The 57,671-nt window shown below is 60.9% G+C and carries 50 protein-coding genes, 2 tRNA genes and 1 riboswitch (1 of these 53 cut by a window edge); of the genes, 13 read left to right on the top strand and 39 right to left on the bottom strand.

From position 1 onward, the window contains the following. The 13 genes from E1K68_RS03510 to rnr all read right to left on the bottom strand — a co-directional run. Window positions 1–75: the 5' portion of a transglutaminase family protein gene (locus tag E1K68_RS03510; protein WP_212613784.1), read on the bottom strand. Its footprint begins 3,216 nt before the window's first position; only the first 75 of its 3,291 coding nucleotides appear in the window; it begins with the start codon at window positions 73–75; the stop codon falls past the left edge of the window. A 187-nt stretch (window positions 76–262) separates the two neighbouring features. After that, on the bottom strand, window positions 263–712 hold the full coding sequence (locus tag E1K68_RS03505) for a hypothetical protein (protein ID WP_034134761.1): 450 nt from the start codon (window positions 710–712) through the stop codon (window positions 263–265). Then, window positions 709–1,629 (bottom strand): hypothetical protein, encoded by a 921-nt coding sequence (locus E1K68_RS03500; protein WP_003188084.1) that lies wholly within the window; start codon window positions 1,627–1,629, stop codon window positions 709–711. The genes E1K68_RS03505 and E1K68_RS03500 overlap by 4 nt, the downstream gene beginning before the upstream one ends. A gap of 166 nt (window positions 1,630–1,795) precedes the next feature. Further along, complete coding sequence (locus E1K68_RS03495) at window positions 1,796–2,245, bottom strand: hypothetical protein (RefSeq protein ID WP_003188083.1); 450 nt, start codon at window positions 2,243–2,245, stop codon at window positions 1,796–1,798. Further along, entirely contained in the window at window positions 2,242–3,174 is a 933-nt protein-coding gene (locus tag E1K68_RS03490; RefSeq protein WP_014716676.1) for a hypothetical protein, read from the bottom strand. The genes E1K68_RS03495 and E1K68_RS03490 overlap by 4 nt, the downstream gene beginning before the upstream one ends. Before the next feature lie 202 nt (window positions 3,175–3,376). Next, window positions 3,377–5,680, bottom strand: a complete 2,304-nt coding sequence (locus E1K68_RS03485) for a YgiQ family radical SAM protein (protein WP_003188080.1) — start codon at window positions 5,678–5,680, stop codon at window positions 3,377–3,379. Between the two features lie 184 nt (window positions 5,681–5,864). After that, window positions 5,865–7,262, bottom strand: coding sequence for a replicative DNA helicase (dnaB, locus tag E1K68_RS03480; protein WP_003188079.1), 1,398 nt, complete (start codon window positions 7,260–7,262; stop codon window positions 5,865–5,867). 110 nt (window positions 7,263–7,372) lie between these two features. Further along, on the bottom strand, window positions 7,373–7,819 hold the full coding sequence (gene rplI / locus E1K68_RS03475) for a 50S ribosomal protein L9 (RefSeq protein WP_003171376.1): 447 nt from the start codon (window positions 7,817–7,819) through the stop codon (window positions 7,373–7,375). Between the two features lie 18 nt (window positions 7,820–7,837). After that, entirely contained in the window at window positions 7,838–8,731 is an 894-nt protein-coding gene (locus E1K68_RS03470) for a hypothetical protein (RefSeq protein ID WP_003188077.1), read from the bottom strand. A gap of 36 nt (window positions 8,732–8,767) precedes the next feature. Then, window positions 8,768–8,998: a 30S ribosomal protein S18 gene (gene rpsR, locus E1K68_RS03465; RefSeq protein WP_002551829.1), complete on the bottom strand. Its 231-nt coding sequence runs from the start codon at window positions 8,996–8,998 to the stop codon at window positions 8,768–8,770. A 29-nt stretch (window positions 8,999–9,027) separates the two neighbouring features. Next, the gene (gene rpsF, locus E1K68_RS03460; RefSeq protein WP_034134759.1) at window positions 9,028–9,444 is read right to left on the bottom strand and encodes a 30S ribosomal protein S6; all 417 of its coding nucleotides are present in this window, start codon (window positions 9,442–9,444) and stop codon (window positions 9,028–9,030) included. A gap of 324 nt (window positions 9,445–9,768) precedes the next feature. Beyond that, complete coding sequence (gene rlmB, locus E1K68_RS03455) at window positions 9,769–10,530, bottom strand: 23S rRNA (guanosine(2251)-2'-O)-methyltransferase RlmB (RefSeq protein WP_212613783.1); 762 nt, start codon at window positions 10,528–10,530, stop codon at window positions 9,769–9,771. After that, entirely contained in the window at window positions 10,527–13,154 is a 2,628-nt protein-coding gene (rnr, locus tag E1K68_RS03450) for a ribonuclease R (protein WP_212613782.1), read from the bottom strand. Before rnr ends, rlmB begins: the two co-directional genes overlap by 4 nt. A 224-nt stretch (window positions 13,155–13,378) precedes the next feature. Between rnr and E1K68_RS03445 the strand changes: the two genes are divergently transcribed. The 4 genes from E1K68_RS03445 (at window position 13,379) to E1K68_RS03430 (ending at window position 16,429) form a co-directional block, all read left to right on the top strand. Beyond that, a tRNA-Leu gene (locus E1K68_RS03445) sits at window positions 13,379–13,465 on the top strand. Window positions 13,466–13,619: 154 nt separating this feature from the next. Continuing rightward, window positions 13,620–13,706: transfer RNA gene (locus E1K68_RS03440), tRNA-Leu, on the top strand. 144 nt (window positions 13,707–13,850) lie between these two features. Beyond that, complete coding sequence (locus tag E1K68_RS03435; RefSeq protein ID WP_212613781.1) at window positions 13,851–14,876, top strand: extracellular solute-binding protein; 1,026 nt, start codon at window positions 13,851–13,853, stop codon at window positions 14,874–14,876. Continuing rightward, window positions 14,876–16,429 carry an iron ABC transporter permease gene (locus E1K68_RS03430; protein WP_212613780.1) on the top strand — a complete coding sequence of 518 codons (1,554 nt, stop codon included), beginning with the start codon at window positions 14,876–14,878 and terminating at the stop codon, window positions 16,427–16,429. Before E1K68_RS03435 ends, E1K68_RS03430 begins: the two co-directional genes overlap by 1 nt. Before the next feature lie 107 nt (window positions 16,430–16,536). On the opposite strand, the gene E1K68_RS03425 is transcribed toward E1K68_RS03430, so the two are convergent. The 12 genes from E1K68_RS03425 to E1K68_RS03370 all read right to left on the bottom strand — a co-directional run bounded on the left by E1K68_RS03425 (window position 16,537) and on the right by E1K68_RS03370 (window position 30,885). Continuing rightward, the gene (locus tag E1K68_RS03425) at window positions 16,537–18,471 is read right to left on the bottom strand and encodes a methyl-accepting chemotaxis protein (RefSeq protein WP_212613779.1); all 1,935 of its coding nucleotides are present in this window, start codon (window positions 18,469–18,471) and stop codon (window positions 16,537–16,539) included. 139 nt (window positions 18,472–18,610) lie between these two features. Next, window positions 18,611–19,900, bottom strand: coding sequence for an adenylosuccinate synthase (locus tag E1K68_RS03420; RefSeq protein ID WP_003188067.1), 1,290 nt, complete (start codon window positions 19,898–19,900; stop codon window positions 18,611–18,613). Between the two features lie 54 nt (window positions 19,901–19,954). After that, window positions 19,955–21,142 (bottom strand): ATP phosphoribosyltransferase regulatory subunit, encoded by a 1,188-nt coding sequence (locus E1K68_RS03415; protein ID WP_003188066.1) that lies wholly within the window; start codon window positions 21,140–21,142, stop codon window positions 19,955–19,957. Between the two features lie 293 nt (window positions 21,143–21,435). Continuing rightward, window positions 21,436–22,302, bottom strand: a complete 867-nt coding sequence (hflC, locus tag E1K68_RS03410; protein WP_003188064.1) for a protease modulator HflC — start codon at window positions 22,300–22,302, stop codon at window positions 21,436–21,438. Then, on the bottom strand, window positions 22,302–23,477 hold the full coding sequence (gene hflK / locus E1K68_RS03405; RefSeq protein ID WP_003188062.1) for an FtsH protease activity modulator HflK: 1,176 nt from the start codon (window positions 23,475–23,477) through the stop codon (window positions 22,302–22,304). Before hflK ends, hflC begins: the two co-directional genes overlap by 1 nt. Before the next feature lie 96 nt (window positions 23,478–23,573). Further along, window positions 23,574–24,875: a ribosome rescue GTPase HflX gene (gene hflX, locus E1K68_RS03400; RefSeq protein WP_003188061.1), complete on the bottom strand. Its 1,302-nt coding sequence runs from the start codon at window positions 24,873–24,875 to the stop codon at window positions 23,574–23,576. A 12-nt stretch (window positions 24,876–24,887) separates the two neighbouring features. Further along, the gene (hfq, locus tag E1K68_RS03395) at window positions 24,888–25,148 is read right to left on the bottom strand and encodes an RNA chaperone Hfq (RefSeq protein ID WP_003188059.1); all 261 of its coding nucleotides are present in this window, start codon (window positions 25,146–25,148) and stop codon (window positions 24,888–24,890) included. A 94-nt stretch (window positions 25,149–25,242) separates the two neighbouring features. Next, complete coding sequence (miaA, locus tag E1K68_RS03390; protein ID WP_003188057.1) at window positions 25,243–26,214, bottom strand: tRNA (adenosine(37)-N6)-dimethylallyltransferase MiaA; 972 nt, start codon at window positions 26,212–26,214, stop codon at window positions 25,243–25,245. Then, window positions 26,214–28,115: a DNA mismatch repair endonuclease MutL gene (gene mutL / locus E1K68_RS03385; protein ID WP_161794311.1), complete on the bottom strand. Its 1,902-nt coding sequence runs from the start codon at window positions 28,113–28,115 to the stop codon at window positions 26,214–26,216. Before mutL ends, miaA begins: the two co-directional genes overlap by 1 nt. A gap of 14 nt (window positions 28,116–28,129) precedes the next feature. Beyond that, complete coding sequence (locus E1K68_RS03380) at window positions 28,130–29,551, bottom strand: N-acetylmuramoyl-L-alanine amidase (RefSeq protein ID WP_032878208.1); 1,422 nt, start codon at window positions 29,549–29,551, stop codon at window positions 28,130–28,132. A gap of 15 nt (window positions 29,552–29,566) precedes the next feature. Further along, entirely contained in the window at window positions 29,567–30,037 is a 471-nt protein-coding gene (gene tsaE / locus E1K68_RS03375; protein ID WP_003188052.1) for a tRNA (adenosine(37)-N6)-threonylcarbamoyltransferase complex ATPase subunit type 1 TsaE, read from the bottom strand. Further along, complete coding sequence (locus E1K68_RS03370) at window positions 30,025–30,885, bottom strand: NAD(P)H-hydrate dehydratase (RefSeq protein WP_120247939.1); 861 nt, start codon at window positions 30,883–30,885, stop codon at window positions 30,025–30,027. The genes tsaE and E1K68_RS03370 overlap by 13 nt, the downstream gene beginning before the upstream one ends. A gap of 63 nt (window positions 30,886–30,948) precedes the next feature. Between E1K68_RS03370 and queG the strand changes: the two genes are divergently transcribed. Beyond that, the gene (gene queG, locus E1K68_RS03365; RefSeq protein ID WP_003188049.1) at window positions 30,949–32,013 is read left to right on the top strand and encodes a tRNA epoxyqueuosine(34) reductase QueG; all 1,065 of its coding nucleotides are present in this window, start codon (window positions 30,949–30,951) and stop codon (window positions 32,011–32,013) included. On the opposite strand, the gene E1K68_RS03360 is transcribed toward queG, so the two are convergent. Next, complete coding sequence (locus tag E1K68_RS03360) at window positions 32,010–32,627, bottom strand: trimeric intracellular cation channel family protein (protein WP_169856984.1); 618 nt, start codon at window positions 32,625–32,627, stop codon at window positions 32,010–32,012. The two genes, queG and E1K68_RS03360, sit on opposite strands and share 4 nt — an antisense overlap. 181 nt (window positions 32,628–32,808) lie before the next feature. Further along, window positions 32,809–33,351: an oligoribonuclease gene (gene orn, locus E1K68_RS03355; RefSeq protein WP_003188046.1), complete on the bottom strand. Its 543-nt coding sequence runs from the start codon at window positions 33,349–33,351 to the stop codon at window positions 32,809–32,811. Window positions 33,352–33,459: 108 nt separating this feature from the next. Between orn and rsgA the strand changes: the two genes are divergently transcribed. Together rsgA and E1K68_RS03345 are read left to right on the top strand one after the other, a co-directional pair. Then, complete coding sequence (gene rsgA / locus E1K68_RS03350) at window positions 33,460–34,491, top strand: small ribosomal subunit biogenesis GTPase RsgA (RefSeq protein WP_212613778.1); 1,032 nt, start codon at window positions 33,460–33,462, stop codon at window positions 34,489–34,491. 286 nt (window positions 34,492–34,777) lie between these two features. Beyond that, a complete protein-coding gene (locus E1K68_RS03345) occupies window positions 34,778–35,173 on the top strand; it encodes a type II toxin-antitoxin system PemK/MazF family toxin (protein WP_032900374.1) in 396 nt (131 codons plus the stop codon). 58 nt (window positions 35,174–35,231) lie between these two features. Here E1K68_RS03345 and motB read toward each other — a convergent pair whose 3' ends face one another. Further along, window positions 35,232–36,251, bottom strand: coding sequence for a flagellar motor protein MotB (motB, locus tag E1K68_RS03340; RefSeq protein WP_212613777.1), 1,020 nt, complete (start codon window positions 36,249–36,251; stop codon window positions 35,232–35,234). A 3-nt stretch (window positions 36,252–36,254) separates the two neighbouring features. Continuing rightward, window positions 36,255–37,106 (bottom strand): flagellar motor stator protein MotA, encoded by an 852-nt coding sequence (motA, locus tag E1K68_RS03335; RefSeq protein WP_003188041.1) that lies wholly within the window; start codon window positions 37,104–37,106, stop codon window positions 36,255–36,257. Window positions 37,107–37,272: 166 nt separating this feature from the next. Between motA and E1K68_RS03330 the strand changes: the two genes are divergently transcribed. Genes E1K68_RS03330 through asd form a run of 3 tightly spaced genes read left to right on the top strand, consistent with a single transcriptional unit; the run spans window position 37,273 to window position 40,557 of the window. Further along, complete coding sequence (locus E1K68_RS03330; protein WP_034134752.1) at window positions 37,273–38,808, top strand: HDOD domain-containing protein; 1,536 nt, start codon at window positions 37,273–37,275, stop codon at window positions 38,806–38,808. 57 nt (window positions 38,809–38,865) lie between these two features. Continuing rightward, a complete protein-coding gene (locus E1K68_RS03325; RefSeq protein ID WP_034134751.1) occupies window positions 38,866–39,681 on the top strand; it encodes a rhodanese-like domain-containing protein in 816 nt (271 codons plus the stop codon). 15 nt (window positions 39,682–39,696) lie between these two features. Then, complete coding sequence (asd, locus tag E1K68_RS03320) at window positions 39,697–40,557, top strand: archaetidylserine decarboxylase (RefSeq protein WP_003188035.1); 861 nt, start codon at window positions 39,697–39,699, stop codon at window positions 40,555–40,557. A gap of 134 nt (window positions 40,558–40,691) precedes the next feature. Here asd and serB read toward each other — a convergent pair whose 3' ends face one another. Next, a complete protein-coding gene (gene serB, locus E1K68_RS03315; protein ID WP_003188034.1) occupies window positions 40,692–41,906 on the bottom strand; it encodes a phosphoserine phosphatase SerB in 1,215 nt (404 codons plus the stop codon). Between the two features lie 133 nt (window positions 41,907–42,039). Between serB and E1K68_RS03310 the strand changes: the two genes are divergently transcribed. Further along, on the top strand, window positions 42,040–43,572 hold the full coding sequence (locus tag E1K68_RS03310; protein ID WP_003188033.1) for a HAMP domain-containing protein: 1,533 nt from the start codon (window positions 42,040–42,042) through the stop codon (window positions 43,570–43,572). Window positions 43,573–43,745: 173 nt separating this feature from the next. Here E1K68_RS03310 and E1K68_RS03305 read toward each other — a convergent pair whose 3' ends face one another. The 8 genes from E1K68_RS03305 to E1K68_RS03270 form a co-directional block, all read right to left on the bottom strand. Then, window positions 43,746–44,459 carry an ABC-type transport auxiliary lipoprotein family protein gene (locus tag E1K68_RS03305; protein WP_003188031.1) on the bottom strand — a complete coding sequence of 238 codons (714 nt, stop codon included), beginning with the start codon at window positions 44,457–44,459 and terminating at the stop codon, window positions 43,746–43,748. A gap of 173 nt (window positions 44,460–44,632) precedes the next feature. After that, window positions 44,633–46,897: a DNA topoisomerase IV subunit A gene (parC, locus tag E1K68_RS03300; protein WP_034134750.1), complete on the bottom strand. Its 2,265-nt coding sequence runs from the start codon at window positions 46,895–46,897 to the stop codon at window positions 44,633–44,635. Window positions 46,898–46,967: 70 nt separating this feature from the next. After that, the gene (locus E1K68_RS03295) at window positions 46,968–47,963 is read right to left on the bottom strand and encodes an esterase-like activity of phytase family protein (protein WP_120247935.1); all 996 of its coding nucleotides are present in this window, start codon (window positions 47,961–47,963) and stop codon (window positions 46,968–46,970) included. Further along, window positions 47,963–49,867: a DNA topoisomerase IV subunit B gene (gene parE, locus E1K68_RS03290; protein WP_212613775.1), complete on the bottom strand. Its 1,905-nt coding sequence runs from the start codon at window positions 49,865–49,867 to the stop codon at window positions 47,963–47,965. The genes E1K68_RS03295 and parE overlap by 1 nt, the downstream gene beginning before the upstream one ends. 46 nt (window positions 49,868–49,913) lie before the next feature. Further along, a complete protein-coding gene (locus E1K68_RS03285) occupies window positions 49,914–50,522 on the bottom strand; it encodes a YqiA/YcfP family alpha/beta fold hydrolase (protein WP_003188025.1) in 609 nt (202 codons plus the stop codon). A gap of 178 nt (window positions 50,523–50,700) precedes the next feature. Beyond that, window positions 50,701–51,513: a 3',5'-cyclic-AMP phosphodiesterase gene (gene cpdA, locus E1K68_RS03280; RefSeq protein WP_212613774.1), complete on the bottom strand. Its 813-nt coding sequence runs from the start codon at window positions 51,511–51,513 to the stop codon at window positions 50,701–50,703. A 97-nt stretch (window positions 51,514–51,610) separates the two neighbouring features. After that, window positions 51,611–52,060 (bottom strand): DUF1249 domain-containing protein, encoded by a 450-nt coding sequence (locus tag E1K68_RS03275; RefSeq protein ID WP_003188022.1) that lies wholly within the window; start codon window positions 52,058–52,060, stop codon window positions 51,611–51,613. After that, window positions 52,051–52,668, bottom strand: a complete 618-nt coding sequence (locus E1K68_RS03270; protein ID WP_003188021.1) for an NUDIX domain-containing protein — start codon at window positions 52,666–52,668, stop codon at window positions 52,051–52,053. The genes E1K68_RS03275 and E1K68_RS03270 overlap by 10 nt, the downstream gene beginning before the upstream one ends. 193 nt (window positions 52,669–52,861) lie before the next feature. On the opposite strand from E1K68_RS03270, the gene E1K68_RS03265 reads away from it, so the two are divergent. Further along, on the top strand, window positions 52,862–53,608 hold the full coding sequence (locus E1K68_RS03265; protein ID WP_003188019.1) for an RsiV family protein: 747 nt from the start codon (window positions 52,862–52,864) through the stop codon (window positions 53,606–53,608). 182 nt (window positions 53,609–53,790) lie between these two features. On the opposite strand, the gene thiC is transcribed toward E1K68_RS03265, so the two are convergent. Next, entirely contained in the window at window positions 53,791–55,680 is a 1,890-nt protein-coding gene (gene thiC / locus E1K68_RS03260) for a phosphomethylpyrimidine synthase ThiC (RefSeq protein WP_034134747.1), read from the bottom strand. Between the two features lie 149 nt (window positions 55,681–55,829). Continuing rightward, window positions 55,830–55,935, bottom strand: a riboswitch (TPP riboswitch). A gap of 196 nt (window positions 55,936–56,131) precedes the next feature. On the opposite strand from thiC, the gene E1K68_RS03255 reads away from it, so the two are divergent. Then, entirely contained in the window at window positions 56,132–57,571 is a 1,440-nt protein-coding gene (locus E1K68_RS03255; RefSeq protein WP_003188016.1) for a TolC family outer membrane protein, read from the top strand. Window positions 57,572–57,671 lie beyond the last annotated feature (100 nt).

Below are 57,671 nucleotides of genomic sequence, written 5' to 3'. Positions count from 1 at the left end.
GATCTGCGGGCCGAGTTCAACTGCACGGTCGTAGCGGTAATGCGTAACGTGGTGCAACGCGACATGAATCGACACGGCGGCCTCCTGCGAGCCAGGGCATAAGCACAACGCGCGCAAGACTTATGCCACAGCAGCAGTCATTGCACTAAAACGTCAGGCCCGGTGCAGTACAGCACCAAAACAGCGCCAACGTTGCGGCTATGGTGCAGGCGCTGCACACATTTGTAGCGCCGGGCTGAGGGCAGGTGGTGAATCTACCCAATCAATGGTGTTTGTGTTGGGCAATCATGGCCTGGCGCAGGCAGCGAACTTCGACCAGTTTCTGGCGCATTTCACGGTGACGTTTGCTGTTGAACAGCAACAGCCCAAGTAATGGAAACACCAGGCTCAAGGCATATACCACCCCGTTCGGCTGATCATTGAGTGTTGGCAATACACCCAGAAAGCATCCCCCCAACAGCAACACTAGCGGCCACATCCATTGGGGACGCCCGCGTGCAATCATGAAATTGCAGTGCACAATGACTAGCGTGAGTGCGATACCCACCAGGAAGGAGTACTTGGCGTTATCTGCCATGGACAGGCTTGGCATATAGCTATCGAAGAACACCGGAACCGCAAACACGAGGGTGAAAATGCAGACAAATATCGCCCCCACAAAGACGGGGAAATACGTCGACAGAAAACTGCGAATGCTAGGCAGCTCGTTCATTGCTCGGCCTCCTCATACAGCCCTATGGCAATTGTGCGCACGTTCCCTGACACCGCACTACCGGTAAAACCGATGGCTGCGCCCAACGCGTCCTTGATCTGCGTGACCGTTGCATGCTTGACCTCGGTGGGGGTGAACCGCTTAGGCAACTCGCCCGACAACTGCTTTAACTTGATCATCTTGGACGTCAAGCGTGGGTCGTTGATGCTCAGCAGCTCTTTGGTCAACTTGGCGCGCTCCTGTCGATTCAGGCCCCTGAGCACCTCTCTCACACTTTTCCCGGTAGAGGCCTTATTCAACCGCACCAGCTTGACCGTTGCCAATGCCGATGAGCCCACCCCAACCAACGACGCCGCGTCCAGGGCAATCATGGTGTATTGGTACCATTCCTCACTGTCGAGCTGATCATTTCGCGCGGGGTTGCGGATCTCATTGACGGTGCGATAGCCGCTGGCAAAGCACTGCACAGAACTGGCTGCCGCGGCCGTATACCCGAGCGCCACGACCACCGAACTGGCCCCCGCCGAAAACGGAACTGCGACGGAACCACTGAGCACCACAATCCAACCGATGACCGCGCCGGCACACGATAGCGTGGTATTGACCGCTTCGCCCACCAAGCGGGACTCACGCGGATTGTCTTGCACCTGCTGAGCGAATTGCGTTGGCGCGATGTACTTCTGCGCCTCACGCAGGATCAAACGCTTGGGTGCGATGCTGCAGATGGGCTGAAACTCGCGCAGGGTGACAACGTTGAAATCGGCATCGATATACACAACACCTGCACCGACAATGGCGGGGTCGGCATCGATGGCGGCGAACAGCCGTGGCAGGTTGATCAGGCTCTCGATGCGCTGGCGCGCCATAAATTGAGAGCGGTTGGAATCCATGCCGATGTTGAACAAGGAGTTGCCCATAAGTGTTCTTCCTTGACATTGAAAGTGCCCAGACCGGCCTCATCGCAGGCAAGCCAGCTCCCACACTTGAAATGCATTCCCCTGTGGGAGCTGGCTTGCCTGCGATAGCAATCTGATGGGCGCCACCCTAACAAACAGGCCACCTACCGCCAATAAACCTACCTAATCAACGGGCCTTGCGTTGCGCAATCGCCGCCCGACGCAGGTGACGTATTTCGAGTAACCGCTGGCGCATTTCACGATGGCGCTTACTGTTGAGCAGCAGCAAGCCCAGCAGCGGAAACAGCACCGCCGAGCCGTACACCAGGGTATTGAGGCCGTATTGAATCATCGGCAACACAAACAGCAGGCAACACACCAGGTAACCCGCCACCAGCCGGGTTGCCCAGGGATACCCGCGTGCGATCATCACATTGCCAAACACCAGCACCGCCACCAGCACCAGGATTGCAGCCCCGGAGTAGTCGGTTTTGAGCGCCGGCTCAACCCCGCGCAAATAGGTCACGCCCGCGGTGGACACGGCGACTGAACCGGAAAAAATCGCCATGAAGATGGTGCCCATGAACACCGGAAAATAACGCGCAAGGAAACTACGCCTATCGGGAAACCCCTTCATTCTGTCAGTTCCTCATACAGGCCAATGGCAAGCGTCGACGCCGAGCCGACGTGACCGGTCCGATAGCTGCCCCAGATACCCAACATGCCGCCCAAGGCGTCCTTGAGCTGGGTGAGCGTGGCATGACGGATTTCCGTGGAGCTGTAGCGCTTGGGCAACGTGCCGGCGCGCTGCTGCAACTTGAGCAACTTGGGGGTCAGGCTCGGGTCTTTGAGGCTGAGCAATTCCTGGGTCAATTTCTTGCGCTCCTGGCGATTCAAGCCCTTGAGCAACTCATACCAGCTCTTGCCCAACGCAGCGGCTTTTTTGGCCTTGAGCAGCCTTAATGTGGTGAAGGCGCCCGTTCCAATACCCACCAGCGACGCGGCATCGAGAATTGGTGACACCGCGCCATACCACTGGGCGTCGTCCATGCGGTCGTTGGCATCCGGGTCAAGGATCTCGTTATAGGTACGGGCCACGCCAAATCCGCACTGAGCACTGCTGGCCAGCGCGGCCGTGACGCCAATGCCCACCACAAAAGCACTGGCGCCGGCGGTGAAGGGTACGGCGACGCTGCCACTGAACACCACGATCCAGCCGATCACCGCTGCGCCACAGGAAAGGCCCATATCAAAGGCTTCCTTCTGGAGGCGCCCTTCACGGGGGTCGGTCTTCACCTGCTCGACAAACTGCGCCGGCGAGATGTACTTCTGCGCCTCGCGCAAAATGACGCGCTTGGGCTTGATGCTGCAGATGGGCTTGAATTCGCGCAGGGTGATTACGTTGAAGTCGGCGTCGATGTACACCACACCAGCACCGACGATGCTGGGGTCGGCGTCGATGACGGCGAACAGCCGTGGCAGGTTGATCTGGCTTTCAATGCGCTGGCGCGCCATGAATTGGGAGCGATTGGAGTCCATGCCAATGTTGAGCAAGGGGTTGCCCATAAGTGTTCTTCCTTGAAATTGAGAGTGCCCAGACCGGCCTCATCGCAGGCAAGCCAGCTCCCACAGGGGAATGCATTCCAAGTGTGGGAGCTGGCTTGCCTGCGATAGCAATCTAATGGGCGCCACCTTACCAAACAGACTCAGCACCGACCAGAAAGCAAAACGCCAGCACGAGGCTGGCGTTTTGCATTTCAGGCGTCGATCAACGCGGCACAACCGGCTTGCGCGTAGGCTTGCCGCCCTTGCCCTTGGCCGCATCGCTGCGCTCTTTGGCCGCCTGCTTGTTGCGCGCCTGGGCCGCAGCCTTGGCTTGCTCGCGCTTGTCCCACGGGTTGCTGCCGTCGCTGCCACGGGGTGGCAGGCCGGTATGCTGGGTGAGGATCTTGGTGGTGGTTTCCTTGGCGACCTTATGGCTGCCCGCCGGCGTCGAGTTCTTGCGCCGGGCGCTCTGGTAGCTGTCGGTGGACGGCTGGTGCAGCGGGATCAGCTGGTCCTTGCCCGACCCGATCAGGTCGGCACGGCCCATGCGGGTCAATGCTTCACGCAGCATCGGCCAGCCCTTCGGGTCGTGGTAACGCAGGAACGCCTTGTGCAGGCGGCGCTGCTCCTCGCTCTTGACGATGGTTACCGCGTCGCTCTTGTAGGTGACCTTGCGCAGCGGGTTCTTGCCCGAGTGATACATCGCGGTGGCGGTGGCCATCGGCGACGGGTAGAACGCCTGCACCTGGTCGGCGCGAAAGCCATTGCCCTTGAGCCACAGGGCCAGGTTCATCATGTCTTCATCGGTGGTGCCCGGGTGGGCGGCGATGAAGTACGGGATCAGGTACTGCTCCTTGCCCGCTTCCTTGGTGTACTTCTCGAACATGCGCTTGAACTTGTCATAGCTGCCAATGCCCGGCTTCATCATCTGGTTGAGCGGACCTTCCTCGGTGTGTTCCGGGGCGATCTTGAGGTAACCACCGACGTGGTGGGTGACCAGCTCTTTGACGTACTCCGGCGATTCGACGGCCAGGTCGTAGCGCAGGCCGGAAGCGATCAGGATCTTCTTCACACCCGGCAACGCACGGGCACTGCGGTACAGCTGGATCAACGACGAGTGGTCGGTGTTCAGGTTCGGGCAGATGCCAGGGAACACGCATGATGGCTTGCGGCACGCGGATTCGATCTCCGGGCTCTTGCAGGCGATGCGGTACATGTTCGCCGTCGGGCCGCCGAGGTCGGAGATCACGCCGGTGAAGCCCGGCACTTTGTCGCGGATCTCTTCGATCTCGCGAATGATCGACTCTTCGGAACGGTTCTGGATGATGCGGCCTTCGTGCTCGGTGATCGAGCAGAAGGTGCAGCCGCCGAAGCAGCCACGCATGATGTTCACCGAGAAACGGATCATGTCGTAGGCCGGGATCTTCTCCTTGCCATACGCTGGGTGCGGTACGCGGGCGTAGGGCATGCCGAACACGTAGTCCATTTCTTCGGTGGTCATGGGAATGGGCGGCGGGTTGAACCACACGTCCACTTCACCGTGCTTCTGCACCAGAGCGCGGGCGTTGCCTGGGTTGGTTTCCAGGTGCAACACGCGGTTCGCGTGGGCATAGAGCACCGCGTCACCGCGGACTTTTTCCACCGACGGCAGGCGGATCACGGTTTTGTCACGGGTCATGCGCGGGCTGGCCAGGATCTGCACAACCTTGGCTTCTTCCGGGTCATCCACCGGGCCTTTTTCTTGCTCGATGGCGCAGGCCTGGGTGTCCTGGGTATTCACGTACGGGTTGATGATCTTGTCGATCTTGCCCGGACGGTCGATGCGCGTGGAATCCACTTCGTACCAGCCCGCCGGCGTGTCACGGCGGATGAACGCGGTGCCGCGCACATCGGTGATATCTTCGATCTTGTGGCCCCACGACAGGCGCTGGGCAACCTCGACGATGGCCCGCTCGGCGTTACCGTACAGCAGGATATCGGCGGTGGCGTCGATCAGGATCGAGTTGCGCACGCGGTCTTGCCAGTAGTCGTAGTGGGCGATGCGGCGCAGGGAAGCTTCGATGCCGCCGAGTACGATCGGCACGTTCTTGTAGGCTTCCTTGCAACGCTGGCTGTACACCAGGCTCGCACGGTCCGGGCGTTTGCCGGCCATGCCGCCAGGGGTGTAGGCGTCGTCGGAGCGGATTTTCTTGTCGGCGGTGTAGCGGTTGATCATCGAGTCCATGTTGCCGGCCGCGACGCCGAAGAACAGGTTCGGCTCGCCGAGCTTCATGAAGTCGTCTTTGGACTGCCAGTTCGGTTGCGCGATGATCCCGACGCGAAAGCCCTGGGACTCCAGCAGCCGGCCGATGATCGCCATGCCGAACGAGGGGTGGTCAACATAGGCATCACCGGTGACGATGATGATGTCGCACGAATCCCAGCCAAGCTGATCCATCTCCTCCCTGCTCATCGGCAGGAATGGCGCAGGACCGAAACATTCGGCCCAGTACTTGGGATAGTCAAATAACGGCTTGGCTGTTTGCATGACGGTGACCGGTGTGGAGATGAAAAATCGCGGGCGCGGAATATAGCACAAAATTTGACCAATTCCGACGACAGTAGTCGGAATTGTGGTGACGCCATCGCAGGCAAGCCAGCTCCCACAAGGGAATGCATCCCAAAGGTGGGAGCTGGCTTGCCTGCGATGAAGCCCTTACAGGTGCTTGAAACTACTCGTCGTCGTCGAAGTTGTAGCTGCCCGGCGCCAGGTTCTCGAAACGCGTGTACTTGCCGATGAACGCCAACCGGATAAACCCGATCGGGCCGTTCCGTTGCTTGCCGATGATGATTTCGGCAATGCCTTTGTGTTCCGTCTCGGGGTGGTACACCTCGTCGCGGTACACGAACATGATCACGTCGGCGTCCTGCTCGATCGCTCCGGATTCCCGCAAGTCGGAGTTCACCGGGCGCTTGTTGGGACGTTGTTCCAGGGAACGGTTGAGCTGAGACAGCGCCACCACCGGACAGTTGAATTCCTTGGCCAGCGCCTTCAGGGAACGGGAGATTTCAGAAATCTCGTTGGTACGGTTGTCGCCGCTGGAACCCGGGATCTGCATCAACTGCAGGTAGTCGATCATGATCAGGGCGATGTCGCCATGCTCACGCACCAGGCGACGGGTACGTGCGCGCATTTCGGACGGGCTGATACCGGCAGTGTCATCGATGAACAGCTTGCGGTCGTTGAGCAGGTTGACCGCCGAGGTCAGGCGCGGCCAGTCGTCGTCTTCAAGCTGGCCGGAACGCACCTTGGTCTGGTCGATACGCCCCAGCGACGAGAGCATACGCATGATCAACGATTCGCCTGGCATCTCGAGGGAGTACACCAGCACCGCCTTGTCGCTGCGCAACACGGCGTTTTCCACCAGGTTCATCGCGAAGGTGGTCTTACCCATGGACGGACGACCGGCGACGATGATCAAGTCGGACGGCTGCAGGCCGCTGGTCTTTTCGTCGAGGTCGGTGTAACCGGTGGAAATACCGGTAATCGCCGCATCGGTGTTGAACAGGGTGTCGATACGGTCGATGGCTTTGGTCAGCAGGTCGTTGACGCTGACCGGGCCGCCGGTTTTCGGCCGGGCCTCGGCGATCTGGAAGATCTGGCGCTCGGCTTCGTCAAGGATCTCGGCGGCAGTGCGGCCTTCGGGGTTGAAGGCGCTGTCGGCGATTTCGGTGCTGATGCCGATCAACTGGCGCAACGTGGCCCGCTCGCGGACGATCTGGGCATAGGCCTTGATGTTGGCGACGGACGGCGTGTTTTTTGCCAGCTCGCCGAGGTAGCCCAGGCCGCCGACTTGGGAGGTCTGGCCTTCCTTGTCCAACTGCTCGGCCAGGGTGACCACGTCGATCGGTGAGTTCTGGTCGGCCAGCTTGGCAATGGCGCGGAAGATCAGGCGGTGGTCATGGCGATAGAAATCACCGTCCGAGACTTGATCCAGCACGCGTTCCCAGGCGTTGTTGTCCAGCATCAAGCCACCGAGCACGGCCTGTTCGGCCTCGATGGAATGCGGCGGCACCTTCAGGGCAGCGGTTTGTAGATCGTATTGCTCAGGAGCGGAGATTTCGTTCATGGCCACTTGGAATTTGGGGTGTGTAGAAAAACAAAAGGCACGACCTGTAAACAGGATCGTGCCCGATGTTAACCGCCTGGCACGCGAGGTGCCAGTCAGTTAGGTGCGACTTAAGCTGCTACCACGACAACGCGTACGGTGGCTTCAACTTCGGCGTGCAGGTGCACGGCTACGTCGAATTCGCCTACGTTGCGGATGGTGCCGTTCGGCAGACGAACTTCGCTCTTCTGCACTTCAACGCCGGAGGCGGTCAGTGCATCAGCGATGTCGTGGGTGCCGATCGAACCGAACAGCTTGCCTTCGTCACCAGCGGTGGCAGTGATAGTCACTTCCAGCTCAGCCAGTTGGGCAGCGCGAGTTTCGGCCGACGCTTTTTTGTCTGCTGCGGCTTTTTCCAGCTCAGCACGACGCTCTTCAAACGCAGCCAGGTTGGCAGCGGTTGCAGCGGTGGCTTTGCCGTATGGCAGCAGGTAGTTACGACCGTAGCCGGCCTTAACGTTCACTTTGTCGCCCAGGTTGCCCAGGTTGGCGACTTTTTCCAGAAGGATCAGTTGCATGTGAAAATCCTCTAACTTTTAACCTTCACCGTTCGCGTTATCGGCGTCTTTCGACGCCAGACGACCGCGAAAATCAATCAGGCTGTCAACAATGGCCAAGACCACGAGTAACGGATAGATCAGTTGCATGAACAGCACCAGCGTGACGTACAACCCCACCAGCCAAAACCTGGCCAGTCGCTTTTGCGCAGCAAGCCCATGAATCAGGGCCAGCCCGGCAAACACCAGCGGTACGCTGCAAATCGGCGCCAGCAAGGCCATCTGTGGGCCGAAGTTCGGCCCGACAACCATGCACGCCAGCAGCAACATCGCCGGCCCCGCTGGGATTCTGATACTGCGAAACTCGCGACCAAAACCACCCGGGTTGTACAACAACGCCTGCCAATAACGCCCAAGAATCAGGCTCAGCACGCTGACGACCTGCAACAAAGCCGCAATCAGGCCGGTCAGGACCGGAGCAATCAGTGACGCAAACCGCGCTCGCTCATCTACCGACAACTGCTGGTAGAGATCCCCGAGGGCCAACGGCAGGATCTTGACGATCTCCTGCGCCAGCGCCTCGATTTGCGGGCGGAAAGCCGCGCCAAGCATCACTGAGTACACCAACCCCAATGCCACGCTGACCAGCAGCGTACGGACCCAGGACTCACTTGCGCGCAAAACCAACGCAAGGCTCGATGACCCCAGCAGTACCAGAAGTACCCGTGGATCACCCATTTGCAGCCACCAGATCAAGGCCGGCAACAAACCCAGGGCAAGAACGCCAAGGGCGTCCTTCAAACCGCGCCGCAGCAGCACAAGGCAACCTGCGGCAGCACCCAACCAATAAAGCAACGGCAATGCCGCACATCCAGCCACTACCAGAGTGGCCTGCACGCGACCGCGCATGATGAACTCAGCTAAGGCGCGCATGCATTCAATCCCTTACTACTTGTCGACTGCCCGGTCTCAGCGGCCGTGGCTGTCGGTGTAGGCCAGCAGGGCCAGGAAGCGGGCGCGCTTGATAGCGGTGGCCAGCTGACGCTGATAACGTGCTTTGGTACCGGTGATACGGCTTGGAACGATTTTGCCGGTCTCGGATACGTAGGCTTTCAGAGTGTTGAGATCTTTGTAATCGATCTCTTTCACGTCTTCAGCGGTGAAACGGCAGAATTTACGACGACGGAAGAAACGTGCCATTTGATAGGCTCCTTAATAAGGTCCGTGGATTACTCGTCAGCGTTATCGCTGTTGTCGCTGTCTTCAACGCTATCATCAGCGCCTTCTTCAGGACGGTCGCGACGCTCACGGCGCTCACTGCGGTTTTCTTCAGCCTTGAGCATCTCGGATTGGCCGGTAACGGCTTCTTCGCGACGGATGACCAGGTTACGGATCACTGCATCGTTGTAACGGAAGTTGTCTTCCAGCTCGGCCAGGGCCTTGCCAGTGCACTCAACGTTCAGCATCACGTAGTGAGCCTTGTGAACATTGTTGATTGCGTAGGCCAGTTGACGACGGCCCCAATCTTCCAGACGGTGGATTTTGCCGCCGTCTTCTTCGATCAGCTTGGTGTAACGCTCAACCATGCCGCCGACTTGCTCGCTTTGATCCGGGTGGACCAAAAAGATGATTTCGTAATGACGCATGAATGCTCCTTACGGGTTGTAGCCTGCCGCTCAAAAACGGTCAGACAAGGAGTGAATGACACTTATGGATCTTGCCGCAGGGGAGGCACATCGGTGCCTGCCAGGAAGGCAAGGGGCGCAATTGTAGAGAAGGGGGAGAACGGGCGCAAGGTGATTGGTGATTATTTGAACAACTCCAAGCACCACAAACACAAATGTAGGAGCGGGCTTGCTCGCGAAAAACGTCAACGATAACGCGCGCACCCTGAATGAACGCGGCGCCTGTGAGTTTTTCGCGAGCAAGCTCGCTCCTACATTAGGATTGAGGCATGCCCCATATTGCAATTACTTCTTAGGCTTGGCCTTGGCTTTCGCACCACGCTGACGCTGGGCCTCGAACAGGCATACACCCGTCGCCACCGACACGTTCAGGCTGCTGACGCTACCGGCCATCGGCAGGTGCACCAGGTAATCGCAATGCTCACGGGTCAGGCGACGCATGCCTTTGCCTTCGGCACCCATGATCAGGATGGTCGGGCCGGTGAGGTCCTGGTCATAGACGCTGACCTCCGCCTCCCCCGCCGTGCCCACGACCCACAGGCCGCGCTGCTGGAGCTTCTCCAGGGTACGCGCCAGGTTGGTCACGGCCACCAGCGGAATCACTTCCGCCGCGCCGCAGGCGACCTTACGCACCACCGGCGTCAGGGTCGCGGACTTGTCCTTGGGCACGATCACGGCCAGCGCACCGGCAGCATCCGCCGAGCGCAGGCAAGCGCCGAGGTTGTGCGGGTCGGTTACGCCGTCCAGCACCAAGAGCAACGGCGCGCCTTCGGTACGGTCGAGCAACTCGTCGAGCATCGCCTCGCCCCACACCTGGCTCGGGCTGACGTCGGCCACCACGCCTTGGTGAACGCCTTCGACCCACACGTCCATTTCACGACGTTCGGCCTGGCCGATGGCAACCTTGTTTTGGGTGGCCAACTCGACCAGCGCCTGTACGCGCGGCTCGCTGCGACCTTCGGCCAACCACACCTGTTTGACGCGCTTGGGGTGGTGACGCAGCAGTGCTTCTACGGCGTGCACGCCGTAGATTTTTTCCAGACTCATGACTTGGCCTTAGGTTTGCGCGACCCGTCGCTTTTTGCGGGAGCCGAACCCGCTTTTGGCGGGCCTTTACGGTGTTTACTTGGCTTGCTCGACGGTTTTTCCGCCCCTTGGGACTTTCCCCCAGACGCCGCTTTACCACCGCTTTTGGCTTCGTTGAGCAACTGCTGCTTCAACTCGCGGCTCTTGCGCAGCTCGGCGTTTTTCGCCGCGGCGTCGCTTGGGCGGTAGGCTTCAGGGGCCTTGTCCTTGGCGGAAGAACGACGACCGGCCTTGGCAGGTGCTGGCTCGGCCGTGGTTTTCGCCGCGGCCGTTTTGCCTTTGGACGCAGGCGCTGTGGTTTCACCACGCTTTTTACGACCCGCTGGCTCAGCCGGTTTGTCAGGCATGCCGAAGTCGATCTTGCGCTCGTCCAGATCAACGCGCATGACCTGTACTTCAACGGTATCGCCCAAGCGGAAGCTGCGACCGGTGCGCTCGCCCGCCAGGCGGTGATGCACAGGGTCGAAGTGGTAGTAGTCACCCGGCAAAGCGGTGACGTGCACCAAGCCCTCGACATAGATGTCGGTCAGCTCGACGAACAGGCCAAAACCGGTCACGGCGGTGATCACACCCGGGAACGACTCGCCCACACGATCCTTCATGAACTCGCACTTGAGCCAGTTCACCACGTCGCGGGTGGCTTCGTCAGCGCGGCGCTCGCTCATGGAGCACTGCTCGCCCAGCTGTTCCAGGGCCGCTTCGTCGTACGGATAGATCCGTGCTTTCGGAATGGTCATGGCACCGGCGCGCTTGACGTGCGGGGTGTTCTGCTTGGAATGGATCACACTGCGGATCGCCCGGTGCGTGAGCAAGTCCGGGTAACGGCGAATCGGCGAAGTGAAGTGGGTGTACGCCTCGTAATTCAGGCCGAAGTGGCCCTGGTTATCGGCGCTGTACACCGCCTGGCTCAGCGAGCGCAGCATCACGGTCTGGATCACGTGGTAATCCGGACGGTCCTTGATGCTGGCCAGCAGGGCCTGGTAATCCTTCGGCGTCGGGCCGTCCTTGCCTTTGTGCAGGGACAGGCCGAGTTCGCCGAGGAAGGCGCGCAGTTTTTCCAGGCGCTCCGGCGGCGGGCCGTCGTGCACACGGTACAACGCAGGAATTTCGTGCTTCTTGAGGAACTCGGCAGTGGCCACGTTGGCCGCCAGCATGCACTCCTCGATCAGCTTGTGCGCGTCGTTGCGGGTGGTCGGGGTGATCGCCGCAATCTTGCGCTCGGAGCCGAAGACAATGCGGGTTTCCTGGGTTTCAAAGTCGATCGCGCCGCGGGTATGACGGGCACCCAGCAACACCTTGTACAGCGAGTACAGCTGCTTGAGGTGCGGCACCACGCCGGCGTACTCGGTACGCAGGGCCTTGGCCTCGCTGGTCTTCGGCGTTTCCAGGATGGTGCTGACCTTGTTGTAGGTCAGGCGTGCCTGGGAGTGGATCACTGCTTCGTAGAACTGGTAGTCGGTCATTTCGCCGGTTTTGGAGATGGTCATCTCGCACACCATGGCCAAACGGTCGACTTTCGGGTTCAGGGAGCACAGGCCGTTGGACAGCTGCTCGGGCAGCATCGGGATCACGCGCTCAGGGAAGTACACGGAGTTGCCGCGTACCTGGGCTTCGTTATCCAGGGCCGAACCGATTTTCACGTAGCTGGAAACGTCGGCAATCGCCACGTACAGCTTCCAGCCGCCGGAGAACAGGCGCAGCTTGCCAGGCTTGGCTTCGCAGTAGACCGCATCGTCGAAGTCGCGGGCATCTTCGCCGTCAATGGTGACGAACGGAAGATGGCGCAGGTCGATGCGTTTTTCTTTGTCTTTCTCTTCGACTTCCGGCTTGAGCTTGGCCGCTTCTTTGAGCACAGCCTCAGGCCAGACGTGAGGAATATCGTAGGTGCGCAAGGCCACGTCGATTTCCATGCCCGGCGCCATGTAGTTGCCGACCACTTCAACGATATCGCCCTGGGGTTGGAAGCGCGCAGTAGGCCAGTGGGTGATTTTCACCTCGACGAACTGGCCGACCTTGGCCGCGCCATTACGGCCCGGGGTAATCAGCACTTCCTGCTGCACCTTCGGGTTATCCGGCACCACGAAGCCGATGCCGCCTTCTTCGAAGTAACGGCCGACGATAGATTCGTGGGCACGGGACACCACTTCGACGATCACGCCTTCGCGGCGGCCACGGCGGTCCAGGCCAGAAACCCGCGCCAGGGCACGGTCGCCATCGAACACCAGGCGCATTTGCGCCGGGCTCATGAACAGGTCGTCGCTGCCGTCGTCCGGGATCAGGAAGCCGAAGCCATCACGGTGGCCGGCAATGCGACCCAGGATCAGGTCCAGCTTGTCGACCGGCGCGTAAGTGCCACGACGGGTGTAGATCAATTGAGCATCGCGCTCCATCGCACGCAGACGGCGGCGCAGGGCTTCGAGCTGGTCTTCGGTGGTCAGACCGAATTCTTCAACCAGCTGCTCGCGGCTAGCAGGCGAACCACGATCGGCGAGGTGCGCCAGGATCAGTTCGCGGCTAGGAATAGGGTTTTCATATTTTTCCGCTTCACGAGCGGCCTCGGGATCGAGGGACTGCCAATCGGCCATTAGAGAGTTTTCACCTTGTCTATATGCGGGTTAGTTTGGCATACGCGTATTGAAACGGGAAATTTCAGGTATCAACAAGCGTTTAAAAGCTCTTTGCGACCCCCGGCGCGCACCTTGCACGACCACTGGCGAAATTTTCCAGGCTTTTTTCATGGCAGGGGTTTACAGCTCAAATATCGCTCCGTATAGTGCGCGCCATCGACGACGGCAACGTTGTTGATGCTGCCCAGGTGGTGAAATTGGTAGACACGCCAGCTTCAGGTGCTGGTGATCGCAAGGTCGTGGAAGTTCGAGTCTTCTCCTGGGCACCAAATTCAGATCAAACCCGCGAAAGCGGGTTTTTTCGTTTCAGGCCTTTGATTTTTAACGGAAAAATTGATTTATATTTTTCGAATCAGGGGTTTACAGATCAAAAGCCCCGCCGTATAGTTCGCCCCATCAACAGCGGCAACGTTGTTAGATAATGCCCAGGTGGTGAAATTGGTAGACACGCCAGCTTCAGGTGCTGGTGATCGCAAGGTCGTGGAAGTTCGAGTCTTCTCCTGGGCACCAAATTCAGATCAAACCCGCGAAAGCGGGTTTTTTCGTTTCCGGGGTTTGAAAACTTCCCGGTGATTGCCTCCCTCATCCGCACTTGAGAAGATTTATCGTTTATCCTTGCAATGATTTGTTGCATATAAGCGAGGAACCCTTCGGATGATGATCCGTGACAACCGACTCAAGACATCCCTTCTGCGCGGCCTGACCCTCACCCTACTCAGCCTGACCCTGCTCTCGCACGCGGCCCATTCTGCCGACAAGGTCTCCCTGACCCTGTACAACGGCCAACACAAAGAAGTCGGCGATGAACTCGCCAAGGCCTTCGAAGCCAAGACCGGCATCCACGTCAACGTGCGCAAAGGCAGCAGCAACCAGTTGGCCAGCCAGGTCGTCGAAGAAGGTGAGCGCTCCCCTGCCGACGTCATCTACACCGAAGAATCACCGCCTCTGAATAAACTCGGCGAGCAAGGCCTGTTGGCAAAAATCGATGCCAGCACCCTCGATGTGCTGCCCAAGGATTACGTGGGCAAAAACGGCGATTGGATGGGCGTGACCGCACGCACCCGCGTCGTAGCCTTCAACCCCAAATTGATTGCGGAAAAAGACTTGCCCAAGTCGGTACTGGATTTCGCCGGCCCCGAATGGCAAGGCAAGGTCGGTTTCGTGCCCACCAGCGGCGCGTTCCAGGAACAAGCCGTGGCGATCATCAAGCTGCACGGTCGCGAAGCCGCGGAAGAATGGCTGACCGGCCTGCGCGCCTTCGGCAAGGTGTACAGCAACAATATGGTCGCCCTCAAGGCCGTGGAAAACGGCGAAGTGGCCACCGTACTGGTGAACAACTACTACTGGTTTGCCCTGAAAAAGGAAAAAACCAATCTGGACTCCCAGCTGCACTACTTCACCGATGGTGATGCGGGCGGCCTGATCACCGTGTCCTCCGCTGCCGCACTCAAATCCAGCAAGCATCCCAAAGAAGCCCAGCAACTGCTGGCATTCATGGCCAGCGAAGAAGGCCAGCGCGTGATCACCAACACGTCGGCCGAGTACCCGCTGCGCAAGGGCATGGAATCGAACCGCGGCCTCAAGCCATTTAGCGAGTTGCAGCCACCAAAGGTCACCCCCGCAGACCTGGGCAACGCCGAAGAAGCCCTGGAACTGGAACGTGACGTTGGCCTGAACTGATGAACCCATCGCTTTCCGTCGCGGGGTTCACCCCCCGTCGCAAACGCCCGTCGATCTGGCTGCTGCTGCCCGTGCTGTTGCTGGTTGGCCTGAGCCTGTTGCCGCTCGCCTATGTAGGGCTCAAAGCCTGGCAGGCGGGCTGGACGGAGGCGGTGCATCTACTGTGGCGGCCTTATGTGTTCGGGCTGCTGCGCAACACCCTGGCGCTGATGGTCGGCGTAACCCTGACCTGCGGCGTGATCGGCCTGTCCCTGGCCTGGCTGCTGGAACGCAGCAACCTGCCAGGACGGCGCATCTGGGGCGTGATCCTGTGCCTGCCGTTTGCGGTGCCGGCGTTTGTCAGCAGTTTTACCTGGGTGTCGTTGAGCGCCCAGTTTGAGGGGCTCGGCGGCGCGATCCTGGTGATGAGCCTGTCCAAATACCCGCTGGTGTTTCTACCGGTGGCGGCAACGCTGCGCAATCTTGACCCTTCCCTGGAAGAGTCGGCCCGCACGCTGGGGCTCAACCGCTGGGGCGTGTTCTTTCGCATCACACTCCCGCTGCTGTGGCCATCGCTGCTGGCTGGCTCACTATTGATCGCACTGCACATGCTGGTTGAGTTCGGTGCGCTGTCGATCATCGGCTTGCAGACCTTCACCACTGCGATCTATCAGCAGTTCGAACTGGAATTCAGCAATGCCAATGCGGCGATGCTCTCGGCAGTGCTGCTGCTGATGTGCCTGACGCTGCTGTGGCTGGAGCTGCGCGTCCGCGGCAAAGGCCGGCACGTGCGCATCGGCCAGGGCGCGGCGCGACACGCCGAGCAGGTTCGACTGGGCAAGTGGGCGCCATTGGGCCAGGTGTATTGCCTGGCGCTGGCGATCATCGGCAGTGGTATCCCATTGGGCATGCTCGGGTATTGGCTGGCAGTCGGTTCGTCGGCAGCGTTTCCGATGGCCGAGATCGGTGAGGCGCTGCTGTCATCCCTGGCGCTCTCGCTGGGCGGCGCCGCACTGTGCCTGGTACTGGCAGTGCCGGTGGGGTTGCTGGTGGTGCGCTACAAAGGGCAACTGGCGATATGGGCCGAACGCTTGCCGTACTTACTGCATGCCCTGCCCGGCCTGGTGATTGCGTTGACCCTGGTGTATTTCGCCCTGCATTACGTGCCAGCCCTGTACCAGACCTCGGCGTTATTGCTGATTGCTTATGCGCTGCTGTTTTTGCCGTTGGCACAGGCGCCGATTCGTACAGCGCTGAACAAGGCGGCGCCACAGTTGGAAGAGGCTGCGCGCACATTAGGCGCATCGTCGTTCAGTGCGTTTTGCAGAGTCACCCTGCCGATCATATTCCCGGCATTGGGTGCGGCGTTTGCGTTGGTGTTCCTGGATGCGATGAAGGAACTGACGGCCACGCTGCTGCTCAGTCCGACCGGGTTGAATACCTTGGCAACGGCCGTCTGGGCGCATACCTCGAATGTGGAATTTGCGGCGGCGGCGCCGTATGCGGCGTTGTTAATTCTGGTGTCGGGGTTGCCGGTGTATCTGCTCACGACTCGGATGTATCTGAGTCGCTGAAACAGCTATCGCAGGCAAGCCAGCTCCCACAGTGACCGAGTTCCAACGTTGGAATGCAGTTGAATGTGGGAGCTGGCTTGCCTGCGATGAGGCCGGTCCAGACAACCTCAAGCCCTGAACTGCCCCAAACTCGCCTTCAACTGCGCCGCCAACCCATCCAGCACCTTGCCACTGGCCGTCGTCTCCACCACCGCCTGCGCCGCACGTTCGGCCTGGGCGTGGATTACCTCGACGCGCCCACGCACCGCATGCGCGCCCTGGGCTTGATGCTCGGCCGCACGCGTCGCCAGGCCAATAGCCGCATGCACCTGCTCCACCGAAGCCTGTACCGTCTGCTGCAAACGCACGCTGTCGCGCAGCACCAGCAAGCCCTCATTGGCCTGACGCCCCGCCTTGCCGATGGTTTCCACCGCCTCACGCGCGCCCTGCTGCAACGCGACGATATGCGCCTGGATATCGCCCGTGGAGCTTTGAGTCTTGCTGGCCAGCGCACGCACTTCATCGGCCACCACCGCAAAGCCGCGCCCAGTCTCGCCAGCCCGCGCCGCCTCGATGGCCGCGTTAAGGGCAAGCAGGTTGGTTTGCTCGGCGATGCCGTGGATCACGGTCAACACCACTTCGATCTGTTCGCTTTGCTGCGCCAGCCGTTCGATCACCTGGGAGCCGGCCTGCACCTGCCCTGCCAACGCCTCGATCAAGCTGCCGACTTCGGCTGAAGTCCGTGAGTTTTCATCCGTGGCCTGGCGAATATCCACCACTTGCTGCAAGGCCGCCTGCATGGCGTGACTCTCGGCCTGGGCCTCGTCGGCCATTTGCGACAAGGCGCGCAAACTCTCGGCCACTTCATCACGCTGCAAACCCGCCGCCGCATCGGCGCCGGCATTGCGCAGCGTCATGGCGCCGATTTCCACGCCGGTACGCTGGGCCACGTCGCCCGCCTCCCGCACGATGGGCTGCAACTTATTCACAAAGCGATTGACCGCCGAGGCCATATCGCCGATTTCGTCCTTGCTGTTGATCTGCACGCGCTTGGTGAGGTCACCCTCACCTGCCGCAAGGTCATCCATCGCGGCAATCAGCAGCTTCAGGCGATTGACCACGCGCCGGCCCAGCACGATAGCGATCAGCAGCAATACGCCAAGCCCCACCAGTGCCAGGCCCATGCCGATGCGCCAGCGCAGGGTGCCCGCCGCTTCTTGCACGGCGGCCGCGGTGTTCGCCGTCATTTGCGTGGCAGTGGCTTGCGCCGATTGCAGCCGGGCGCCCATGGCGCTGGCACTGTCAGCTGCGGCGCCCTTGAGGCTATCGCCCACCAGTTGGTCACCGCTGGCGATCAACGCGGCAAAGCGCTTATCCAAGGCTTGCAGATCGGCTTCAACCGTCGCGGTCGACACGCCCATGCGCACCTTGCCGATCTCCACACCGTTGGGGCTGATAGAGGCTTCGACGTAATACACGGACGGGTCTGTCTTGGCCGCGTCCAGCACCTTATCCAGGGCACGCTCCCCTGCGCCCTTTGCCAGCAGGGCCTGGTTGATCGGGTTTTCGCGGTTCAGGTATCGGGTCAGGTGCTCGCCTGCGGCGTCGTCATACACCACGAACAGCACATTGGGGTTGCGCTGGGCCCGGCGCGCGAACTCCGACAGCGTAGGTACATCGCTGTCCCACATGGCGCGGGGCGCGACCGAGGCCAGCAGTTGCGCCATGTCATTGGCAGAGTCCTGCAGGTCTTTTTCCAACGTCGCACGCAATTGCTTTTGCTCTTCCTGCAAGCGCGTGGAAAGCCCGGCTGTCAGGCGCTGGCGCGTGCTGGCGGACAGGCTGTCCAGGCTGGACGTAACTTCCTTACCGGCCTGGGCCAGTTCGCCAGACAACTTCTGGCTATCAATGCCCAGGCGATTGCCCAAATCGGCTTCCAGCGCCGTCACCGTGCTCCGCGTCAGCGCGACGGCCACCAGCACTTGCACCAAAAGAGCGATACCAAGGGTAACGAACACCGGCCGCAATAGACGGCTTTGTAACAACGAGAGAACGGCAGACACTGGAAATCCCTCCACCACGGGTGCCACTAATTTGATAGCACCTCGAAAGAGGGAAACACAGCAAGGGTCGTGCCGCTTGCCAGGCAGAAACGACAAAGGGCTCCCTAAGGAGCCCTTTGCCTGTTACATCAACAGCTTATTACGCGAACGGGTGACGCAGAACGATGGTCTCGTTGCGGTCCGGGCCCGTCGAAATAATGTCGATCGGTGCGCCAATCAGCGCTTCGACGCGCTTGATGTAAGCACGAGCGTTGGCTGGCAGCTCTTCCAGGGTCTTGGCGCCCACGGTCGATTCAGTCCAGCCCGGCACTTCTTCGTACACAGGCTGCAGGCCCACGTAGCTGTCAGCGTCGGTCGGAGCAACGTCGTTACCTTCAGCATCTTTGTAGCCGGTGCAGATGTTGATGGTTTCCAGGCCGTCGAGTACGTCCAGCTTGGTCAGGCAGATGCCCGAGATGCTGTTCACATCGATAGCGCGACGCAGGATAACGGCATCGAACCAGCCGCAACGACGAGCACGGCCAGTGGTGGCGCCGAATTCGTGACCTTGCTTGGCCAGGTGCGCACCGACGTCGTCGAACAGCTCAGTCGGGAACGGGCCCGAACCTACGCGAGTGGTGTAGGCCTTGGTGATGCCCAGGATGTAATCCAGGAACATCGGGCCAACGCCAGAACCGGTCGCAACGCCGCCAGCGGTGGTGTTGGAGCTGGTCACGTACGGGTAGGTACCGTGGTCGATGTCCAGCAACGAACCCTGGGCACCTTCGAACATGATGTCCTTGCCAGCGCGACGCAGGTCGTGCAGCTCGGCCGTCACGTCGAGCATCAGCGGCTTGAGCAGCTCAGCGTATTCCTTGCACTCGGCCAGGGTCTTTTCAAACTCGATGGCCGGCTCTTTGTAGTAACCCACCAGCATGAAGTTGTGGTAATCCACCAGTTCACGCAGTTTGTCTTCAAAGCGCGGCATGTTGAGCAGGTCGCCCACACGCAGGCCACGACGTGCGACCTTGTCTTCGTAGGCCGGGCCGATGCCGCGACCGGTGGTGCCGATCTTCAGCTCGCCACGCGCCTTTTCACGGGCCTGGTCCAGCGCAACGTGGAAGGACAGGATCAGCGGGCAGGACGGGCTGATACGCAGGCGCTCGCGCACCGGTACGCCTTTCTCTTCCAGCTTGGTGATCTCGCGCAGCAGGGCGTCAGGTGCGACCACCACGCCATTGCCGATCAGGCACTGCACGCCTTCGCGCAGGACACCCGACGGGATCAGGTGCAAGACGGTTTTTTCGCCATCGATGACCAGGGTGTGGCCAGCATTGTGGCCACCTTGGTAGCGCACTACGGCGGCAGCATGTTCGGTCAGCAGATCAACGATCTTGCCTTTGCCCTCATCACCCCATTGGGTGCCCAGGACTACGACATTCTTACCCATAACACTTGTCCTCATTCGCGCAAACTTGGTGCCGGCGATGGCCGGCAGGAAAACTCAAGAAGCCAGTGGCGATACTTGCCAAAGCCCGTTCTGCTGAATCAATTGCCGGTCGCAGTCCGCTTCACGGGCGGCGGCCAATGGCTGCCCAGGCAAGGCCTGGACTACACGCTGACCCTCACGGCGTAACTGGCAAACCTGCTGCCAGAGCGCTGCGTCCGTACTGTCGGGCATCCAGATGCCACCAGACGGCAGCTCGACCTCAGCACGCCCCAGGGTCACCAGGGTTTTCAAATCGGTGGAAAAACCAGTGGCCGGACGCGCACGACCGAAGTCGGCGCCGATATCGTCATAGCGACCACCTTGGGCGATGGCCTGGCCAACACCCGGAACGAACACCGCGAACACCACACCGGTGTGGTAGTGATAGCCGCGCAATTCACCCAGATCAAAATACAGCGGCAGCTCCGGGAACCGTGCCGACAAGCGCTCGGCAATCGCCAGCACATCATCCAGCGCCGCCAATACCGGCGCCGGCGCATTGGCCAGTCGCTCACGCGCAGCCACCAGCACTTCACGGCCGCCGCACAGGTCTACGAGCGCGCGCAGCATACCAGCCAGCTCAGCAGGCACACCCTCGGTGAGGGCGATCACTTCATCGATCGCCTTGCGCTGCAGGGCATCGAACAACTGTTGCTCCACTTCACCGGACAACCCGGCGGCGCGCGCCAGGCCACGGTAGATACCGACGTGGCCCAGGTCCATGTGCACATCCGGCACATCCGCCAGTTGCAGCATGGCCAGCATCAGGCTGATCACTTCAACATCGCTGCTCGGGCTGGCGTCACCGTACAACTCGGCGCCCAACTGGATCGGGCTACGGGAAGACGACAACGCACGTGGCTGGGCATGCAGTACGCTGCCGGCGTAGCACAGGCGGCTCGGGCCTTCGCGACGCAGGGTGTGCGCATCGATGCGCGCCACTTGCGGCGTGATGTCGGCACGGAACCCCATTTGCCGGCCCGATTGCGGGTCGATGACCTTGAAGGTGCGCAGATCCAGGTCCTGGCCCGCGCCAGTCAGCAGGGATTCCAGGTACTCGATATGGGGAGTCACGACAAACTCGTAACCCCAGCTCTGGAACAGATCCAACACCTGACGACGCGCTACTTCAATGCGCGCAGCTTCTGGTGGCAGTACTTCTTCGATGCCATCTGGCAGCAGCCAGCGGTCTACCGTTGCCATTACGCCATTCCCCTTTGATCCGGGCGGCCAGCCCTCGGCCGAGCCTTGAGTGAAGCAGAAAATACCCGGCTCTTGCATAAACCACGCGCAAGAGCGACGTGACGAACGGCCTGCAAACGGCCTCGTCGGGCACTTTCCTCGAAAAACCTGTCACGCCTGCCGAATCAAACATGCAGACGCAAAAAAGCCGGGAATTTCCCGGCTGCCGCATCATACACCCGTTTTCTGAAAGGATCACCCCGCCAGGCATTTTAGCCGCCCGACGGAGTGCGCCTTACAGAATCACGGGCTGGTTACTTGGACTTTTCCAGGTAGCGGAAGAAGTCGCTGCTTGGGTCCAGCACCAGTACGTCGGTTTTGTTCGCGAAGCTTTCACGGTAGGCGCGCAGGCTACGGTAGAACGCGTAGAACTCCTGGTCCTGGCCGTAGGCCTTGGCGTAGATCGCCGCGGCTTGAGCATCGCCATCACCACGCGCCTCTTCAGACTCGCGGTAGGCTTCTGCCAGCAGTACACGACGCTGACGGTCGGCATCGGCACGGATACCTTCAGCCAACTCGTTACCCTTGGCGCGGTGCTCACGCGCTTCACGCTCACGCTCGGTGCTCATACGCTCGAACACGCTGCGGTTCACTTCCTTGGGCAGGTCAATGGCCTTGACGCGAACGTCGACCACTTCAATACCCAGCTCTTTTTCCGCCATGGTGTTCAGCGAGCGAGTGATATCCGCCATCAGCGCATCACGTTCACCGGATACCACCTCGTGCAGGGTGCGCTTACCAAACTGGTCACGCAGGCCCGATTCCAGACGACGGGACAAACGCTCGTCGGCAATCTGCTTGAGGCCGGAAGTCGCAGTGTAGAAGCGCTCGGCATCCTTGACGCGCCACTTGGCGTAGGCGTCAACCATCACGGCTTTCTTTTCCAGGGTCAGGAAGCGCTGTGTCGGTGCATCCAGGGTCATCAGGCGGGCGTCGAACTTGCGCACCTGGTTGACGTAGGGGACTTTCACATGCAGGCCCGGCTGGACATCCGCCTGGACCACGCGACCGAATTGCAGCAGCACCGCACGCTCGGTCTGAGCGACGATGTAGAAGCAGTTCCAGGCAGCGATGACCACGACGACGCCCACAATCAGGGCGGTCAGCGATTTATTGCTCATCAACGGCTCTCCCTGGTACGTGTTTGCTGTTGCAGCAAGTCAGCGGCCGCACGGGCGCTCGCTTCGTTGGCAGCGGCATTCGAACCGGTGGACGGTGCACTGGCGCCGCTACGACCACCTTCGATCATCTTGTCCAGCGGCAGGTACAGCAGGTTGTTCTGCCCACCTTTGCTGCCGGTCACGAGAACCTTGCTGGTGTTGCTGAAGACTTCCTGCATGGTGTCCAGGTACAGACGCTCGCGGGTCACTTCAGGTGCCTTGCGGTACTCGGCGACCAGCTTGGTGAAACGATCTGCCTCACCCTTGGCGCGGGAAACCACTTCGTCACGGTAACCGTTGGCATCTTCAAGGATGCGCTGGGCCTGACCACGGGCTTCCGGCACAACGCCGTTGGCATAGGTTTCAGCCTGGTTGCGCGAACGCTGCTCGTCTTCACGGGCACGGATCACGTCGTCAAAGGCTTCCTGCACTTCACGCGGTGCCGCTGCGCTTTGTACGTTCACCTGGGTAACGGTGATACCGGTACGGTAAGTGTCGAGGAAGCGTTGCAGACGCTCCTTGATTTCACTGGCCATCAACTCACGACCTTCGGTGAGCACCTGGTCCATGGCGGTGGAGCCCACCACGTGGCGCAGGGCACTTTCGGTTGCGTGTTGCAGGCTGATTTCCGGCTGATCAACGTTCAGCACGAAGTCTTGCAGGTTGCTGATCTTGTACTGCACGGTCAGCGGCACTTCGACGATGTTCTCGTCTTCGGTCAGCATCTGGCCCTGCTTGGTGTACGCACGCTCACGCGTCACGTTCTCCATGTACTTCTTGTCGATCGGCGGGAAATAGATATTCAGGCCCGGGCCGACAGTCTCGTAGTACTTGCCGAAGCGCAGCACCACGGCTTGCTCCTGCTCGTCTACCACGTACACGGCGCTGTAGAGCCATACGGCCGCCAGCACGACAAGACCCAGGCCCAGCAGGCCATAGCCACCGCCCTTGCTTGTGCGACCGCCGTCGTCACCACCACGTTTTTTCCCACCACCGAACAACCCATTCAGGCTTTCCTGCAGCTTTCGGAAGGCCTCGTCGAGATCCGGTGGCCCCTTGCGGTCGCCATTATTGCGGCGCTTACCACCCCAAGGATCCTGATTATTCGAGTTGCCACCCGGCTCATTCCAAGCCATAGCGCTCTCCATCTGATAAAGCAAAGACGCACCCACGGCGCGCCGACCAATGCTACAGAATGCCTGCTACTGCGGCACAACCGCTTTCTCAGGCTTTTATTGCAAAGTGTGTTGTTCGATGAACTCTGCCGGTACAACACCCTCTCGACTGACCAGCCGATTGAGTTCCGAGCGTGGCAATCGAACAGCCAGCAAGCTGACACCTTCTTCGTCGTGCTCTTCTTTCTGTACCGCGCCCAGCTCGAAAAACTGTGCACGCAGTCGAGCAAAACGCTGCGGCAAGCGCAAGGTGCCGACGAACAAATCGCTGCCGAGCAATTCGGCAATGGCTTGTTCCAACAGCTCCAGACCGCTGCCATCTCGCGCCGACAGCCAGACCCGCTGGGGCTTGCCATTCTCGTCGCGCTGGATCTGTGGCTCAACGCCTTCAAGCAAATCGAGTTTGTTATAGACCTCGAGGATCGGCAAGTCCTGGGCACCAATCTCGCCCAGTACCACCATCACCTGTTCAATCTGCAACATGCGATCCGGTTCGGCCGCATCGATCACGTGCAAGAGCAGGTCGGAATTGCTCGACTCTTCGAGCGTAGACCGAAATGCCTCCACCAGCTTGTGGGGCAGGTGACGAATGAAACCCACGGTATCGGCCAGCACAATCGGCCCCAGGTCGTCGATGTCCAGACGCCGCAGGGTTGGGTCGAGGGTGGCGAACAGTTGGTCTGCCGCGTACACGTCCGATTTAGTCACGTTATTGAACAGCGTGGATTTGCCGGCGTTGGTGTAGCCCACCAACGACACCGTAGGGATATCCGCACGGGAGCGGCCACGTCGCGACTGTTCACGCTGGCTGCGTACTTTTTCCAGGCGGCCCTTGATCTGGCGCAGGCGAACCCGCAGCAGACGCCGGTCGGTTTCCAACTGGGTTTCACCCGGGCCACGCATGCCGATACCGCCACCCTGACGCTCAAGGTGAGTCCAGCCGCGAACCAGGCGCGTGCTCATGTGGTCAAGCTGGGCCAGTTCAACCTGGAGCTTGCCTTCATGGGTGCGGGCGCGCTGGGCGAAAATATCGAGAATCAGGCCGGTACGGTCGATCACGCGACACTCGAAAACACGTTCGAGGTTACGTTCCTGACTGGGCGTGAGGGTGTGATTGAAGATCACCAGATCGGCTTCTTCGGCATGAACCAGGTCGCGCAGTTCCTCGACCTTGCCGCTGCCAATCAGGTATTTGGCGGTTGGCCGATGACGCGGTACGTTAAAAAACGCAACGGTCTCGGCGCCGGCCGAATTTGCCAACTCCTGAAACTCCTGCGGATCTTCGCGCGCCTCAGGGTCCTGTCCATCCAAGTGAACGAGGATTACTCGCTCACCACCACCGTGGCGCTCAAAGAACAAAGGAGACTCCTATCAGGCGTTACCTGGCTCAGCGTCACCCTGTTCATCACCTGCTGCGCTAGGCAGACGGATTGGACGAACTGGAACGACTGTCGAGATAGCGTGCTTGTAAACCATCTGGCTGACGGTGTTTTTCAGCAGGATAACGAATTGGTCGAACGACTCGATCGTACCTTGCAGTTTGATGCCGTTGACCAGATAGATGGAAACCCCAACTTTCTCTTTACGTAAAGTATTCAAGTAAGGGTCTTGTAGCGAATGCCCTTTTGACATGTGCCGCACTCCTTTAAGGATCAATAATAAAAAATCGGAAAATAGATAGCTTATGGCCGTCACACCCCCAAGGATAGACGGCAATTGCAAGGACTCAGCTCAATATGGAGACCGTTCCCAAGTATTTCAAGGCGCGTGACAGATTGTCGCTGTCCAGGCTATCCAACCAGTGCAAATCGCTCCAGCTGCGCAGCCAGGTGAACTGGCGCTTCGCCAATTGGCGCGTGGCAATAATGCCGCGCTCCTGCATTTCGGCTGACGTCAGCTTGCCATCCAGATGATCCCAGACTTGGCGGTAGCCTACAGCACGTATCGAAGGCAGCCCTGCATGCAGGTCACCTCTTGAACGCAATGCTACGACCTCGTCCACAAACCCCTGTTCCAACATTAATGTGAATCTTTGTGCAATTCGTTCATGCAACACCTGGCGGTTTGCCGGAGCAATGGCCAGATTCGCCACAGTATAGGGCAATTGTGACTGTCCAGATGCGCCTGCGTCAGCACTTTGCGCACTTTGTTTCAGCCGATGTTCAGTCATGGTCTGGCCACTGACACGCCAGACTTCCAGCGCGCGGGTGAGCCGCTGGGGGTCATTGGGGTGAATACGTGCCGCAGACACCGGGTCTACCGCCGCCAACTGGTCGTGCAGGGCTTGCCAGCCAAGGCGCGCAGCCTCTTCTTCCAGTTCGGCGCGCACCTGGGCATCGGCAGGCGGCATATCGGCCAGGCCTTCCTGCAACGCCTTGTAATAGAGCATGGTGCCCCCCACCAGCAGCGGGATATTGCCGCGCGCGGTGATCTCGGCCATGGCTGCCAGGGCGTCGGTGCGAAAATCCGCCGCCGAATAGCTCTGCGCCGGGTCGATGATGTCGATCAACTGGTGCGGATATTGGGCCAATAGCGCTTTCGACGGCTTGGCGGTGCCGATATCCATGTCCCGGTAAACCAGGGCAGAGTCGACACTGATCAGCTCGCAAGGCAGCACCTTGGTCAGCTCGATGGCCAGGTCGGTCTTGCCGGCGGCCGTGGGGCCCATCAGGAAGATGGCGGGGGGCAAGGCGCTCATCAACGGCCGCGCAAGAACAGTTTGTCCAGATCGTCCAGGCCCATCTGGGTCCAGGTCGGTCGGCCATGGTTGCATTGGCCACTGCGCTCGGTGTTTTCCATGTCGCGCAGCAGGCCGTTCATTTCCGGCAGTGCCAGGCGGCGATTGGCGCGAATGGCGCCGTGGCAGGCCATGGTGCCAAGCAATTCGTTGATATGCGCCTGGATACGGTCGCTGGTGCCGTATTCCATCAGGTCTGCCAGCACGTCGGCCACCAGGCGGTTGGCCTCGGCCTGCTTGAGCAGCGCGGGAATCTGGCGGATCGCCAGGGTTTCCGGGCCCAGGCGTTGCAGCTCGAAGCCCAGTTTCTGGAACACGCTGTGATGTTCTTCTGCGCAGTCGGCTTCACGCTGGCTCACCGCCAGGGATTCAGGCACCAGCAGCGGCTGGCCGCTGAGGCCTTCGCTGGCCATGGCGATCTTCAGGCGCTCGTACATGATCCGCTCATGGGCGGCGTGCATGTCCACCAGCACCAGGCCATGGGCGTTTTCGGCAAGGATATAAATGCCTTTGAGCTGCGCCAGCGCATAGCCCAGCGGCGGAATATCACCACCGCCTTCGGGCAACGCCACAGCAGCACCCGGCTCGGCACCCGGCAGCGGCGCAAAAAACTCACGGTACGCCGCCTGGGCTTCGGCCACCGGCACCGTCGATTGCGGGCGCGGCGTGTACTGATACTGATAACCCGCACCGGCACCCGAATTTGGCGCCGTGTAGGCTGGCTGCGCCTGTGGCGATTGCAGCAGGTTGGCCGCCAGGCTCATCTCACCCTGGGGGCCGAACTCGCCGGCTTCCGGACCGCTTGGCCGTACCACCGCTGTGACAATCGGCGCGGACAACTGATCATCCGGACGCACGTCGCCCAGGGCGCGGTGCAGCGTGCCATAGAGGAAGTCATGCACCATGCGCCCGTCACGGAAGCGCACCTCGTGTTTGGTCGGGTGCACGTTGACGTCGACCACCGAAGGGTCAACCTCAAAGAACAGCACAAAGGTGGGGTGGCGCCCGTTGAACAGCACATCGCGATAAGCCTGGCGCACCGCGTGGGCCACCAGTTTGTCGCGTACTGCCCGGCCGTTCACAAAGAAATACTGCAAGTCGGCCTGGCTGCGGGAGAACGTCGGCAACCCGACCCAGCCCCACAGCCTCAGGCCATTGCGCTCGATCTCAATCGGCAGCGCCTGCTCCAGGAAGCCGCTGCCACACACCGCCGCCACCCGCCGAGCACGGGCGGCGTCGTCGTTGGCTTCGTGCAGGCTAAGGATGGTCTTGCCATTGTGGCGCAGGTGAAAGGCCACATCGAAACGCGCCAACGCCAGGCGTTTGATGACTTCTTGCAGGTGATCGAATTCGGTTTTCTCGGCCTTGAGGAACTTGCGCCGCGCCGGGGTATTGAAGAACAGGTCGCGCACTTCCACCGAGGTGCCCACCGGATGGGCCGCCGGCTGGACCCGAGGCGCCATGTCGCGGCCTTCGGTTTCCACTTGCCAGGCTTGCTCGGCGCTGCGGGTGCGGGAGGTCAGGGTCAGGCGGGCCACGGAGCTGATGGAGGCCAGGGCCTCACCACGAAAGCCCAGGCTCATGACCCGCTCCAGGTCTTCCAGGTCGCGGATCTTGCTGGTGGCGTGACGAGCCAGGGCCAGGGGCAGGTCATCCGAAGAGATACCGCTGCCATCGTCACGTACCCGCAGCAGCTTGACGCCGCCCTGCTCCACATCGACATCGATGCGTTTGGCACCGGAGTCGATGCTGTTTTCCAGCAACTCCTTGATCACCGACGCCGGGCGCTCAACCACCTCACCCGCGGCGATCTGGTTGGCAAGGCGCGGGCTGAGCAATTCAATGCGCGAGCCGCTGTTCAAGGTGGATTCGCTCATTACTGTGCCGCCAATTCAGTGCCGGGAATGGTCAACACCTGGCCGATCTTCAACTCATCGGTTTTCAGGTTATTGGCGCTGCGCAAGGCTGCAGGCGTGACCTGGAAACGTACCGCCAGCATGGCAACGGTATCACCGGGCTGCACACGATGGTCACGCGGGCCCTGGGCGATTTTGCCGGAGTCGCGCAGCCAGGCGATATAAGTGCCCGGCGGCGGGTTCTGCTGGAAGAACTGGCGCACACCGGCGCTGATCGAGCGCGCCAACGCTTGCTGGTGGCTGGCGCTGGCCAGTTTCGACGCTTCGTTGGCGTTGGAGATAAACCCGGTTTCCACCAGGATCGACGGGATATCCGGCGATTTCAACACCATGAACCCGGCTTGTTCCACGCGCTGTTTGTGCAGCGAGGTCACACGGCCGATATTGCTCAGGACTTTCTGGCCCACGTTGAGGCTGGAGGTCAACGAGGCGGTCATCGACAGGTCGAGCAGTACGCCTGCGAGCATCTTGTCCTTGTCATCAAGGGACACGTTGCCGGCCCCGCCGATCAAGTCGGAGCGGTTTTCACTGTCGGCCAGCCAGCGTGCGGTCTCGGAGGTAGCGCCGCGATCCGACAGGGCAAATACCGAGGCGCCAAAGGCAGCGGTTGAAGGCGCGGCGTCGGCATGAATGGACACGAACAGGTCCGCGCCCTTCTTACGGGCAATTTCGGTACGGCCACGCAACGGAATGAAGTAGTCACCAGTGCGGGTCAGTTCGGCGCGGTAGCCTTTCATACCGTTGACCTGGCGCTGCAGCTCACGGGCGATGGCGAGCACCACGTCTTTCTCGTGCTGGCCGCGTGAGCCGGAAGCCCCCGGGTCTTCGCCACCGTGGCCGGCGTCGATCACCACGATGATGTCGCGCTTGCCCGCCGGGGCGGGCGGCGGCGGTGGCAGCTTGACCTGGGGTTGCGAAGGGTTGACTGGCACCGCAGGCACCGTCGCCACGCTCGGCGTTGGCGCAGGCGGCGGTGCGGCGTCGGCGGGGTTGTCGAACAGGTCGACCACCAGGCGGTTGCCATATTGGGCGTTGGGGGCCAGGGAGAAGCTTTTGGGGGTCACGGCCTTTTTCAGGTCGATGACCACACGCAGGTCGGTCGGCGTACGCTGGGCCGAGCGCATGGCGGTAATGGGCGTGTTGGCGGTGGAGACTTTCAGCGGCGCGGCCAGGCTGGCACCGTTGATGTCGATCACCAGGCGATCAGGCGCCGTCAAGGTAAAGACGCTGTGCTGGACCGGGCCAGACAGGTCGAACACCAGTCGCGTATTATCCGGCGCTCGCCACAGGCGAACACTTTTCACCTGTGAAGCAGCCAGAGCATTGACAGTCATTGCCGCAAGCAACACCCCCACGACAGCAACCAACGCGCGAAAGCGCATACCTAACCCCACCAATTATTTGAATTCCAATGCCAGAGCAGCACACCACGACTCAGCGCGTGGGCTCTGGGGCAACAACTTCAGCTGACGTCCGTGCTCATGCGGCGTAATGGTAATGGTCAGGTCCGGCTTTGGCAAAAAGCCTGTGCCTTTATTTGGCCACTCGATCAGGCACAGCGCATCATCGTCGAAGTAATCACGGATGCCCATGAACTCCAGCTCTTCCGGATCGACCAGGCGATAGAGGTCGAAGTGGAAGGCTCGCACGTCGCCGATCTCGTAGGGCTCGACCAACGTGAAGGTCGGGCTTTTTACCGCGCCGGTATGGCCAAGGCCACGAATAATCCCACGGGACAGTGTGGTTTTACCTGCGCCCAGGTCGCCCTCGAGAAAGATCAACCCGGCCCCTTGCGTGACCTGCGAAATACGCTGACCCAACACGACCATGGCCTCTTCATTTGCCAGGAAAAGAATTACTTCAGGCACGGCGACTGCTCCTCCAGCAATTGACGAATGGCGGGGATCAGGTCGCTGGCAGCCAAGCCGCGACCAAAACTGCCCTGGCGGTCTCCGGCGGTCGCGTGCAACCACACGGCCAGGCAGCTCGCTTCGTACGCGGGCATACCCTGAGCCAATAGTGCGCCGACCAGGCCGGCCAGCACATCGCCGAGCCCCGCTGTTGCCATCGCCGGATGGCCTTGATCACACCGCGACACGCGCCCATCCGGGCTGGCAATCAAACTGCCAGCACCCTTGAGGATAGCCACAGCATTGAATTTCTGGCTCAACGCGCGCGCCACCTTAAGGCGATCTGCCTGAACCTCGGCTGTCGATAGCCCCAACAAACGCGCAGCTTCGCCCGGATGAGGGGTAATCACACAGTGGGCCGGCAGCTCCACGCTGCCAGTGGCCAGCTGATTGAGCGCATCGGCATCCCATACCTGCGGCAGGTTGGCATTGGCCGCGACCGACAAGAGGCTTTTGCCCCAGGCGGCATCGCCCAGGCCTGGGCCAATGACGATCACCGAGATTTTTTCCAGCAGGCCCATCAACTGGTTGGCCGAGCTCACGCCGACGGCCATGACCTCCGGCAGCCGAGCCAGAGCGGCCGGCACATGTTCCGGCCGCGTCGCCAGCGAGACCATGCCGGCGCCGCTGCGCAGGGCACTTTCGCTGCTCAGCAGCGCCGCGCCGCCAAAGCCACAGTCACCACCGATGACCAGCAGGTGGCCGAACTGGCCCTTATGGGCGTCCGGGGAACGCGCGGCCAGTTGCGGCAAATGGCCGGGCAACAACAGCTGAACGTCAGTAATTGGGTGTTTTGTCTGAGGCATGCGTCTTCAAGCTCCGATGTCTGGCAGAATTATACGCATCTAACCTGTGGTTTCCCGTGTCTCATGCCTGCTATTACCTCCGATCTGCCCGCCCTCGCCCAATCGATCAAAGACTGGGGTCGCGAGCTGGGCTTTCAACAAGTGGGCATCAGCGGCCTCGACCTGGCTGAGCATGAACAGCACCTGCAACGCTGGCTCGACGCGGGTTACCACGGCGAGATGGAATACATGGGCGCCCACGGCAGCAAACGCTCCCACCCCGACGAGCTGGTGCCCGGTACCTTGCGCGTGGTGTCACTGCGCATGGACTACCTGCCCGGCGATACCCACATGGCGCAATTGCTGGCCCAACCAGAAAAAGCCTACATCTCGCGCTACGCCCTGGGCCGCGATTACCACAAGCTGATCCGCAAGCGCGTGCAGCAACTGGCCGACCGTATCCAGGCGCAGATCGGGCCGTTTGGCTTTCGCGCTTTCGTCGACAGCGCGCCCGTCCTGGAAAAAGCCATCGCTGAACAAGCGGGCCTGGGCTGGATCGGTAAAAACACCCTGGTTCTCAACCGCAAGGCCGGCAGTTACTTCTTCTTGAGCGAACTGTTTGTCGATTTGCCCCTGCCGGTGGACCCACCCCACGCCACCGAACACTGTGGCCGTTGTACAGCGTGCCTGGACATCTGCCCGACCAACGCCTTCGTCGGCCCTTACGTGCTGGACGCGCGCCGCTGCATTTCCTATCTGACCATCGAACTCAAAAGCGCCATCCCCGAGGACTTGCGCCCACTGATCGGCAACCGGGTGTTTGGCTGCGATGACTGTCAGATCGTTTGCCCGTGGAATCGTTTCGCCCGACCCACCGCCGAAAGCGATTTCAAGCCACGGCACAATCTGGATAACGCTGAACTGGCCGAATTGTTTATGTGGGACGAGGATAAATTCCTCAGCAGCACCGAGGGCTCGCCCCTGCGCCGTGCCGGTTATGAGCGCTGGTTACGCAATCTGGCGGTGGGCCTGGGCAATGCGCCCTCCAGCATTCCAGTGCTGGAAGCCTTGAAGGCGCGACGGGACTACCCCTCGGAGTTGGTGCGCGAACACGTGGAGTGGGCGCTGGAGCAACACGCTGCGCGCTAGTGGACGTCGTCGTTGTAGACGAACTTGGGCATTTCCCAGTGAAAACGGATCGCCAGCAGGCGCAGCAGGAAGCCACTGAACAACGTCAGCAGAATCGCTTGCTCGCTGGGCAGCTCCAGGTATAGGCACAACAAGTAGAACCACGCTGCCAGGAAAGACACGCTGGCATACAGCTCGCGGCGGAAGATCAGCGGAATGTCGTTACAGAAGATGTCCCGCAGAATGCCGCCGAATACGCCGGTGATGACCCCGCTGACGGACGCCACCAACATGCCGTGGCCCATTTCCAGGGCGGTCATGCAGCCAATCAGGGTAAACGCCACTAACCCCAAGGCGTCCAGCGCCAAAAACAGCGAGCGCAGGCGGCGCATCAAGGGCGCGATAAAGATCGTCACCAACGCGGCAACGGAGGTCAGCACCAGGTATTCCGGGTGTTTGACCCAGGTCAGCGGGTAGTGGCCGAGCAACACATCACGCACCGAACCGCCGCCCAGGGCCGTCACGCAAGCGATCAGCACCACGCCAAACCAGTCCATGCCACGCCGCCCCGCGGACAGGGCGCCAGTCATGGCTTCGGCGGTGATGGCGACGAGGTAGAGCATCAGCAACATGATGGCGATCCTGACAGAGAGGCCGGCAGTCTAATCATTTGCCGAGGGCACCAAAAGGGGGCGTTTGGCTAAAGACCGCGTCGCCTGCATCGCAGGCAAGCCAGCTCCCACAATTTGATTTGCGAATACCATCAAATGTGGGAGCTGGCTTGCCTGCGATGGCGCCTCCACAGGCGCCGCAGAATCAAGCCTTGATGAAATGCTTGCGGTAATGCTGCAACTCGGCAATCGACTCGCGAATATCATCCAGCGCCAAGTGCGTGCTGCCTTTATGGAAGCTGTCTTTGACTTCCGGCGCCCAGCGCGCAGCCAGTTCTTTCAAGGTCGACACGTCGAGGTTGCGGTAGTGGAAGTAACTTTCCAGCCCCTTCATGTGTGTATAAAGGAAGCGACGGTCCTGGCAGATGCTGTTGCCGCAGATCGGCGATTTGCCTTTGGGCACCCACTTTTCCAGGAAGGCGATGGTTTGGGCTTCGGCTTCGGCCATGCTGATGCGGCTGTCGCGCACGCGCTGGGTCAGCCCGGAGTTACCGTGGGTGCGGGTGTTCCACTCGTCCATGGTGGCGAGCACAGCGTCGCTGTGGTGGATGGCGATCACCGGACCTTCGGCCAAGGTGTTGAGGTTGCTGTCGGTGACAATGGTCGCCATCTCGATGATGACGTCGGTGTCGGGGTTCAGACCGGTCATTTCCAGATCGATCCAAATCAGGTTCTGTGGGTTTTGCATGGCTTGATTCTCTTGGCACCTTGGCGTAGCCGGGCAGTTTAGCAGGCGGGGGCGTGCTAGACTCGCGACCGTTTTACCCAACTTTTGCATTATCGACACGGAACACCAATGGCCAAACGCCAGCTCAACCGTCGCCAAAACTGGCGCATCGAAAAGATTCAAGGTGAACGCGCCGCCCGCGCCGCCAAACGTGAATCCTCCGCCGTGGAAGCGCTCGAGGGCGGCGACCTGGGCCCCGAACAAACGGGCCTGGTGATCGCGCACTTTGGTGTGCAGGTCGAAGTCGAGGCGCTCGAAGGCGAACTCGCAGGCCAGGTGTTCCGTTGCCACTTGCGCGCCAACCTGCCTGCGCTGGTCACCGGCGACAAGGTGGTGTGGCGTGCCGGCAACCAGGGCATCGGCGTCATCGTCGCCCAGTTGCCGCGCAGCACCGAACTGCGTCGCCCCGACAGCCGTGGGCAGCTCAAGCCGGTGGCGGCCAACGTCGACATGATCGTGATCGTGTTCGCGCCGCTGCCCGAGCCCCATGCCAACCTGATCGACCGCTACCTGGTCGCGGCTGAGCATGCTGGTATCCGTCCGTTGCTGCTGCTGAACAAATTCGACCTGATCGACGAGCAGAACGCCCCGGCGCTCAATGCGTTGCTGGCGGTCTACCGCACCCTGGGCTACCCGGTGCTGGAAGTGTCGGCTCACCACGGCAACGGCATGGAACAGCTGCAACAGCAGTTGGACGGGCGGATCAGCGTGTTCGTCGGCCAGTCAGGCGTGGGCAAGTCGTCGCTGGTCAACAGCCTGTTGCCGGAAGTCGAAACCCGCGTGGGCCCGCTGTCTGAACTGTCCGGCCAGGGCACCCACACCACCACCACCGCGCGGTTGTTCCACTTCCCGGGCGGCGGCGAGTTGATCGACTCGCCGGGTATTCGTGAGTTCGGCCTGGGCCACGTCAGCCGCGGCGATGTGGAGGCCGGCTTCATCGAATTCAACGACCTGATCGGCACCTGCCGCTTCCGCGACTGCAAACACGATCGCGAGCCGGGTTGTGCGTTGCTCAAGGCACTGGAAGATGGGCGCGTGCAGCAGCAGCGGATGAACAGCTATCGGTCGATTATTGCGAGCTTGCCCGAGAGCAGTTATTGACGGTCAATTTCTTGATACACATAAACCAGGGTGCTGAACGCCCTAGCCCATTGATTTAACAGGAGCGGGCATCAAGAATCCGGATCAACTGGGTGGCTGATACGCACAAGCCAGCTTGTATTCGGATTTCCTGATGCTCATAATTGCTCCGTCACCAGCGAAAGCTGGCAGGAGTCTGGATCCTTTTCGGGGTTGATCCAGCGGCGCAGAAGGGGCGAAGCAAGCTCCGCTGCGTGTCGAATGAAGCCGCCTTCGGGCGGCTTTGCTTTTTGTGGGGAATTAACATTTGGCTCTCTACTATCACCCCAAACAAGGCGACGTTTTGCTGTGTGACTTCACCCGAGGTTTTGTTGCACCGGAAATGCTGAAGATCCGCAAGGTTGTCGTGATATCGCCTACCGCGACCCACAATCGCAAGCTCTGCACCGTGGTGCCAATCTCCTCTACTGCACCAGCGACCCAATACGACTGGCACCATTTGCTACGCACCAATCCACTTCAGTCCGATGGTTATAAAGAGCTATGGGTGAAGTGCGACATGATTTATACCGTCAGCTTTGAGCGCCTCGACAAGTTGCATAGAAAGACTCGCACCAAAGGTCGGGAGTACTTCGTCCCGCGCCTGTGCGCCGACGACATGCGAGGCGTAGTCAGTGGTGTCAAAGCGTACCTCCCACTTTGAACACACACGAAAACGCCCCGAATGATCGGGGCGTTTTCGTTACCAGCGCATAGATCAATTATGACCCCGGGGCAGGCGCCGTAGGGTCCTTGATACCCCCAGCATCAAACAGGTTCAGCTTCTGGCGCAGCTCATGAGCCGGCAGCGGCTCCTGCTCCGGCGGCAGGGCGTTGGGGTCGGCCGGCACTTCGCCTGGCGCACCGTCGCCCTGGGTCGGTGCCGGTGGCGGTGGTTGATCGCCTTCAATCGCACGCTGGGCTTTTTTGGTCAGCACCACGATATCAATGCGGCGGTTGACCGGGTTGAACGGGTCTTTGGGATCAAACAGCTGCGAGGAGGCAAAGCCCACCACGCGCGCCACTTGCGGGTCCGGGTAGCTGCCGGCTACCAGCGCACGCCGGGCGGCATTGGCGCGGTTGGCCGAGAGTTCCCAGTTGCCGAAATCGCCCTGGCCCGCGTAGGGCTTGGCGTCGGTATGCCCGCTGATGCTGATCTTGTTCGGCACCGCCTTGATGGTGTCAGCCATGGCCAGCAGGATGTCTTCAAAGTACGGCTTCAAGCGCGCACTGCCAGAGTCGAACATCGGCCGGTTGGCCGCATCGGTAATCTGGATGCGCAGCCCCTCGGGGGTGATCTCGAAAGAAATCTGGTCCTTGAACTTCAGCAACTGTGGGTTTTCTTCAACCTTGTTCTGCAATTCCTGCAGCAACAGTTCCAGACGCTCCTGTTCGACCTGTTCGGCCATGGACTCGACAGTGTCGCGCTCAATCGGAATTTTTTCCTGGGGCGACTCCGTTTGCACTTCCGGGTTGATGGTGCGCTCGGGCGCCAGTTCCGGCGAGCCGCCCAGGTCAATGACAAACGGAGTGCCGCTTTCCGAAAAGCCAATCGGGTCTTTGAAGTAGCCGGCGATGGCGATCTTCTGTTCTGGCGTAGCGGTGGACATCAGCCACAGCACCAGGAAGAACGCCATCATCGCCGTGGCAAAGTCGGCGAAGGCGATTTTCCAGGCACCGCCATGGTGCCCCGCAGCGAAGCGCTTGACGCGCTTGATGATGATCGGCTGGTTGTTTTCCATGGCTTAGCGACCGCGAACCGCTTGTTCCAGCTCGGAGAAACTCGGGCGATGTTTCGGGTACAGCACCTTGCGCCCAAACTCCACGGCCAGCGACGGCGGCATGCCCGACGCCGATGCCACCAGGCACGCCTTGATCGCTTCGTAGAGGTTGATCTCTTCCTTGGCATCGTGGGCCAGGGAAGTGGCGAGCGGGCCGAAGAAACCGTAGGCGGCAAGAATACCGAAGAAGGTCCCCACCAGCGCCGCACCTACGTGCATGCCGATGGCCGCCTGATCGCCCTCGCCCAGGGACGCCATGGTCACCACGATACCCAGTACCGCCGCGACAATACCGAAACCGGGCATGCCGTCGGCGATGCCGGTCACGGCGTGGGACGGATGCTCCAGCTCTTCCTTGAGGCTGAACAGCTCCATGTCGAACAGGCCTTCCAGCTCGTGGGGCGCCATGTTGCCGGAGGACATGATGCGCAGGTAATCACAGATATACGCGGTCATGCGCTCGTCTTTGAGCACGGCCGGGTACTTGGCAAAAATCGGGCTGGCCGCGGCGTCTTCGATATCGCCTTCGATCGCCATCATGCCTTCGCGGCGGCTCTTGTTGAGGATCTCGTAGATCAGCCCCAGCACTTCCAGATAAAACGTGTGGGAGAAGCGCGAGCTGAACATGCCCAGGGACTTCTTGACCACGTGCATGGTCATATAGCCTGGGTTGGCCTGCAAAAATGCGCCGAACGCGGCACCGCCGATAATCAGCACCTCAAAAGGCTGGATCAGTGCGGCGATTTTACCGTGGGAGAGGACGTACCCTCCGAGCACACTTGCGATGACGACAATGATGCCGATAATTTTAGCCATAGGAGAGGGGTACTTGCGCCGTCGGGTTCATGGACATATTGGGTGCAGCAGAAAACTCTTGTTCTACTTATCGGCAAAACTGCGCCAGACTATAGCCCGTTAAGGCGAAAAGCCAATTCGGCCCGTTCCGGGCGTGTTGAACGCAAGTGATGATCGCGCCCCAATCATGGCAATTGAAACGACAGTCCCAACGAACCGCCCCACTACCCTCGCCGCTTGGATCAAGTGCCTGGACGACGTGCTGCTGCCCGTGCCCCAGGCCAGTCATGAGCGCGTGTGCAAAGCTATTCGCGATAGCCGCAGTTCATTGCGAGATATTGCGGAGCTGATGCAAGACAGCCCGGCCCTCGTGCTGAGCGTGATGCGCGAAGCCAACAGCCAAGCCCATGGTAGCCTGGCCGAACCTGCGGAAAACCTTGAAGTCGCGCTTAACCGTCTTGGCCTCAAACGTGCCGAGGAGCTGCTGGCGCGCCTGCCTTCGGTACCCGCCCGGGAAATCCCCGTGGCCTTGCGTCAACTGCTGCTGATCAGCCAGCACGCATCCCAGCAAGCCAACGGTTTGTTCGGCAGTCGCCTGGCGCGGTTGTGGCAGGACATCCACTGGGGCAGCCTGCTGTTTTTGTCGCCACTGTGGCCGATGGCCGTCGCCTACCCCAAGCTTCTGGAGGAGTGGGAGTTGCGGGTGATCCATAAAGGCCAATCGGCGCGTCAGGTCGAGCAACAGCTGTTCGGCGTGCGTTTGCTTGACCTGTGCCTGGGCTTGACCGAAGCCTGGCACCTGCCGATCTGGGTTTCACAGGGCTACAAGTTGCTGTTGGCCGAGCAACGCCTGCTGGTCAAGGCGCTGCACATTGCCCGCCAAGACGATGCCCTGCGCCACCAGCAATTGCTCGATGCCGAGCCCAACCTACGACGCTGGCTGAACCAGCCGGCCAACACCGTGTTGCTGGCCAATGGCCTGGCGATGTCGGCCCAGGAGTCCTGGACCTGCCCGCATACCGAGCGCTGGCAATACCTGACGGCGCTGTACCTGCAAGCGCCATTGAGCGATGTGCAACAGCAAGCCCACCAGCAAGCGGTGACCAGCGCTCGTACCACCTTGATGCCCGACCTCTGGCACCCGGCGCTGTCGCTGATCTGGCCGTGGCATGTGCAGAAGGTCCATCGCGGCTTGTTGCCTGCACCGCCTCCGACTGCCGAAGCCTTGGCCGTGTGGCGCACGCGATGCACCGAGTTGCTGGTGGAGCCGAGCCGCTTTGCCAACGCTATGCACTTGACCACTTGCGCCAAGGAAGCTCTGGTTGCCAGTGGCATGCAGCGGGTACTGATATTCATGGCCGATCGCGCCTTGAGCACCTTGCGCGTGCACCAGGCCGACGGCCTGCCCAAGGACGCAGCTCACCTGAGCCTGGATGTGGTCAACAGCACGTTGCTGCAACGCCTGCTGGAAAAGTCCGCCCAGGTACGCCTGAACCCCGACAACCATGCGCAGTTTTCCGCCTTGCTGCCACCGATCCTGCGTCGCTTGTTTATCGGCGAGCACCTGCTGTTGCGCTCACTGAGCTGCAACGGCCGCGTGGTCATGCTGATCGTGGCGGACCAAGGCGGCGGGCCGTTCTCGGAAACCACCGTGCAGGCGTTCGGCAAAACCGCCCAATGCATCGAGAAAGCCCTGCACAGCTTTACCAACCGCAGCGGCTGATGCTTGCGCTACAATCACCGGCCTTTATCGCCAACATTTGTGCCCAGGAGACCTCACATGCCTGACTTCTCTGGCTTGCCGCTGGTGATCGAATCCGCCGACCTGTTGAGTCGCCTCGATTCCAAGCACTTGATATTGGTGGACCTCACCAGTGCCGCCCGCTACGCCGAAGGGCATATCCCCGGCGCGCATTTCGTTGACCCCAAGCGCACCCAACTGGGCCAGCCACCCGCACCCGGGCTGCTGCCGAGCAAGGCCGACCTGGAAAAACTGTTCGGCGAACTGGGCCACACCCCGGACGCCACCTATGTGGTCTATGACGACGAAGGCGGCGGTTGGGCCGGGCGCTTTATCTGGATGCTCGACGTGATCGGCCACCAGAAATATCACTACCTCGACGGCGGCCTGCTGGCATGGCTGGAGGAAGGGCACCCGCTTTCCACCGATGTGCCCCCGGCAGCCGGCGGCCCGGTCAGCCTCACGCTGCACGACGGCCCTACCGCCACCCGTGAGTACCTGCAAAGCCGTCTCGGTGCGGCCGACCTGGGGATCTGGGACGCTCGTGGCCCGCTGGAGTATTCCGGCGAGAAAGTGCTCGCAGCCAAGGGCGGCCACATTCCCGGTGCGGTGAACTTCGAATGGACCGCCGGCATGGACAAGGCGCGCAACCTGCGTATTCGCCGTGACATGCCGCAGATCCTCGAAGACCTCGGGCTGACCAAAGACAAAGAAATCATCACCCACTGCCAGACTCACCACCGCTCTGGCTTCACCTACCTGGTGGCCAAGGCGCTCGGTTATCCGCGAGTCAAAGGTTATGCCGGTTCCTGGGGCGAATGGGGCAACCACCCCGACACCCCCGTTGAGATTTAAGGTTTAAGGACAGTTATGAAAAAGCAGTTGTTTATCCTCAGCCAGTACTTGCTGCCGCACCACTTGCTGTCGCGCCTGGCCGGCTGTATCGCCGAGTGCCGCGTGCGCTGGTTCAAGAACGCCTTCACTGCCTGGTTCGCCAAGCGCTACCAGGTGGACATGTCCCAGGCCCTGGTGGAAGACCTGAGCGCCTACGAGCACTTCAACGCCTTCTTCACCCGCGCGCTGAAAGACGGCGCCCGCCCGTTGGATCCAACCCCAGGCGCAGTCCTGAGCCCTGCCGACGGCGCGGTCAGCCAGCTAGGCCCGATCGAACATGGCCGTATCTTCCAGGCCAAGGGCCACAGCTTCAGCGTGCTGGAACTGCTCGGTGGCGATGCGGCAATGGCTGCGCCGTTCATGGGCGGCGAGTTCGCGACTATTTACCTGTCGCCCAAGGACTACCACCGGGTGCACATGCCATTGGCCGGTACCCTGCGCGAGATGGTGTATGTGCCGGGTCGGATTTTCTCGGTCAACCAGACCACCGCCGAAAACGTGCCGGAGTTGTTCGCCCGTAACGAGCGTGCTGTCTGCTTGTTCGACACCGAACGCGGCCCGATGGCCGTGGTGTTGGTGGGTGCGATGATCGTTGCTTCGATTGAAACCGTGTGGGCAGGCTTGGTGACGCCGCCCAAGCGCGAGCTGAAAACCTTTCGCTACGACGAAGCCGCCCGCGCGCCGATTCATCTGGAAAAAGGTGCGGAACTGGGTCGTTTCAAACTGGGATCGACCGCCATCGTGCTGTTCGGGCCGGACCAGGTGAAGTGGGCTGAGGAGCTGGCAGCGGGTACGCCGGTGCAGATGGGCCAGGGTATCGCACTGCCGAAAGCCTGATATTGCAGTTGATCGTTCCCACGCTCCGCGTGGGAATGCAGCCCGAGGCGCTCTGCGCCCAAAGCGTGACGCAGAGCGTCACTGGAGGCGTTCCCACGCGGAGCGTGGGAACGATCAGTGACAGTGAGATCGGCTTATAGCTGACCGTCGCGGTCACGCAAGCCCAGCAGGTACAGCACGCCATCCAACCCCAAGGTCGAAATCGCCTGCTTGGCCGATTGCTTGACCAACGGCTTGGCACGGAACGCCACGCCCAACCCGGCAATCGCCAGCATCGGTAGGTCATTGGCGCCGTCGCCGACCGCGATGGTCTGCTCCAGACGCAAGCCTTCCTTGTGGGCCAATTCCTTGAGCAGGTCGGCCTTGCGTTGCGCGTCGACGATCGGCTCCACCGCCACGCCAGTCACTTTGCCATCCACCACTTCCAGCTCGTTGGCGAATACATAGTCAATGCCCAGCTTGGCCTGCAACTGCTTGGCGAAGTAAGTGAAGCCGCCGGATAGGATGGCGGTCTTGTAGCCCAGGCGCTTGAGTTCGGCGAACAGGGTTTCTGCGCCTTCAGTCAGGCGCAGCGACGCGCCGATCGAATCCAGCACGCCCACGTCCAGGCCCTTGAGCAGCGCCAGACGCTCCTTGAAGCTGGCACGGAAATCCAGCTCGCCGGCCATCGCGCGCTCAGTAATCTCAGAAACTTGCTCGCCCACACCGGCCGCTTTGGCCAACTCGTCGATGACTTCGGCTTCGATCAAGGTGGAGTCCATGTCGAACACCGCCAGACGGCGGTTGCGACGGAACAGGGAGTCTTCCTGGAAAGCGATATCGACATTCAGCTCCTGGGCCACGCTCAGGAAGTCGGCGCGCAGCGCTTGCGCGTCAGCCGGTTCGCCGCGTACGGAGAACTCGATGCAGCCCTTGCCTTTGTCGGCCGGAGTGTCCAATGGCATGCGACCCGACAGACGGTCGATATGGTCGATATTCAATCCGTACTGCGCGGTAATGGAGCTGACGCGCTGCAGCTGCTCAGCCGTTACCTTGCGGGTCAACAGGGTGACGATATGGCGCTTTTTGCCCTGGCCTTCGACCCAGTGTTGGTAATCGGCTTCGGACACCGGGGTGAAACGCACCTGTTGATCGAGCTTATACGCCGTAAACAGGATGTCCTTGAGTACCGAGGAGGCCTGTTCGGTGCTGGGGATTTCCACCAGGATGCCGAACGACAAGGTGTCGTGGATCACCGCCTGGCCGATGTCGAGAATGTTCACACCACCCTGGGCCAGGACGCCGGTAATGGCTGCGGTGAGACCCGGTCGGTCTTCACCCGTGATGTTGATCAGGACAATTTCGCGCAAAGCGCACCCCCAGGCTGGAAAAAAACCGCATTCTACCCACTTTCAGTGACCATCGGGCACAGCCAGCGCTTTGCCGGCCATGGGCCTGTCGCTATACTGCGCGTCAACTTCACGGACCAAGAGCCGAGCGCAAGTGAACCGGCCCACGCCAGTAAAAACCGATAACTTCTTCCTGCTGATCTTCCGGGCACTGCGCCATCGCCGTGTACCGATTGCATTGCGCATCGCCAGCCATAACGTGATCCTGGTCGCTCTGGCCCTGGTGATCTACGCCTGCGTGATGGGTTTGCAGTTCAAGCAGGCCATGCACGAGCAGGCTGATGCCCTGGGCGCAAGCCTGACAACCCAGACCGCCACTTCGGCGACTGAGTTGCTGGTGTCCAACGACATCCTCAGCCTCAACGTGTTGCTCAACAACCTGACCAAGAACCCGCTGGTGGCCCACGCCGCTATCTATAGCGTGGACAACCGGATCATGGCCGAGGCCGGGCAGCGCCCGAAAAACGGCCTGCTCGGTGAGGCCGAAGGCCTGTACCAGAGCAATATTACGTTCCAGGACGTGAAGGCCGGCCAACTGCGTATCAGCCTTGATATGCAACAGTTCCAGCAGCCGATGACCATCAGCCTGCAAAGCATGGGCATCCTGAGCGCGATCCTGCTGGCTTTGGCCCTGGCCTTGAGCCTGCGCCTGGGTCGGCATATTTCCACGCCGTTGATGCAACTGCGCATCTGGCTGCGGGATATCGACGAACACACCCCGGCTACCGATCGCCAGGATGAAATCGGCGACCTCGCGCGCCAGCTCCACGCCAGCTTTGCCCCGGAGCCGAAAGCGCCTGAAGTCGAGCCCGAGCCTGAGTACGACGACACCGAGGACTACAACGACGAGCCTGAGTTTGAAGTGCGCGACCTGCGCGACCCAGGCTTCGATGACAGCGCCCCGGTGGCCGGCCTCAAGCCTGCACCGCGCCATGTGATCAAGGCCGAGGAAGACGAGCTGGACGACGAAGACCCGTTCGCCGACCTGCGCGACACCTCGGCAGTAGCACCGCTTGCCGCACCGAAACCGGTTGTGGTCAAGAACGCCGAGCCGCAGCACAGTGCCGTACTTGCCGTGCAACTGGGTGCCCAGGAGCAACTGCGCCGCCTGCCCCGTGCCCGCCTGACCGAACTGCTCGAACGCTACCGCGACTGCCTCGACCAGGCCGCTTCGCTCTACCAGAGCGAACTGCATACCCTGAACGATGGCAGCACGTTGATGCTGTTCCACAGCGAAGACAGCGGCGAAGACTACCTGACCAATGCCATCTGCTGCGGCGAGCTGTTGCGCGCCCTGGGCCACGCCCTGCAGATCGAAGTGGCCGACAGCGGCATTACCCTGCAACTGCAGCTGGGCCTAACCGTGGGTGACGACCTGTTTGGCATGAGCCAGATCGACCTGCTGCTCACTGAAATCGCCCAGGATGCCCTGGCCCTGTCCCAGCACAGCCGCAACCTGCTGTTGGTGGAGCGCAAGATCAGCGAAGACACACTGATCCGCCAACGCGCGCGTATCCGCCCGATTGCCAGCCCTGAGGGGGCCAGCTGTGTGGAGCGATTGATGGAGCCGTATCCGTCGATGCTGGAGCGCCAACTGGCGCGGATGCACGAGACCCGTAAGCCCTGAGGCTAAGGCCTTTTGTAGGAGCGAGCTTGCTCGCGAAAAACTCACAGACGCCGCGTTTATTCAGAAAGCACGCGTTATCGTTGACGCTTTTCGCGAGCAAGCTCGCTCCTACAGAGCAGCCCAAACAAAAGGCCCGCTTATTCAGCGGGCCTTTTGTTTGTGCGCGATTCAGATCAGAACCTGAACACTTCCAAGTCCGTACGAATCGGCGTGGCCATCGGCATCTTCGGTTTTTCCGGGGCCGCAGGCTTGGCCTGGGCCGGGGCCTGTTTACGCGGTTGCACTTCGGCAATTGGTGGCTGGTTGGCCAATGGCTTGAGTGCCACCGACAACTGCTGCGCCAGGTGCTGCAACAGCACACCCTGGGCCTGGACCTGGGACGCGGTGGTGCCGGCGTGTTCTTCCTGCAGGTGCACAATGCGGTTGTCCCGCACCTGCCCGCGACGGTCGATCAGGCGCCACTGCGCATCCAGGATCGCCGGTTGCGACTTGCCGGAATCCAGCCGCGTAATGGTCAGCAACACCTGTACATCCGGGGTGAACCCGGAGGGCCCCGGTGCCAGGACCACACGCTGGCTGTCCAGCTGGCCGGCGACCTGACGCAACATCAACTGGTTGATATCCGACGACAGGCTACCGGCCCAACGACCATCTGTGGAACCTTGCAGGCTGCCGTCGTTCTGACGTTGAAGCAGGGTTTCGCGTTGCAGGTAATCGGCAACGACCACCGGCCCCAGCAATACTGCCATGCCAGCGGTTTGGGCTGGCTGAGCCGGACTTCCGCTGTCCAGCTGGTACAGCGACACGGGTTGGTGTGTGCTGCAACCCGCCAACCCCAAAAGGCCAGCGAGCATCAAAAATAGAGGAAGGCGTGGAGCAGTCATCATCCCATCCAAGTGGCTGCCACAAGGCGAACCACAATGTAATACTAAAAATAACCTGAACACGCTCGGCCACGCCGGCGCTGGAAAGGCCATATCATCCGTGAATATGCGCCATGACTCCAGCGCGAAAGCATCGATCTACGCGTTAAATCGTAGATCGAGGCCTCTAGTACCGATTAAACCGGCGTTTCGACCAGCAAGGCATCCACTCGCTGGAAACCTCGTGGCAGTTTGTTACCCCGCCGGCCACGCTCACCCTTGTAGTGTTCTAGGTCGTCAGGGCGCAATGACAACGTGCGCTTGCCAGCCTGGAGCACCAGGGTAGAGCCTTCCGGGATGACGGCGATGTCAGTCACATACTCTTCGCGACTGGCCACCCGGTCACCGGGAATCCCGATAATCTTGTTGCCTTTACCCTTGCCCAGCTGCGGCAAGTCGCTGATCTTGAACACCAGCAAGCGCCCTTCGGTGGTCACCGACGCCAGCCAGTTGCTTTCACGGTCCTCCACCGGCCTTGGCAGAATCACCTTGGCGTTGTTCGGCAGGCTCAACAGCGCCTTGCCCGCCTTGTTTTTGGCCTGCAGGTCTTCGCCCTTGACCACGAAGCCGTAACCGGCGTCGGAGGCGATGACATACAGCGAATCGTCATCCGGCAACAGCACGCACTCGAAATTCGCCCCCGGTGGCGGCGTAAGGCGCCCGGTCAACGGCTCGCCCTGCCCCCGTGCAGACGGCAGGGTGTGGGCCGGCACCGAATAACTGCGCCCCGTCGAATCGATAAACACCGCAAACTGATTAGAGCGCCCCGCGGCAGCGGTCTTGAAGCCATCACCGGCTTTGTACGAAAGGCCGGTGGCGTCAATATCATGCCCTTTGGCGGAGCGAACCCAACCCTTTTCCGACAAAACGACGGTAATTTTCTCGTTGGGCAACAGCTCGGTTTCGGTCAGCGCCTTGGCTTCAGCGCGCTCGACGATAGGCGAGCGACGGTCATCGCCATAGGTTTCTGCGTCTTTGATCAGTTCGCTGCGCACCAGCTTCTTGAGCTTGGCTTCGCTGCCCAGCAGGGCTTGCAGCTTGGCTTGTTCCTTGAGCAGCGCATCCTGCTCGTCGCGCAGCTTCATTTCTTCCAGACGTGCCAACTGGCGCAAGCGGGTGTCGAGGATGTAGTCCGCCTGGATTTCGCTCAGCTCGAAACGCGCGATCAGCTCGGCCTTCGGGTGCTCGGCGGTACGGATGATATGAATCACTTCATCCAGGTTGAGGTAGGCAATCAGCAAACCGTCCAACAGGTGCAGACGGCGCTCGACCTTGTCGAGGCGAAATTGCAGGCGGCGACGCACGGTCTGCACGCGGAATTCCAGCCATTCCACCAGCAGATTGCGCAGGTTCTTCAACTGCGGCTTGCCGTCCAGGCCAATGATGTTGACGTTGACACGGTAGCTGGACTCCAGGTCGGTGCTGGCAAACAAGTGCTGCATCAGCACTTCATGATCCACCCGGCTGTTGGTCGGGATGATCACGATGCGGCACGGGTTCTCGTGGTCGGACTCGTCACGCAGGTCGGTCACTTGCGGCAACTTCGACGGCTTGGCCTGCATCAACGCGGCGATTTGCTCCAGCACCTTGGCACCCGATACCTGGTGCGGCAGCGCGGTCACAATAATGTCGCCGTCTTCGATGTGGTACACGGCGCGCATACGCACCGAGCCCTTGCCGGTTTCGTACATCTTCAGCAGGTCGGCGCGCGGCGTGATGATTTCTGCTTCGGTCGGGTAATCCGGGCCCTGGATATGCTCGCACAGCTGCTCGACCGTAGCCTTGGGCTCATCCAGCAAGCGCACGCAGGCGGTGGCGACTTCGCGCAGGTTGTGCGGCGGCACGTCGGTGGCCATGCCGACCGCAATACCGGTGGTGCCATTGAGCAGGATATTCGGCAAACGCGCCGGCAAAACCAGAGGTTCGTCGAGGGTGCCGTCAAAGTTCGGGCCCCAGTCGGCCGTGCCCTGGCCCAGCTCGCTGAGCAGCACTTCGGAATAACGCGACAGCCGCGCCTCGGTGTAACGCATGGCGGCGAAGGATTTGGGGTCATCCGGTGCACCCCAGTTACCCTGGCCGTCCACCAGGGTATAGCGGTAGCTGAACGGCTGGGCCATCAGCACCATGGCTTCATAGCACGCCGAATCGCCGTGGGGGTGGAATTTACCCAGCACGTCACCGACAGTACGCGCCGATTTCTTGTGCTTGGAATCAGCGTCCAGGCCCAACTCACTCATGGCGTAGATAATGCGCCGTTGCACGGGCTTCAGGCCGTCGCCGATATGCGGCAAGGCACGGTCCATGATCACGTACATGGAGTAGTTGAGGTAGGCATTTTCGGTGAATTCAGCCAGCGACCGGCGTTCTACGCCATCTAAACTGTCTGCGAGGATGTCACTCATGCGGGCCTCATCATGGGGTAAGGCGCAGCGGAACTGCCGCTGCGCTGATTCAATTCAAAAAAATCTCGATTCATGGCTGGGCACTCCAGCCGCCGTCCGGGGCGGCGAAACGATAGACCATCGGACGTTTTTCACCATCGGCACGCGGGCCGAAATTGTTGTCGATCCCGACCCAGGCACCGTCGGCATCCACCAACAGGGCTTCAGCCAGGCCATACGACTGGGGGTAACGTCGCTGCGGCGTCAGGGCTTCGTCGGCAAACGACCAGCACTGCTCAACCTTGGCCGTGAGCGGGTCGCGCCGGCAGATCTGGAACGCATTGCGCTCCAGGGTAAACAGCTTGCCGTTGAACAGCGACAAGTCGGCAAAGTCCTTGGACACGGCCTTGGCGTTGGGGAACTGCGCCGGCTGCACTTCCTGGCCGGCCTCGCTCAACAATACACAACGACCATCGCAATCCCATACGCTCTGCCCACGCTTGATCGAGACCAGGCCACGGCGTTCGCGCTCGGCAGCCAGCCAGATCTGATTGCCTTCAGGGTTCACCGCCAGGCCTTCGAACAAGGCATTAAAGTGCAGCAACATGCCACTGGCCCTGGCTTCACGCACCATGCCCGGCGCGATTTTCAACCACTCGGGCGCGCCCGCCGCCGGCACCTGCAACACCGCGGCATGGGCTTCGCTGACAATGTAGCGGTTGCCTGCGGCATCACAGCTGATGCCTTCAAAGTCCAGGTCACCGCCGCGTATAAACGAAGCGGCCTTGGTGCGCGAACGCAAGCCCCAAGGCAGGCCGGACTCGGGCACGGGCGGCACGTCGATCTTCAGCGCTTGCGCGCTCCAGGCCGGCGCACGGGTATCCAGGCGGTAGATCTGGTCATCATCGCGGTCCGAAACCGTCCACAGCTCGTTGTCACATAACGCCAGGCCCGACAGGTTCCCGCCGCGCATGCCGTCCACCGGGTGTTCCGAGACCAGCTTGAGCTCTGCCATGGGCGCGGCAGCCACCTGGGTGACCGCCAGCCCGCTCAACATCAGGATCGCCAGGGCGAAGCCTGTGCGCATCAGCCCAGAACCTCGGCCAGGTTGCCTTTGGATTCAAGCCAGGACTTGCGGTCGCCAGCGCGTTTCTTCGCCAGCAGCATGTCCATCATTTCCGAGGTGGCGGCGAAGTCTTCCAGGGTCAACTGCACCAGGCGCCGGGTGTTCGGGTCCATGGTGGTTTCGCGCAGTTGCGGCGGGTTCATTTCACCCAGGCCCTTGAATCGCGTGACCTGTGGCTTGCCGCGTTTCTTCTCGGCCACCAGGCGGTCGAGGATGCCATCGCGCTCGGCTTCGTCCAGGGCGTAGAAAATTTCCTTGCCCAGGTCGATGCGGTACAGCGGCGGCATAGCGACGTAGACGTGACCGGCATCCACCAACGGGCGGAAATGCTGCACGAACAACGCGCACAGCAAGGTAGCAATGTGCAGGCCGTCAGAGTCGGCGTCGGCGAGGATACAGATCTTGCCGTAGCGCAACTGGCTCATGTCTGCCGCGCCCGGATCGACGCCGATGGCCACGGCGATGTTGTGCACTTCCTGGCTGGCCAGCACTTCGCTGCCATCGACTTCCCAGGTGTTGAGGATCTTGCCGCGCAACGGCAGGATCGCCTGGAACTCCTTGTCCCGCGCTTGCTTGGCGGAACCGCCGGCGGAGTCACCTTCCACCAGGAACAGCTCGGAACGCATCGGGTCTTGCCCGGCGCAATCGGCCAGTTTGCCCGGCAGTGCCGGGCCCTGGGTGATGCGCTTGCGCTCGACCTTCTTGCTGGCTTTCAAGCGACGGCCGGCGTTGTTGATCGCCAGTTCCGCCAGGGCCAGGCCCAGCTCGGGGTGCTCGTTGAGCCACAGGCTGAACGCGTCCTTGACCACGCCAGAGACAAACGCCGCCGCCTCGCGGGACGACAGGCGCTCTTTGGTCTGGCCGGAAAATTGCGGTTCCTGCATCTTCATCGACAGCACGAACGCGATGCGCTCCCACACGTCTTCCGGCGCCAGTTTGACGCCGCGCGGCAACAGGCTGCGGTATTCGCAGAATTCACGCATGGCATCCAGCAAGCCTTGGCGCAAACCGTTGACGTGGGTGCCGCCCTGGGCCGTGGGGATCAGGTTGACGTAGCTTTCCTGCACGCTGTCGCCACCTTCGGGCAACCACAGCAGCGCCCAGTCCACCGCTTCTTTATTACCCGACAGGCTGCCGCAGAACGGCTCGTTGGGCAGGCGTTCGAAGTCGCTGACCGAATCTTCCAGGTAAGAGCGCAGGCCGTCTTCGTAATGCCACTCGACCTTCTCGCCGGTACCTTTGTCCTCAAAGCTGACCAGCAGCCCCGGGCACAGCACAGCCTTGGCCTTGAGCACGTGCTTGAGGCGGCTGATGGAGAATTTTGGCGAATCGAAATACTTGGGGTCCGGCGCAAAGTACACACTGGTGCCGGTGTTGCGCTTGCCCACGGTGCCGATCACTTCCAGGTCGGTGGCCTTGTAGCCATCGGCGAAGGTCATCTGGTACTCGTTACCGTCGCGCTTGACCTTGACCCGCACCAGGGTGGACAGGGCGTTGACCACCGAAATACCTACGCCGTGCAAACCGCCGGAGAACTGGTAGTTCTTGTTGGAGAACTTGCCGCCGGCATGCAGCTTGGTAAGGATCAGCTCGACGCCCGGCACACCCTCTTCGGGGTGAATGTCCACCGGCATGCCACGACCGTCGTCGGACACTTCCAGGGAATGGTCGGCGTGAAGGATGACTTGCACCGACTTGGCGTGCCCGGCCAAGGCTTCGTCGACGCTGTTGTCGATGACTTCCTGGGCAAGGTGGTTCGGCCGACTGGTGTCGGTATACATGCCGGGGCGTTTGCGCACCGGGTCGAGGCCCGAGAGGACTTCGATGGCGTCGGCGTTATAAGAGCTAGCGCTGGGAGTGGCCATGGGGTCTCGTCGTGAGTCGTTCGATTAAAAAGTGACCTGCGATTTTCTACAGTGACGAAAAATCGAAGGATTGAAACTGATCTGCGCCAATACCGGCAAAGCACAACAGTGCCGGCAATTGCTCGGCGAACCCCTGGTAACCATGGTCGCCACCGGCCTGGATGCGCAAGGCGCAGGCCCGGTAATACTGTTGGGCCAGGCGATAATCCAGGGTTTCGTCCCCGGTCTGCAACCACACCTGATAACGCGCGGCATCCTGGGGAGCCGGTACTTCCAGCTCGGCCAGCGCCGTGACGTGGTCCTGTGTCAATTCCCAGGTCTCATCGGTGTAGAGGTTCTTCTGGGTGCCCAGGTAACCGTCGAACATCCGATGGGGGCTGACCGCCGGGTTGACCAGCAGCGCCTTGAGGCCATGGCGTTCGGCAAGATGGGTTGCATAGTAGCCGCCGAGTGAGCTGCCGACCAGCAGTGGCCGGCCCAGTTGCGCAATCGCTTGCTCCAATTGAAGAATTGCCTGACGAGGGTGGTGATGCAGCGCCGGCACACGCAGCTGGTCGGACAGGCCAAGGGCATCCATCACAGTGGTCAACTGGCTGGCCTTGTTGGAAGCCGGCGCACTGTTGAAACCGTGGATATACAGGATCGAAGCGGACATGCCGGGCTCTCCGTGCTGAGGCCAAAGAGGCGCAGTTTACAGGGAATGCAGGCAGAAGCGGACCCAATGTGGGAGCTGGCTCGCCTGCGATGGCGGCGATTGAGTCAACGAGTCAGCGCCAGGTACACCGTCATCGCAGGCAAGCCAGCTCCCACCTTTTGATCAGTGTTTGCAGGCCTTAATAGCCGTTGCTGCCGTAATCGACCGTAAAAGCGAAGCCTTTGACCCGTTCCACCCCCGTTTCCAACCGTCCGTCGCCATGCAAGCGCAACCAGCGATACCCCGGTGCCTGCTCGCTGGCCTGGAAATCCTCACTTCCCGGCGCAAACTGGATACAGGTAGACGGCGAAGCCAGCAGCCGCACACCGTCGCGCTCGCTGTCGATCTCCTGATGCACATGCCCCCACAGCAATGCCTTGGTCTGCGGAAAGCGCTCAAGCACGGCAAACAGCGCTTCGGGGTTGCGCAGGCCGATCGGTTCCATCCACGCACAGCCGATGGGCACCGGATGGTGGTGGAAACACACCAGGTGATGGCGGCCCGGCGCCTCGCTCAAGGCCTGCGCCAGCAGTTGCAGTTGCGCGTCTTGCAGGTAGCCCGGCACCGACCCTGGTACCGCCGAATCCAACAGAGTGATACGCCAGTTGCCGATATCCACCACCGGTTCGAGCAAATCACTGTGCATGGCAGCCTGGGCCATGACCTGCGGTTCGTCGTGGTTGCCAGGAATCCAGCGCGCCGGAGCGCCAAGGGACGCGGTCAAATCGCGAAACTGCTGGTAGGACGCCAGCGTGCCATCCTGGGACAGGTCGCCGGTCGCCAGTATCAGGTCGATGGCCGGCTGTTGCGCGCGCACCAGCTCGACTACCCGCTGCAGGCTTTCACGGGTGTTCATGCCCAGCAGCGTGGCGTCAGCGTCAGCAAACAGATGGCTGTCGGACAACTGCACCAGCAACACGGCATCAGGATTCACGGCGGATACACTCGGCAAGGCGCTCTCCCTGGCAACTACAGGAATGGATAATTGGCGCGATTATGCTGGGGCAGGACACAAAGAGGAAACCCAAGGAAACAGACGCAGTTCACATCTACCGCACCACTTCAAACTCATGGCCCAAGGCCAGGCAGTGGCTGAGCCATTCGCCGAGGAACACATTGAGCTGTGCTTTCTCATCGGGCTGGTGCATGAACACGTTCGGGTAAGGATAGATGCTGCGAAAGCGTCGCGCATGTTCGGCGCTGATCACTTCGGCCATACGCGCGTCGTGGTACACCTGCACTTCCAATTGCGGCACCGGCAACCACGGCAGGCTGTGCTCCTGGCGTACCCGCAGGGTGGTGGTGTAGGGGCAGGTGAGAATGACTTCCAGGGTCAGCACGCCGAGCATCTGGTCGCCGTGGGTGACAGCAATGCGCCGCGCCTGGGGGGCGTGGCGCATGTCCGGGAGCAGGCGCATCAGCCGCGCATAGTTGGCCTCGCAGGCCGCTTGCAGCCCGATCAGGTCAACTCGATAACGTTCCCGTGCCTTTACTGCCATAACCCCCTCACTTCCGCGCGATTAAGCGCAAGCCATTGCAGGGCGATAATGCTGGCTGCGTTGGAAATCTTGCCGTCGCGCACCGCCTGCAAGGCATCTTCGAAGGCCCAGGCGGTGACGCGGATATCTTCTGCTTCTTCTTCCAATCCATGGACCCCACCCGCGCCCGAGCTGTCGCAACGGCCCAAGTACAGGTGGACAAATTCGGTACTGCCGCCAGGCGACGGGAAATACTTGGTGATCGGCCACAGCGCGGAGAATGTCAGCCCAGCTTCCTCTTCGGCCTCGCGGTGTGCAACCTCCTCGGGTTGCTCATCCTTGTCAATCAGGCCGGCGACCATCTCCACCAGCCAGGGGTTATCGGCACGGCCCATGGCGCCGACGCGGAACTGTTCGATCAGCACCACCTCATCGCGCTGCGGGTCGTAGGGCAGCACGCACACGGCGTCATGACGCACGAACACTTCGCGGTTGATCACCCGGCTCATGCCGCCGTCGAATTTTTCATGGCGCAGTTGCACGCGATCGAGCTTGTAGAAGCCTTTATAGGCATTGTCACGCTGAACAATCTCGATCTTGTTCGGTGTCGACTTCGCGATGTCGGTCATGGTGTCCCTCGTTAAGCTCGTGCAATGGGCGCCATCCTAACGCGCCGACGCCCGTTGATGCAGCCCCTTTGCGGTTGCCGGGAGAGGCGGCGAACGTCAAACTCACTGCAATCAGTTTAGTGGCGAACTGGCGGCCACGTTGGCAGTCCAAGCGCTACTCTTTTCGCTTTCCATCGATTTACGAAGGACACACATGTCGCTTTTAAGAATCGCCTCCGTGGCCTGTATTGCTTTGACCCTGGGTGCTTGCCAGAGCCTGTTCCAACCCGCCTATCTCAAGCCGCTGGACGTTACCACCGACAAGTCGGAGCAGATCAAGCCCGGCTGCGACAGCCCGGCCTGCCCGCTGGTGAACATCGACACCGTGCATTTCCCTGCCGAGCCACAACTGGACAGCCTGGTGGAACAGCGCCTGCTGCAAATGACCCGCACCACGCCTGGCGCCAGCGTGCCGGCGAGCCTGAACGCCTATCGAAACACCTTCCTGCGTGAGTCGCCAGACCGCCACGGCATGTACTTGCAAGCCAAGGTACGTGACCAGCATGACGGACTGGTGATCGTTGAAGTGTCCAGCTACCTGGACACAGGTGTCGCCCACGGCGAGCCAGGCCGCGGGTTTATCAACTATTCACGGATTCTGCATAAGGAACTGACCCTGGCCGACATGCTGTTGCCCGGCCAGGAGCAAGCCTTCTGGAATACCGCTAAAGTTGCCCACAACAGCTGGTTGATCAGCACCAAGATGGACCGCGACCCAGAATTCGTGAAGAGCTGGCCGTTTCAGAAAACCCCGAACGTGGCCCTGACCAGCGGCGGCGTGGTGCTCAAGTACAACGTCAGCACCATCGCCCCTTACGCACAGGGGCTGATCGAAATCACCCTGCCCTATACGCGCCTCACCGGTGTGATCAAGCCTGAACTGGTGCCGGCACGCCGTTGATCGGTTGAAGGTTCAAGGGTGTTATTGCAGAGGGAGATTGGGTGTTTGTCGGATCGTTATCGCGGGCAAGCCCGACTCCCACAGGGGACCGTTTGTGAACACAAAATCTGTGTACCACTCGGCCAACTGTGGGAGCCGGGCTTGCCCGCGATGACGGCGGTGCAGACACCGCCGCCTAAGGATCAGACCTTCTTGTAGAGCTGGCTACCTTCCTGCTTGAACCGCTCTGCCTGCTCGGCCAAGCCCTTGGCCACATCCACATCCACCGCATCGATACGCTGGTTCGCCGCGTACTCACGCACTTCCTGGGTGATTTTCATCGAGCAGAACTTAGGCCCGCACATCGAACAGAAATGCGCGACCTTGGCCGAATCCTTCGGCAAGGTTTCATCGTGGTACGAACGTGCGGTATCCGGGTCCAGGCCGAGGTTGAACTGGTCTTCCCAGCGGAACTCGAAGCGCGCCTTGCTCAAGGCGTTATCGCGAATCTGCGCGCCGGGGTGGCCTTTGGCGAGGTCGGCCGCGTGGGCCGCGATCTTGTAGGTAATGATCCCGGTCTTCACGTCGTCCTTGTTCGGCAAGCCCAGGTGCTCCTTGGGTGTGACGTAGCAGAGCATGGCACAACCGAACCAGCCGATCATTGCCGCGCCGATACCCGAAGTGATGTGATCATAGCCGGGCGCAATGTCGGTGGTCAGCGGGCCTAGGGTGTAGAACGGCGCCTCGTCGCAGCATTCCAGTTGCTTATCCATGTTCTCCTTGATCAGCTGCATCGGCACATGGCCGGGGCCTTCGATCATGGTTTGCACGTCGTGCTTCCAGGCAGTTTTGGTCAGTTCGCCCAGGGTTTCCAGTTCGCCGAACTGCGCGGCGTCGTTGGCGTCGGCAATCGAACCCGGGCGCAAGCCATCGCCAAGGGAGAAGCTGACGTCATAGGCCTTCATGATTTCGCAGATTTCGTCGAAATGCGTGTAGGTGAAATTCTCTTTGTGGTGGGCCAGGCACCACTTGGCCATGATCGAACCCCCACGGGAGACGATGCCGGTCACGCGCTTGGCAGTCAGCGGCACATACCGCAGCAATACCCCAGCGTGGATGGTGAAGTAGTCGACGCCCTGCTCGGCCTGTTCGATCAAGGTGTCGCGGAACAGCTCCCAGGTCAGGTCTTCGGCTGCGCCACCGACTTTTTCCAGAGCCTGGTAGATCGGCACAGTACCGATTGGCACTGGCGAGTTGCGGATGATCCACTCGCGGGTTTCGTGGATGTGCTTGCCGGTGGACAGGTCCATCACCGTGTCCGAGCCCCAGCGAATGCCCCAGGTGAGTTTCGCCACTTCCTCTTCGATGGACGAACCCAGGGCGCTGTTGCCGATGTTGCCGTTGATCTTCACCAGGAAGTTACGGCCGATGATCATCGGTTCCAGCTCGGTGTGGTTGATGTTGGCCGGGATGATCGCGCGGCCCCGGGCGATTTCTTCGCGTACGAATTCAGGCGTGATGATTTTCGGCACGCTGGCGCCGAAGCTGTGGCCGGCGTGCTGCTGATCCAGCAAGCCACTGGCACGGGCTTCTTCAAGCTTCATGTTTTCGCGGATGGCGACATATTCCATCTCGGCCGTGATGATGCCTTTGCGCGCGTAATGCATCTGCGTGACGTTGGCACCGGCCCTGGCGCGGCGCGGGTTCTTTACATGGGCAAAACGCAGGGCGGTCAGCTCGGCATCGCTCAAGCGCTGCTGGCCGAAGTGCGAGGTGAGACCGGGCAGGCGCTCGGTGTCGTCGCGTACTTCGATCCACGGCGAGCGCACGTCGGCCAGGCCTTTGCGCACGTCGATAATCACATTCGGGTCGGTGTAGGGGCCGGAGGTATCGTAGACGGTAACCGGCGCGTTGATTTCACCGCCGAAATCGGTGGGGGTCACGTCCAGGCTGATTTCACGCATCGGCACGCGAATATCCGGGCGGGAGCCCTGCACGTAGATTTTTTGCGAGCGGGTAAACGGCTGCACGGAGCCGGAGTCGACCTTGGCCGATTCACTCAGGTGCACGGTATTTTTTAGTTTTGTACTCATCACAGGCTCTCCAACTTATCCAGGCGGTGGATTTTTGTCGGAGCGAACCTGTGACGGACGGACGCACTGGAACCAGTGCTGTGCTTGGCGCACGAGGGCTGTTCGATTGTCGAACAACATCCCGGACGAAGCACAAGAGGACTCGCCGGGTGACGAGAAATCTTGTTCCCTACGCAGGCGCTAACCTGATCAGGTTCAACGGGATCCGGTATTTACCGATCTCAGCCTTCCAACAAGGCACCCCGACAAGAACGCGGCCAGTCTAGACCATGGCGTGGGCAAATTGCCAATAGCGGTTTATTCAGCGTGATGAATGGCGTGATCGTGGGATTGTTGTGCGCAGGCCCCGCTACTACACTCGGGCACGGCCTCAAGGCTTGACGCCAGGCATGGCCAGCCTTAGCCTTGGGCGCTGAATTATCACCGTAATATTCATACTAGGGATCGCCTCATGCTGCGCAAACTCTCACTGGCTGTTGCCGTGTCTTGTGCGACCAACGGACTGGTCTGGGCAGCTGAAGCGCCCTTGTCCGCCAACACCGACCTGGTCAGCGTCTATCAGGAAGCGGCGAACAACAACGCCGACCTGGCCGCTGCCCGTGCCCAGTACGGCGCGCAAAAAGAAGTGGTGCCCCAGGCCCGCGCGGGCTTGCTGCCGAACCTGTCCGCCGGCGCCGATAGCAACAACGTGCGCACCCAGATCGACCAGCCGGCCGCCACGGCCAACCGTGACGCCCACTCCTGGCGGGCCACCTTGAGCCAGCCACTGTTCCGCGCCGACCGCTGGTTCCAGCTGCAAGCCGCCCACGCGGTCAACGAGCAAGCCTCGCTGCAACTGTCGGCCTCGGAGCAGAACCTGATTTTGCAAAGCGCCGAAAGCTATTTCGCCGTGCTGCGTGCCCAGGACAACCTGGCGTCGACCAAGGCCGAAGAAAACGCCTTCAAGCGTCAGCTCGACCAGTCCAACGAACGCTTCGATGTGGGCCTGTCGGACAAGACCGATGTGCTGCAATCCCAGGCCAGCTACGACACTGCCCGAGCCAATCGCATCCTGGCCCAGCGCCAGGTGGACGACGCCTTCGAAGCGCTGATCACCCTGACCAACCGCCAGTACAACTCGATCCAGGGCATCGTCCACACGCTGCCGGTGCTGCCGCCGGCGCCGAACGACGCCAAGGCCTGGGTCGAAACCGCCGGGCGCCAGAACCTCAACCTGCTCGCCAGCAATTACGCGGTAACTGCCGCAGAAGAAACCCTTCGGCAGCGCAAGGCCGGCCACTTGCCGACCCTCGACGCGGTTGCGCAATACGAAAAAGGCGACAACGACGCCCTGGGCTTCAGCAACCCGAATCAGTTGCCTATCCCGTACGGCGGCGATGTGTCGCAACGCACCGTCGGCCTGCGCTTGAACATCCCGATCTACAGCGGCGGCCTCACCAGTTCGCAAGTGCGCGAATCCTATTCGCGCCTCGACCAGACCGAGCAGCAACGCGAGGGCCTGCGCCGCCAAGTAGTGGAAAACACCCGCAACCTGCACCGTGCAGTCAACACCGATGTGGAGCAGGTGCAAGCGCGTCGCCAGTCGATCATCTCCAACCAGAGCGCGGTGGAAGCCACGGAAATCGGCTATCAGGTGGGTACGCGCAACATCGTCGACGTGCTGGACTCACAGCGCCAGCTGTACGCGTCGGTGCGCAACTACAACAACAGCCGCTACGATTACATCCTCGACAACCTGCGCTTGAAGCAGGCGGCGGGCACGCTCAACCCAGGGGACTTGCAGGATCTGGCGCGCTATCTCAAGGCCGACTACAACCCGGACAAGGACTTCCTGCCGCCGGACCTGGCCAAAGCCGCTGCCGAACAGCTCAAGGCCCGCCCCGGCTATTAAAATGTGGGAGTTGGCTTGACTCTGTAGGAGCGAGCTTGCTCGCGAAAAACTTACAGGCGCCGCGTTCATTCAGCAAACACGCGTTATCGTTGACGTTTTT

The sequence above is a fragment of the Pseudomonas sp. B2021 genome (assembly GCF_018135665.1).
Lineage (GTDB): Bacteria > Pseudomonadota > Gammaproteobacteria > Pseudomonadales > Pseudomonadaceae > Aquipseudomonas > Aquipseudomonas lactis.
This window is presented reverse-complemented; position numbering and strand designations above follow the sequence as displayed.

Excerpts from the sequence above, each read along its gene's own strand:
- E1K68_RS03505 (WP_034134761.1), bottom strand. The coding sequence starts at position 712 with ATGAACGAGCTGCCTAGCATTCGCAGTTTTCTGTCGACGTATTTCCCC.
- E1K68_RS03500 (WP_003188084.1), bottom strand. The coding sequence starts at position 1,629 with ATGGGCAACTCCTTGTTCAACATCGGCATGGATTCCAACCGCTCTCAA.
- E1K68_RS03495 (WP_003188083.1), bottom strand. The coding sequence starts at position 2,245 with ATGAAGGGGTTTCCCGATAGGCGTAGTTTCCTTGCGCGTTATTTTCCG.
- E1K68_RS03490 (WP_014716676.1), bottom strand. The coding sequence starts at position 3,174 with ATGGGCAACCCCTTGCTCAACATTGGCATGGACTCCAATCGCTCCCAA.
- E1K68_RS03485 (WP_003188080.1), bottom strand. The coding sequence starts at position 5,680 with ATGCAAACAGCCAAGCCGTTATTTGACTATCCCAAGTACTGGGCCGAA.
- dnaB (WP_003188079.1), bottom strand. The coding sequence starts at position 7,262 with ATGAACGAAATCTCCGCTCCTGAGCAATACGATCTACAAACCGCTGCC.
- rplI (WP_003171376.1), bottom strand. The coding sequence starts at position 7,819 with ATGCAACTGATCCTTCTGGAAAAAGTCGCCAACCTGGGCAACCTGGGC.
- E1K68_RS03470 (WP_003188077.1), bottom strand. The coding sequence starts at position 8,731 with ATGCGCGCCTTAGCTGAGTTCATCATGCGCGGTCGCGTGCAGGCCACT.
- rpsR (WP_002551829.1), bottom strand. The coding sequence starts at position 8,998 with ATGGCACGTTTCTTCCGTCGTCGTAAATTCTGCCGTTTCACCGCTGAA.
- rpsF (WP_034134759.1), bottom strand. The coding sequence starts at position 9,444 with ATGCGTCATTACGAAATCATCTTTTTGGTCCACCCGGATCAAAGCGAG.
- rlmB (WP_212613783.1), bottom strand. The coding sequence starts at position 10,530 with ATGAGTCTGGAAAAAATCTACGGCGTGCACGCCGTAGAAGCACTGCTG.
- rnr (WP_212613782.1), bottom strand. The coding sequence starts at position 13,154 with ATGGCCGATTGGCAGTCCCTCGATCCCGAGGCCGCTCGTGAAGCGGAA.
- E1K68_RS03435 (WP_212613781.1), top strand. The coding sequence starts at position 13,851 with ATGATGATCCGTGACAACCGACTCAAGACATCCCTTCTGCGCGGCCTG.
- E1K68_RS03430 (WP_212613780.1), top strand. The coding sequence starts at position 14,876 with ATGAACCCATCGCTTTCCGTCGCGGGGTTCACCCCCCGTCGCAAACGC.
- E1K68_RS03420 (WP_003188067.1), bottom strand. The coding sequence starts at position 19,900 with ATGGGTAAGAATGTCGTAGTCCTGGGCACCCAATGGGGTGATGAGGGC.
- E1K68_RS03415 (WP_003188066.1), bottom strand. The coding sequence starts at position 21,142 with ATGGCAACGGTAGACCGCTGGCTGCTGCCAGATGGCATCGAAGAAGTA.
- hflC (WP_003188064.1), bottom strand. The coding sequence starts at position 22,302 with ATGAGCAATAAATCGCTGACCGCCCTGATTGTGGGCGTCGTCGTGGTC.
- hflK (WP_003188062.1), bottom strand. The coding sequence starts at position 23,477 with ATGGCTTGGAATGAGCCGGGTGGCAACTCGAATAATCAGGATCCTTGG.
- hfq (WP_003188059.1), bottom strand. The coding sequence starts at position 25,148 with ATGTCAAAAGGGCATTCGCTACAAGACCCTTACTTGAATACTTTACGT.
- miaA (WP_003188057.1), bottom strand. The coding sequence starts at position 26,214 with ATGAGCGCCTTGCCCCCCGCCATCTTCCTGATGGGCCCCACGGCCGCC.
- E1K68_RS03380 (WP_032878208.1), bottom strand. The coding sequence starts at position 29,551 with ATGCGCTTTCGCGCGTTGGTTGCTGTCGTGGGGGTGTTGCTTGCGGCA.
- E1K68_RS03370 (WP_120247939.1), bottom strand. The coding sequence starts at position 30,885 with ATGCCTCAGACAAAACACCCAATTACTGACGTTCAGCTGTTGTTGCCC.
- queG (WP_003188049.1), top strand. The coding sequence starts at position 30,949 with ATGCCTGCTATTACCTCCGATCTGCCCGCCCTCGCCCAATCGATCAAA.
- orn (WP_003188046.1), bottom strand. The coding sequence starts at position 33,351 with ATGCAAAACCCACAGAACCTGATTTGGATCGATCTGGAAATGACCGGT.
- rsgA (WP_212613778.1), top strand. The coding sequence starts at position 33,460 with ATGGCCAAACGCCAGCTCAACCGTCGCCAAAACTGGCGCATCGAAAAG.
- motB (WP_212613777.1), bottom strand. The coding sequence starts at position 36,251 with ATGGAAAACAACCAGCCGATCATCATCAAGCGCGTCAAGCGCTTCGCT.
- motA (WP_003188041.1), bottom strand. The coding sequence starts at position 37,106 with ATGGCTAAAATTATCGGCATCATTGTCGTCATCGCAAGTGTGCTCGGA.
- E1K68_RS03330 (WP_034134752.1), top strand. The coding sequence starts at position 37,273 with ATGGCAATTGAAACGACAGTCCCAACGAACCGCCCCACTACCCTCGCC.
- E1K68_RS03325 (WP_034134751.1), top strand. The coding sequence starts at position 38,866 with ATGCCTGACTTCTCTGGCTTGCCGCTGGTGATCGAATCCGCCGACCTG.
- asd (WP_003188035.1), top strand. The coding sequence starts at position 39,697 with ATGAAAAAGCAGTTGTTTATCCTCAGCCAGTACTTGCTGCCGCACCAC.
- E1K68_RS03305 (WP_003188031.1), bottom strand. The coding sequence starts at position 44,459 with ATGATGACTGCTCCACGCCTTCCTCTATTTTTGATGCTCGCTGGCCTT.
- parC (WP_034134750.1), bottom strand. The coding sequence starts at position 46,897 with ATGAGTGACATCCTCGCAGACAGTTTAGATGGCGTAGAACGCCGGTCG.
- E1K68_RS03295 (WP_120247935.1), bottom strand. The coding sequence starts at position 47,963 with ATGCGCACAGGCTTCGCCCTGGCGATCCTGATGTTGAGCGGGCTGGCG.
- parE (WP_212613775.1), bottom strand. The coding sequence starts at position 49,867 with ATGGCCACTCCCAGCGCTAGCTCTTATAACGCCGACGCCATCGAAGTC.
- E1K68_RS03285 (WP_003188025.1), bottom strand. The coding sequence starts at position 50,522 with ATGTCCGCTTCGATCCTGTATATCCACGGTTTCAACAGTGCGCCGGCT.
- E1K68_RS03275 (WP_003188022.1), bottom strand. The coding sequence starts at position 52,060 with ATGGCAGTAAAGGCACGGGAACGTTATCGAGTTGACCTGATCGGGCTG.
- E1K68_RS03270 (WP_003188021.1), bottom strand. The coding sequence starts at position 52,668 with ATGACCGACATCGCGAAGTCGACACCGAACAAGATCGAGATTGTTCAG.
- E1K68_RS03265 (WP_003188019.1), top strand. The coding sequence starts at position 52,862 with ATGTCGCTTTTAAGAATCGCCTCCGTGGCCTGTATTGCTTTGACCCTG.
- thiC (WP_034134747.1), bottom strand. The coding sequence starts at position 55,680 with ATGAGTACAAAACTAAAAAATACCGTGCACCTGAGTGAATCGGCCAAG.
- E1K68_RS03255 (WP_003188016.1), top strand. The coding sequence starts at position 56,132 with ATGCTGCGCAAACTCTCACTGGCTGTTGCCGTGTCTTGTGCGACCAAC.